Source organism: Streptomyces kurssanovii (assembly GCF_040677245.1).
Taxonomy (GTDB): domain Bacteria; phylum Actinomycetota; class Actinomycetes; order Streptomycetales; family Streptomycetaceae; genus Streptomyces; species Streptomyces kurssanovii.
The window spans coordinates 1-55789 of the sequence record NZ_JBFAQK010000035.1 but is presented as its reverse complement, the minus strand read 5'-3'; the positions used below and the strand labels follow the sequence as shown (position 1 = coordinate 55789).

Sequence of the window (55789 nt, the reverse complement as noted above, 5' to 3'; positions counted from 1 at the left end):
TGGTGTACGGGTTGTCGGCGCGGGTGGGGGCGGCCTGGCTGCACCGGTCGGCGGGTGCGGCGGTGGCCGTGGTCGTGGCGCAGACGGTGGCGGTCAGGGCCGCGGCGGTGGCCATGACCGTCGCGGTGGTGCGGTGGCGGACCTGTCGGAACTGGCGCATGGCGGCTGCCTCCTGGGAGTGGTTACCGGTGATGGGCGGTCACCGTGGCACGGGGCAGGCGGCGGGCGGGAGGGTCCGGGGGTGTCCGGGACGTGTCCCGGACACCCCCGGGCGGGGCGGGGCGGGTCAGGGAGTCCAGACGCCGGTGGCGGCGGTCTCGCGGGCGAAGTCGGTGAAGTCGCGCGGGGCGCGGCCGAGGACCTGGCGGACGCCGTCGACGAGGTGGGCGTTGCGGCCGTCGAGGAAGACGGCGAAGACGTCGGCGTAGGTCTGGTCCTGGCCGGCGTCCTTGAGGATGGTGCGGTACTCCTCGACGGTGACGGGGCGGTAGGTGATGGTGCGGCCGGTGGCCTTGGACAGTTCGTCGGCGATGTCGGCGAAGCTGAGCAGGCGGGGGCCGGACAGTTCGTAGGTGCGGCCGGTGTGGGCGGGGTCGGTGAGGGCGGCGACGGCGACGTCGGCCACGTCGTCGGCGTCGACGAAGGGGGCGACGGTGTCGGCGGCGGGGACGGCGAGTTCACCGGCGAGGACCGGCGGCAGGAAGAAGCACTCGGAGAAGTTCTGGTCGAACCAGTTGGAGCGCACGACGGTCCATTCGGCGCCGGAGGCCTTGAGCTGGTCCTCCGCGGCGCGGGCGCCTTCCTCGCCGATGCCGGAGAGCAGGACGATGCGGCGGACGCCGGCGGCGACGGCGGTGCGGCAGAACGCGCCGACGGTGTCGGCGGCGCCGGGGAAGGCCAGGTCCGGGTAGTAGCTGAGGTAGACCGAGCCCATGCCGTCGAGGGCGGCGTCCCAGGTGGCGGGGGCGTTCCAGTCGAAGGGCGGGGTGCCGGTGCGCGATCCCGTACGGGGCCGCAGGCCGCGTAAGGAGAGCCGCTCGGCGACGCGGCGTCCTGTCTTGCCGGTGCCGCCGGTGACGAGGGTCGGACGGGTGGCTGCTGTGGGTGCGTCAGGTGTCATGCGTGCCAGTCAAACCGAGCTGTTCCGGGCGGCGCCAGGTCCCTCGAGTCGGAGCCGAGGATTCCTGGCGGCCGGGTGGAGTGCGGTGAGGCGCACCGGGAGGGTGTGGTGTCCGTAGGCGATGAAGCCTTCGGTGGGGGGCGGTCCGCCGGGTGCGGCGGCGAGGTGGAGGCCGGGGAAGCGGTCGAAGAGGGCGGGCAGGGCGACGGCCGCTTCCATGCGGGCGAGCGGGGCGCCGGGGCAGAAGTGGACGCCGTGTCCGAAGGCGAGGTGCTCGGCTGCTCCTCTGCCGGGGCGGGTGATGTCGAACCGGTCGGCGGTGGGGCCGTGTTTGCCCGGGTCGCGGCCCGCGGCGGCGTAGGCGGCGAGGATCGCGTCGCCCTTGCGGATGGTGGGGCCGCCGGGCAGGGGGATGTCCTCGACGGCGTAGCGCAGGGGGACGTTGGCGACGCTGGGGGCCCAGCGCAGGGTCTCCTCGAGGGCGTCGTGCCAGGACACGGTGCCGTCGAGGACCAGGCGCAGTTGGTCGGGGTGGGTGAGCAGGGCGTGGACGGTGTTGCCGATGAGGTTGACGGTGGTCTCGTTGCCGGCGCCGATGACGAGCAGGAGGGTGTCGAGGAGTTCCCGTTCGCTCAGGTGCGATCCGTCGTCGTCGCGGGCGGCGACGAGGGCGCTGGTCAGGTCGTCGCCCGGGTGCCGGCGCCGGTGGGCGACGAGGGCGGCGAGGGCCTCGTCGACCTCGTGGACGGTCTGTTCGGCCTCGTCGGGGGTGAGAGTGGTGTCCATGGCGCGGGCCATGAGGCGGGCGAGGCGGGGGCGGGAGGTTTCCGGGACGCCGAACAGGTCGCAGATGACCTGCATGGGCAGGGGGTGGGCGTAGGCGGCGCGCAGGTCGACCACGGCGCCGGGGGCGGTGTCCTCGAGGGCGTCGAGGAGGCGGTGGGCGGCGTTGCGGACGCGGGGCAGCATGGCCTGGGTGCGGCGGCCGGTGAAGGCGGGCGCGACGAGCTTGCGCAGCCGGCGGTGTTCGGGGCCGTAGGCGGTGTCCATGTTGTGGACGCCGACCCAGGTGCGGATCCAGGTGTCGTGGTGTTCGCCGCGCTGCCAGGCGGGCCAGTGGCGGCGCGGGTCCTTGGAGACGCGGTCGTCGGTGAGGAGGGTCTTGAGGAGGTCGTGGGTGTTGATCGACCAGGCCTGGATGGCGGCGGGGAGTTCGACGAGGACGGCGGGGCCCAGCGCGCGCAGGCGGGCGGCCTCGCCGTGCAGGTCGCGGCCGGCGGGGTCCAGGACGAACGGCCGGGGGCGGGGCGGTGCGGCAGCGGCGGTGGCGCCGGGCGTGGCGGGCGGGTGCGGGTGGGCCATGGGGTGCTCCTCGATGCTCGGGCTCATGCCGGGCGGGGGGCGGCGTCGATACGGGCGAGGCCGCGGGCGTGGCGGCGGGCCTTGCCGCGGGAGACGGCGAGGGGGTCGAAGTCGTCGCCGCGGTGCGGCAGCAGGGACCGGTCGGCGAGGACGGCGCCGCGGGTGACCTCGGGGACGAGCCGGCGGCCGAGGATGGTGGAGGCGCACATCATGGCGCCCGTGGCGACGCCTTCGATGCCGGAGCCGTAGCGGATGCTGGTGCCGACGACGTGCAGTCCCTCGACGCCGGTGGTGGTGTCGGGGCGTTCGCCGGTCGCTCCCCAGCCGGCCAGGCCGTAGGGGGTGCCGCCGCGGGAGTGGATGTAGCGCTCGTGGGTGAGGGGGGTGGCGGCCTCGAGGTGGGTGATGTGGCCGCGGAAGGGGCCGAGTGCCTCCTCGGCGGCGTTCAGCATGGCGTCGGTGAGTTCTTGTTTACGGCGCCGGTAGAGGTCGGTGCGGCGGTAGCGGCCGCCGTCGGCGGGCGCGGCATCGGCTCCCCAGTAGGCGTGGTCGGGCGGGACCAGGGTCATCACCTGGAAGTTGCTGTGGCCTTCGGGGGCGATGTTGCGTGCGCCGGGGTCCTTGAGGGAGGAGAAGGACACGAACAGGAACGGCACCGGGTCGATGCGGTGTTCGGCCAGTTGTCGGAAGCCGGTGTCGATGTCGGTGTGCCGGTACCACCACAGGTTGGCGTTGGGGCGCTCGGGCAGGGTGGTGTCGAGGGCGACGTACAGGACGGCGAAGGGCAGCGACATGGTGGAGTCGCGGGTGCGTTCGGCGGTGCCGGTCTCGAAGTGTTCCTCGCCGACGAGGTTCTGGACGGTGCGGGTGTAGTCGGCGTTGGAGACGACGAGCGGTGCGGTGAGGACTTCGCCGTCGGTCAGGGTGACGCCGCGGGCGCGGCCGGCGGTGACGAGGATGCGTTCGACCCGGGTGCGGGTGCGGACCTCGCCGCCGTGCGACTCGATGACTTCGACGAGGCCCGCGGGCAGCATCTGGCCGCCGCCCTTGGGGTAGTAGGCGCCGTGGAGGTAGTGGTCGATGATCGCCGCGTGGGTGGGCAGCGGGCACCGGGCGGGCGGCAGTCCGTAGGTGGGCGCGTGGGCGGCCAGGACGGTACGGGCCCGGGTGGAGAGGCCGCAGTGGTCGAACAGGTCGGCGAGGGTGCGCTGTTCCCAGGCGGTGAAGACGGGGCTGCGGGCGGCGAACTGCTCGTCGGTGAGGTCCGTCTCGCTGAGCAGGGCGCCGCGCCCTTCGGCGCCGACGGCCGAGCAGATCGAGGTGAACGTGTCGATGCCGGCGGCATCGCCGGGTAACGCCTCCTTGAGGCGCTTGCGGTAGCCGTCCCAGCCCGCGGGGACATCGAGGGTGAGGCCGGGCACGACGATGCGGTCGAAGCCGTCCTGGTCCATGGGCAGGTAGGTGATCCGGTCGGCGAGGCCCAGACCGCCGAAGACGGACGGCAGCAGGCCGCCGGGGCCGCAGTCGCCGAGGTAGTGGATGCCGACGTCGAACTCGTAGCGGCGGCGGCGCCGGAAGACATGGCTGTTGCCGCCGGCGACGTCGTGCTGTTCGAGCACGAGGACGCGCAGTCCGCTCACCGCGAGGTAGGCGGCGCAGACGAGGCCGCCGATGCCGGAGCCGACGACGACGGCATCCCACTCTTTGCGTTTCGCCATGCTGTGAGCAAAGCGGGCGGCTCGCAACAGGCGTGCAAGGCGGCGCGGACGGCGGCGCTCCGGTCCCGGGGCGGGTGTGGGTGCCGGGGCGGGTGTGGTGCCGGGCGCGTCGTGGGTTCGGCCGCGTCGTGGGTTCGGCCGCGTCCGGTCGGGGGTGCCCCTGGGGTCGGGTGGTCAGGCGTCGGTGGCGCGCCGGGCGCGGCCGAGCAGGCGGGTGGTGAGCTCGTCGATGAGGGCGGGGGCGTGGCCGTCGAGGACGGCGGGGACGGTGAGGTCGTCGACGATCATGCCGTGGACGGCGAGGTGGAGCAGGATGACGTCGGTGCGGTCGCCGGGCAGTCCCGTGTCGAGGTGGAAGCGGATGTTCGTCTCGAGCTCCGCGGCGAGGACCTTGTTGAGTTCGGCGCCCAGTTCGGGGCGGCGGGCGCCTTCCAGGCGCAGTTCGAGCATCGCCAGGTAGCCGGCGCGGTCGTGGTCCATGCGCCGGTGGACCTGGCGCAGCAGGCGGGCGACGAGGTGGTGGTCGCGCGGGGCGGTGAGCGTGTCGGCGAGCTCGGCGGGGTCGGGGGTCAGGCGCTCGCGGGTGCGCGACATGATCTGGCCGAGGAGCTGGCCGCGGTGGGCGAAGTAGTTGGAGCAGGTGCCGACGGGGACGCCGGCTTCGGCGTCGACCGCGCGCAGGGTCAGGCCGCGCATGCCTTCGCGGGCCAGGACTTCGATGGCGGCGTCCAGCAGCGCGGTGCGGCGTTGTGGGTTGTGTCGCATGGTCCTTCTCCGTCACGCCACCGGCATCACATCGAGTGGAGTACTGCGCCTGGAGCGCTTTGCCAGCGTACAGGGAGGCGCCCCTCCCGCCGGGCGGCCGGCGGGGCCCGTGAGGGGGATGTGCGTGAGGTGTTCAGGCGGTGGCGGCGAGGCGGGCGATGCGGGGTGCGGCGGGGGCGGCCGCGGGGGCGGCGCTCTCGGCGGCCACCAGGGCGAGGAACTCGTCCCAGTCGAAGACCCGTTCCGCCCGGTGGGTGGTGATCGGCCCGTGGCACCACAGCACGGGACGCGGGTGGCCGGCGTCGACGAGGGCGTCGCAGTTGCCGGGCGAGTCGTCGAGGAAGACGTCGGTGAACCGGCACGCCTTGTCGGCGGCGATGGTCAGCGAGTCGACGGGGAAGTCCCAGGCGGCCAGCCACGCCGCCGTGCGGTTCCAGGCCAGCGGGGCGGGCACACCGGTGATCGCGCGGGCCGTCACGTAGTGCAGGCGGTGGCCGGCGCGGGCCAGTTCGCGGACCGCCTCGAGCGCGCCGGGCAGCGGGGCGCCCTCGGTGAACACCACGTTGTCGTGCACCCCGCGCCCGCACAGCGCGAAGAACTCCTGCTCGCTCAGGCCCCATTGGTGCACGTACCAGTCCCATGACTCGGCCTTCGCAGAGCAGGGGCGCCCCAGGGTGTCCTCGGCGTAGCGGGCGACGACGTCGACGAAGGGGTAGAGCACCCCGTCGATGTCGAGACCGATGTCCAGTGTGCGGGTCATGGCTGCCTCCTTGACCTCGTACCGCGTGGAGACGGCCGCCGGCTCCCGGATCTCCCCGGGGGGCGGTGCCGCCCGGTCGGCATCGTGGGCCGCCGTGCGCAACGCGGTCGCAACGTGCCCGCAAGGGGCCGGCCGGCAGGACGGGGCGGGGGAACTTGCACCGCGCTTGCTCCCGGCGGGATGTGCTGGCCTGTGGACGCCGGGACCGTTCGCCAACGCCGAAAGGCAGATCTGTGACGCAGCAGCACGAACATGCCGAAGCCATCGCCGTCGTCGGGATCGGCTGCCGCCTGCCGGGCGGGATCGACACCCCCGACGCGTACTGGACGTTCCTGACCGAGGGCCGTGAGGCCGTCGGCGATCTGCCCGAGGGACGCTGGGACGCCTACCGGGGCCGGCCGGGCACGGCACGTGCGCTGGCCGGAGCGCCGCGGCGGGGTGCGTTCCTCGCCGACGCGGCCGGTTTCGACGCCGCGTTCTTCGGGATCACCCCGCGCGAGGCGGAGCTGATGGACCCCCAGCAGCGGCTGACGCTGGAGGCGGGCTGGGAGGCGCTGGAGGACGCGGGGATCGCCCCGCACACCCTGGCCGGTTCGGACGCGGGCGTGTTCATGGGCGCCGGGTCCGACGACTACGGGCGGCAGATGCTCGAGGACCTGCCCGCGATCGAGGCCTGGTCGGGGATCGGCGCGTCGCTGTGCGCGATCGCCAACCGCCTCTCCTACGTCCTGGATCTGCGCGGGCCCAGCCTCGTCGTCGACACGGCCTGTTCGTCCTCGCTGGCCGCGCTGCACCTGGCCTGTCAGAGTCTGCGGGCCGGTGAGTGCACGCACGCCTTGGCGGGCGGGGTGCACCTGGTGGCCGCTCCGGGCCTGTCGATGGTCCTGGACGCCGCGGGCGCCACCTCCCGCGACGGGCGCTCCAAGTCGTTCGACGCGTCGGCCGACGGCTACGGCCGCGGTGAGGGCGTGGGGGTCGTGGTCCTCAAGCGGCTCTCGGACGCGCTCGCCGACGGCGACCCGGTGCGGGCCGTGATCCGCGGCAGCGCGCTGGCACAGGACGGCCGCACGAACGGGATCATGGCGCCCAGCGGCGCCGCGCAGGAGCGGGTGGTGCGGACCGCGCTCGAACAGGGCGGTGTCGAGGCGCTGTCGGTGTCGTTCGTGGAGGCGCACGGCACCGGTACCCGGGTGGGCGATCCCGTGGAAGTGGGCGCGCTGGCCCGGGTGTTCGGGGCCGGGCGGGACGCGGAGCGGCCGTGTCTGATCGGGTCGGTGAAGGCCAACATCGGGCACCTGGAGGCGGGCGCCGGGATCGCCGGGGTGATCAAGGCGGTGCTGGCGCTCCAGCACGGCGTGATCCCGCCGACCGCGAACGTCCACGAGCTCAACCCCGACATCGACTGGGCCGCGTCGGGGCTGGCGGTGCCGACGGAGCCGGTGCCCTGGCCCGCGCGGGACACGGTGCGGCGGGCCGGGGTGTCCGGCTTCGGCTACGGCGGCACCGTCGGCCACGTCGTACTGGAACAGGCCCCGGACACGGCGGACACCGCCACGGGCGGTACGGGGACGGGGGTGGCGGCGGCAGGTACGGGGCCGGGTGACGCGGGCGGGAACGCGGGCGGGGCCGGGAACGCGGGCGCGACCGGCGTGGCCGCGGGTGCCGGGCGCACCGAGGGCTCGGGCGGCGGCGCGGGTTCGGGCGATATTGCCGGCCCGGGGCTGTTCGTGGTGTCCGGTGCGTCCGGGGACGATGTGCGGGCGCAGGCCGCCTCGCTCGCGGCCTGGCTGCGGGGCGAGGGTGCCGGCGCGCCCCTGGAGGGTGTCGCGCACACGCTGATGGCCCGTCGCAGCCATGCCGTGCACCGGGCCGCGGCCGTCGCCGAGGACCACGGCGGGCTCGCCGCGGCGCTCGAGGTGATCGCCGAGGGCGGCGCCGCGCCGGCCGCGGTCGCGGGCCGGGTCCTGCCGGGAGGTGGGGGCGGCGCGGTGTGGGTGTTCTCCGGGCACGGCTCGCAGTGGGAGGGCATGGGCCGCGAACTGCTGGCCACCGAGCCGGTGTTCGCCGCGGCGGTCGACCGTCTGGAGCCGGTCTTCGCCGAGGAGCTCGGCATCTCGCCGCGGCGGGTGCTGAGCGAGGGGCCGCTGGGCGGGACCGACCACGTCCAGCCGATGATCTTCGTGGTGCAGGTCGCGCTGGACGCCCTGCTGCGCGCCAAGGGCCTGACGCCGGCCGCCGTGGTGGGTCATTCGGTCGGCGAGATCGCGGCCGCGGTCAGCGCCGGGGTGCTCGGCGCGGCGGACGCCGCCCGGCTGATCTGCCGCCGTTCCGTGCTGCTGCGCCGGGTCATGGGGCGCGGCGCGATGGCGATGGCGGGCGCCGGGTTCGAGACGGTGCAGGGCCTGCTGGGGGACCGTACCGACGTGGTCGCCGCGATCGCCGCCTCCCCCGCCTCGACCGTCGTCTCCGGCACGCCGGAGGCCGTCGAGGAGGTGTGCGGGCGTCTGGAGGCCATGGACGTGATGGTGCGGCGGGTGGCCTCCGACGTCGCCTTCCACAGCCCGCAGATGGACCCGCTGCTCGGTGAACTGGTCAAGGCCGCCGACGGGTTGGAGGTGCGGGAGCCGCGGGTGCCGCTGTATTCGACGGCGCTGGAGGACCCGCGGTCGGCTGCCGTGCGCGACGGCGCCTACTGGGCGGCGAACCTGCGCAACCCGGTCCGCCTGGACGGTGCGGTGCGGGCGCTGGCGCAGGACGGGCACCGGGTGTTCGTCGAGCTGTCCGGGCATCCGGTGGTCACCCACTCCGTCGGCGAGACGCTGGAGGCGGCCGGTCACGACGACGTGCTCGTCACCGCCACGCTGCGCCGTGAGCGGCCCGAGCGGGCCACCCTCCTCGCCCACCTGGGCGCCCTGCACTGCCACGGCGCCGCCGACGGCCTCGAAGTGCCGCACGGTCCGCTGACCGCGCTGCCCCGCCGGGCCTGGCAGCACGTGCCCTACTGGCGCACCCCGTCCTCGCAGGGGCCCGTGGCGGAGGAGCACGACACCGGCTCGGGCACCCTGCTGGGCGGGGAGGTGACATGGGCAGGCGCCGTCTCGCCGCGGCTGTGGCGGACCCGGCTCGACGAGGACAGCCGGCCCTACCCCGGCTCGCACCCCATCCACGGCGTCGAGGTCGTCCCCGCCGCGGTGCTGCTGAACACCTTCCTCGCCGCAGGCGGCACCGACACGCTGCACGACGTGGCGCTCAAGGTGCCGGTCGCCGTCACCGGCGAGCTGGAGGTGCACGTGGTGCGCGACGACAGCGGGATCCGTCTCGCCTCCCGCCGCACCGCCGCCGCTTCCCCCGCCTCCGCCACCGTCTCCCCCGCCGGCAGGAACGGCGGCGCGGCTCAGGAGGGTTGGAGCACCCACACCACGGCGCGGCTCACCTCCGGCCGCCCCGGCGGCGGTGACGGTGACAAGCGGGGCGGTGAGGTCGCGGACCGTGCCGGTGACGGCGGATGGGACGAGTCGGCGGCCGTGGCGCTGGACCCCGGCGCCGTGAACGAGCGGCTGCACGCGGTCGGTGTCGCCGATGTCGGATTCCCCTGGCAGATCACCGAACTCGCGTCGTCTCGCGGGCAGTTGCGCGCACGGGTGCGACCCGCGCCCGGCGGGGACCTCTCCCCCGCCCTGGCCCGCGCCTCGCTGCTGGACGCCGTCTTCTCCGTCGCCCCGCTCGTATTCCCCGCCGACGGCCGGCTGCGGATGCCGGCCGCGGTGCGGCGGGTTCGGCTGTCGCCGGCTCTGCCCGAGGCCGTCACCGTGCACGTCGGCCCCTCCCCCACGGGCGGCGGCGACACCACCGACGCGGTCGTCCGCGACGAGGACGGGCGGGTCCTCGGCACCCTCGAGGGCCTGGTGTTCGCCACCCTCGACGGCGGTGCGGGCAGCGGCCCCGGGCTTGTGCCGCAGCGCCTGGCCCACACCCTCGGCTGGTCCGCCGCCGTGCTCACCGCCGAGCCCCGTACCCGGCTGCGTACCCTCGCCCTGGTCGGCGAGGGCGCCCCCGCCGGGCTCGCCGACGACGTCGCCCGCGCGCTCGGCGAGGCCGGACTGCGCTGCCTGCACGCGAAGGACGCCGACGCGCTCGGCGGCCTGGTCGACGAACTCGGTCCGGGCGACGCGGTCCTCGTCCTCCCCGACGTACGGGGTCCGCTGGCCGACGCGGCCCGCCGCTCCGCCTGGCGGCTGGCGTCGACCGCCCAACTGCTGCTGGAGCGCTGCGGATCCCTCCCGCCGAGGCTGTGGGCGCTGACCCGCGGCGCCTGGGAGGCCGCCGGCGACGACGCGGTCGCGCAGAGCGCCCTGCTCGGCCTGGTCCGCATCGTCGCGGGCGAGCACCCGGAGCTCGACGCCCGCGCCGTGGACCTCGACACCGGCACCCCGCCCGCTGTCCTCGCCGGGCCGCTGGCCGAACTGCTGCGCTCCGCGCCGAAGGCGGACGTCTACCGGGTGGGCGAGGACGGGGTACGGGCCGCCCGGCTCACTTCCCTGGTGCCGGACCCGGACGGCCAGGAGGGCCGGGAGGGCCGGGAGGGCCAGAACGCGGGGGCGGGAGCGGGCGCGTGCCGGGCGGACGGGACGTATCTGATCACCGGCGGTTTCGGTGCGCTGGGTCTGGAGGTCGCCGACTGGCTGGCCGGCCGGGGCGCGCGGCGGATCCTGCTCGCGGGCCGCACCGCCCTGCCGCCGCGCCGCAGTTGGCCCGCCCAGAGCGACCCGGCCACCGTGCGGCGTATCGAGGCGGTCCGGCGGCTGGAGGCCCGCGGGGTGAGCGTGACGGGCGTGGCCGTCGACATCGCCGACAAGGCAGCGGCCCGCGCGGCGCTGGACACCGACGCGCTCGGCCTGCCGCCCGTGCGCGGTGTGGTGCACGCCGCCGGAGTCCTCGACGACCGGATGCTCGGCGACCTCGACGAAGCGTCGCTGGAGCGGGTGCTGGCGCCCAAGGCGGGCGGGGCGCTGGTGCTGCACGAGCTGTTCCCGCCCGGCAGCACCGACTTCTTCGTGCTGTTCTCCTCCGTCGGCTACCAGCTGGGCCTGACCGGCCAGTCCAGCTACGCCGCCGCCAACGCCTGCCTCGACGCCCTCGCCCGCCACCGGCAGGCGGCGGGCGACAGAGGCAGCACCGCCTACGCGTGGACGTCGTGGCGCGGCGCGGGCATGGCCGTCAGCGACTTCGTCGACGCCGAACTCGCCGACCGCGGCAGCGGTTCGATCGAGCCGGCCGATGCGCTGCGGGCCTGGGAGTACGCGCTGGGCTGCGGTCCCCGGCCCTACGTCGCCGTCCTGCCGGTCACCGGCGTCACCGGCCTGCCCGTCCTCGATGAGCTGTCCGCGCCGGGCGGGGAGGCGGCTGGCGGGCCGGACGAGACGGCCGCGTTCCGGGCCGACGGGCTCACGCGGGAGGAGCTGGGCGCGCTGCTGCTGGCCGAGGTCGGCCGGCAGATCGAGGCCGAACTCGGGCTGAGCGCCGAGCGGCTGGACGTCGACCGGCCGCTGACCGAGCTGGGCCTGGACTCGGTGATGACGCAGGTCCTGCGGCGCGGCCTGGAGCGGCGGCTCGGTCTGAAGCTGCCCGCCACGCTGGTGTGGAAGCACCCCACGGCCGCCGCCGTCGCCGCGTTCCTGACGACCCGGCTGGCCGACCCCTCCCCCGCGTAACGCCTCCCCGCCCCCGTACCCCGCGCAGCTGCTCCCGTCCCCCTCCCCGTGCCCGTTCCTGTGCCGTCACGAAAGGACCGTCCCATGCGCCACGACGACATCCATCTCGCCGCCACCGGTGCCTGGCACCCCAAGACGGTGCCGGTCGACGAGGCGATCGCCGACGGCCGCTACAGCCGCGAGTACCAGCGTGCGACCGGGCAGCAGCGGGTCGCCGTCTGCGACGACGACGCCGACTCGCAGCCCGCGATGGCCATGCGGGCGGCGCGGGCCGCGCTCGGCCGCTCGGGGATCGGGGCCGAACGGTTCGCGCTGCTGCTGCACGCGGTGGCCACCCACAACGGGCTGCCCGGCTGGAACGCCGCCTCCTACCTCCAGCATCACGTCCTGGACGGGCACGGCATCTCGCTGGAGATCCACCAGCTGTCCAACTCGGCTGTCGGCGCACTGGAGTTGGCGTGCACGCAGCTGGCGGCCGGCCCGCCCGGCGGGGCGGCGATGATCACCGCCGCGGACCGGTTCGGCGACGGCGCCTGGGACCGGTGGCGTGCCGCGCCGCCGGTGTTCGTCTTCGGTGACGGGGCGAGCGCAGCCGTGGTGACCCGCGGTGAGGGTTTCGCCCGGATCATGTCCACCGTGTCCGTCGCCGACACCGGCCTGGAAGGCATGCAGCGCGGCGCGATGCCGTTCTCGGCCGACCCGCGGGCCGGCTATCCGATCGGCTTCTTCGACCGGGTGATGGAGTTCTCCGACACCCTCGCGGGCGGGCTCGACGAGGCCAAGCGGCGCATGGCCGGCCTGATGCAGCGGGCCGGTGCGCAGGCCATGGCGGAGGCCGGGATCACCGCCGACGACGTGCGGTGGGTGGCCGGGCCGGCGCTGGGCCGCGAGGCGCTGTACGAGCAATGCCTGGACCCGCTGGGCATCGACATCGACCGCTCCACCTGGCCGTTCGCCCGCCGGGTGGGACACGTGGGCTGCACCGACCAGTTGGCCGCCCTCGACGACCTGATCGTCTCCGGCGCGATCGAGGCGGGCGACCGGGTGCTGGTCGCGGGGCTGGGCGGCGGCTACAACTGCACGGTCGCCGTGCTGGAGTTCACGGCCGCACCCGCCGTTCCCGCCGCACCGGAGGCCGGGGAATGTCGCTGACGCCGGCCGTGGTGCGGATGCCCGAGGACGTGCGCCGCTGTCTGGAACCCGGCCGCTACGTCGACAGCGCGCACCCCGCGGTGCGGGAGGCGGCGGCCCGCACCGCGCCGGGCGCGCACGGCGTCGACAAGGCGCGTGCCCTGTACGAGCAGGTGCGCGACCGGATCGGCTACTGCAGCATCCCGCCGGGCCGGGCGATCTCCATGGGCGCGTATCTGCGGGACGAGGAGACCTACCGGGCCAGCAGCGTGCTCGCCGAGGGGCACGGCTTCTGCGTGAGCAAGGCGTCGCTGCTGACGGCGCTGGCGCGGGCGTCGGGGATCCCGGCCCGGGTGGCGTTCGCCGACGTGGTCAACCACCACCACACCGGGCGGCGGCTGCGGGCGGCGACCGGCACCGACGTGTTCGCCTGGCACGGCTACAGCGAACTGTGGCTGGAGGGCCGCTGGGTGAAGGCGACCCCGATGTTCCACCGCGCACTGTGCGAACGGCTGGGCGTGGAACCGACCGGCTTCGACGGCCGCGGCGACGCGCTGCTGCCCGACCGGGACCGGCGGGGCGCGGCGTTCTTCTCCTACGCCGCCCGGCACGGCAGCTTCCACGACGTGCCGGCCCGGTTCCTCACCACGCAGATCCCGCAGCGCTACCCGGGGCTGGACGAGTACCGGCAACTGGCGGATCCCGCGCAGGGGCCGGGCGGTGGGGCGGCGGGACCGTAGCGCGGGGAGCGGAGTGGCTCAGGGGTGTCGGGGCCGGGCTCGAGAAGGCCACTCACGCAGACACCGCCGGCGTGGCTTCGAGGCACTTCCAACGGCACCCTCACCACCCCGCTGACCTGCGAACCCACTTATCAACCACCTAGGACCGGTCGGTGGATCGCGGCTTTCGCTTTGGGGTGCGAGCAAGGCAGTTCTGCTCGGCGGTCAGGCGGGAACACCGGCCCGGTCCAGGACGGCGGCCATCTCATCCTCGGGGAGCGCCGGGTTGGCACCCGCGCTGGAGGCCAGTTCGGGGACATGGAGCACCTCGCGGAGCCGGTGGAGCGGCAGGCGCGGGTCTCCGGCCGCCGCCTGACGCGTCCAGACCTCGCGGTCATGGCTGAGCCGTTCGATCAGCGCGGGCGTGGCGGCCGGGTCCCGGACAGCCAGCCGACGGTAGTTGCCGTCGGGGTGGTCCGCGTAGCGGGCGGCGAGACCCTCGCGGGGAAAGCGGGGATGCGTCTCCGCCATCCAGGCGGAGAACGTCCCGCCGAGCCGCGCGAACACACGCATCAGGACCTCTTCCGGGGTGTCGGGGTGGTGAATGCCCAGGAGGTTCTCCACCACCGGGTCATCGACGCGTGCGAGTAGGCGCAGCAGGTCGGGCGGCAGGTGGGGGCTCCGGGCGGCGGCGCGCCGGAGCAGCGGGTGGGCGGAGACCGCGGCTCGACGCAGCACCTCGGGGTCGGCGAGCCCGTCCCGTACCCACTGCACGCCGTCGCCCCTGTCGAAGTCCCCGGCCGTGAAGTCGATCGCCATGCGCCGTGTCTCGTCCAGCTCGGGTCTGATGGAGACCGCGAGCCGTACGGCCTCGTCGGGGTCGGCGGCGAGCCGCTCCACGAGGTCGGCAGGCAGCGACGGATTCTCGGCGAGGGCCAGCAGGTGCGTCCGCTCGGCGACGCACCGCTTGGCGTCGGCGCGGAAGAGGAGCCCTCGGCGCAGCGCCTCGGCGGCGGACTTCGGATCGCGGAGGAGCCCAGCGGTGACGTGTGCGTCCCGTCGGCACTCCCACAGCGCGGCGGCCCGCCGCACCTCGGGCTCAGGGTCGGCCAGCAGCGCCGACCGCTCGCCCGGCGGCAGGATCTCCCATGCACTCACCGCTTTCCGGCGCGCTGCCGAACTGTGATGAGTAGCCATTGAGGCCACGAACGACCGCGCCAAATGGGGCGAGTCCAGCAGTGCCGTCCGGACGGAAGGGGCTGGGTCGTCGAACAGGCGGACGCACACGGCGTCCGGGAGCGGCGCGACCATTGTGCGCGGGTCGTACACCTCGGGTCCGTACGCAAGAGCTGCCCGCACCTTGGGAGAAGGATCGTCCGCGAGCCGGGCCCGTTGTGCAGGCTCCGCCCTGGCGCTCATGGCGAAGTCGATCCGAGCGCCCGGGTTCGGGTGGGTCAGGATCGCCACGACGGCCGGCTCAGGAAGTCCGGCCCGCTGGAGGGCGTCACGGGGCGGACGGTCGCCATCCCCCTCGAAGGCGAGCAGGCGCAGGAGCAGCGGTGTCGGCAGCGACGGATTGCGGGCGACTCCGTCCAGCGCGGATGCGTGGAACGCCACCATGATTCCCCTACCCCCTGTGTCTTCCCCGATTGGTCCGCGACCATGATCTCCCGTATGCCCGTCAGGAACCTCCGAGCGGCAGCAGCTGTCCGGCGGGGTCTGCACTCTCGGGGTATTCAAGGATGCGTGGACACGCCGCAAGTGCGGGCGGTGCCGATCGCGGCCGGGTCAGGGTGCCTGAACTGGGGACGCAGAATACGGCTGAGAGGGCGCCGGGCCGGCCGCCCCCCGGCGGCCGGCCCGGCGCCCGGTGGTCAGCGGGTGCGCGGGGCGTACGGCGGGAAGTGCGGCGGCGGGGCCTGCGGGGCGGCGGGGGCCGGGGCGGCGGCGGTGGCGCGGCCGTGGAGTTTCAGGCAGTGGGCCAGGCAGCCCAGCGCGGACACGCACAGCAGCGTCCGCATGATGTTGGTCGTCTCCCAGATGCCCTTGAACTTGTCGACGAGGGCAAAGTCGGTGACCTTCGCCGGGTCGCCGAGCTGCGCGAGTTCCATGTTCAGGGGGATGTTGACGGAGAACGTGATGAGCAGCGCCACCAGGTAGAGCGACGCGGCGATCGCGGCCCACAGGGCCGGTGAGCGGTGGCCGCGGCGGAAGTCGAGGACGGCGGCGGTCGTGGTGGCGATGAACGCGACGATGAACACGAGCGCGAACAGGCCGCTGTTGTCGATGAGTTGGTTGAAGTTCTGCATCGCCTCGACGTAGACGCGGTCGTCGGTCCGGGCGAGGCCCGGCATGATCGACACGTCGAAGGTGAAGAACAGGCCGGCCATCAGGCCCATGGTGACGGTCGAGGTCACCAGCAGCGGGCCGGTCGTCCTGCTCGGCCGGCGGGCCGGACGCGGGGGCGGCACGGGCGCGTACGGGTTCGCGGGGCCGTACGGGTGGTACGGGTTGGCAGCCATGGGGTCCTCACTCGGTCGGTTGCGAGGCTCGCGGCAGGTGTCGGGCGACGCGCACACGGGCGTCGGGAGCCTAGGCGCGGGCCCGGTGGCCGGCCAGGCGGTCCGAGCGGTTCTGGGCCCGGTCTCGAGGCGGCACCGGCCGCTCGGGCGGGCGGCCCCTGGTGGCGGCGGCTGTGGCGGGGTGTCGGGGCGAGCGGGTTTCGACGGTTTCTCGAGCGGTCCCTGAGAGCGTGCCGGGGGCGCTGTCCGCGCCGGGAAGCATCTCGAGGAGGCCGACCATGACCGCGCAGCTCTCCGACCAGCCGGTGCCGGCCGCCCCCGCGCGGCCCCGGCCCACGACCGCGCCCGGGCCCGGGTCCATGTCCGTATCCGGTGCGGGCGGGGGTGCGGGGAGGAAGCGGCGGGCGGCCGGCGCGCTCGCGGTGATCGCCGGCTGCAACGCGATGATCCAGCTGGACGATCCGATCGTGAACATCGCGCTGCCGGGGATGCGAGCCGACCTGGGTCTGTCGGCCGTCGGCGCCTCGTGGGTGCTGACGGCCTATCTGCTGGCGTTCGGCGGGCTGCTGCTGCTCGGCGGGCGGCTGGGTGATCTGCTGGGCCGGCGGCGGGTGTTCATGGCGGGGGTGGGGCTGTTCACGGCCGCCGCGGCGCTGCGCGGGGCGGCCTCTTCGGGCGAGATGCTGATCGCGGTGCGGGCGGTGCAGGGCGTGGGCGCGGCGCTGGCCGCGCCCAGCGGACTCGCGCTGCTGCTGAGCATGTTCCCCCAGGGTCCCGCGCGGACGCGGGCGATCGCGGTGTGCACGGCGGCCGGGGCGCTCAGCACGGCCGGCGGGCTGCTGCTGGCCGGTGCGCTGACCTCGCTCGGCTCGTGGCGGTGGGTGGTGTACCTGGATGTGCCGGTGGGGGTGGCGATCGTGGTGGCGGCGCCGTTCGTGCTCCTCGAGACGCCCCGGGTGCGGGGCCGTCTCGACGCGGCGGGGGCGCTGCTGTCGGCGCTGGGCGCGGCGGCGCTGGTGTTCGGGCTGGCGCGGGCGGCCGAGCGGCCGTGGAGCGACCCGAGTGTGGCGGGCGGTGTGCTGGCGGGGGTCGCGGGGCTGGTGCTGTTCGCGGTGGTCGAACGGCGGGCCCGGCAGCCGCTGGTGGCGCCGGCGCTGTTCGCCGACCGGGACCGGCTGCTGGCGTACGGGGCGACGCTCGCGGTGCCGGGCGCGGTGATCGGCACGTACTTCTTCCTCAACCAGTTCTTCCAGGCCGGGCGGGGCTGGTCGGCGCTGGTGGCGGCGTGTGCGCTGCTGCCGCTGCCGGTGACGACGGCGCTCGCCGCGGCCGGTGGTGAGCGGCTGCTGCGGCGGCTGGGGGCGCGGCGGATGCTGGCGGTGGGTGCGGGGCTGCTGGTGTGCGGGAACGGGTGGCTGGCGGTGTCGGCGACGGGCCCCTACCCGGTGGTGCTGCCGGCGCTGGTGCTGCTGGGGGCGGGGATGGCGTGCGGGGTGCTGCCTCTGACGGTGCTGGCGACGTCGTCGCCGGCGTCCGAGGAGGCGGGGGCGGCGTCCGGGGTGCTGAACGCGGTGCAGAGCGTGGGTGGTTCGGTGGGGCTCGCGACGCTGGTGACGGTGGCGTCGCACGGCGGCGGGGCGGCGGCCGGGTTCGTCGCGGGCGCCGCTTTCGCCGCTGTGGCGCTGGTGGCCGCCGCCGGATTGCGGAGGCGGCCGGCCGGCGTCAGCTGATGCGCATCTGGGCCATCATGCCCATCGCGGAGTGGTCGAGCAGGTGGCAGTGGTAGACGTAGGTGCCGCGGTAGGTGTCGAAGGTGGCGTGCAGTCGGACGGTTTCGCCGGGCAGCAGCCGCACGGTGTCCTTGAGGCCGGACTCGGAGGCGTCGGGCGCCTGTCCGTTGCGGGCGAGGACCCTGAACTGCACCAGGTGCAGGTGGAAGTTGTGCGGGACCAAGGTGTTGGGGTTGGTGACGGTCCAGATTTCGCTCGCGCCGTGGCGGATGCGGGTGTCGACGCGGTCGTGGTCGAAGACCTGGCCGTTGATGAGGCCCTGGGCGGTCGGGGCGCCGGTCTCGTCGCTCATGCGCAGTTCGAAGGAGCGTTCGGCGGTCGCGGTGGGCAGCGGCGGCAGGGTGCGCAGCACGGCCGGGACGCGGCTGGGGTCGGACGCGGTGCGCACGATGTCGAACCGCAGGACCTGGCCGACCTGTTCGGGGCTGCCGGGGCCGAGGGTGTTCTCGAGGACGAGCCGGGTGCCGACGGGGTAGCGGGAGAAGTCGATGACGATGTCGGCGCGTTCGGCGGGTGAGAGCCACAGGGAGTCGAGGGTGGCGGGGGCGGGCAGCAGGCCGCCGTCGGAGCCGATCTGGGTGATGGGGCCGCCGTCGGCGAGGCGCAGGTGGAAGAAGCGCAGGTTGGAGGAGTTCAGCAGCCGGAAGCGGTACTTGCGGGCGGCGACCTGGAGGTAGGGGTAGGGCTTGCCGTTGGCGAGGAGGGTGGTGCGGCCGAGGGCGTCGTCCATCTCGTAGACGAGGCGGCCTCGTTCGTCGAGGCGGGCGTCGCGCAGGGCGATGGGGATGTCGTAGGAGCCGGCGGGCAGCGGCAGTGCCTGTTCGGTGTCGTCGGTGAGCAGGTAGGAGCCGGACAGGCCGCGGTAGACGTGTTCGGACTCGTGGTGGTGGGCGTGGTCGTGGTACCAGAGCGGGGCGTGCGGCTGCCGGTTGGGATAGGTGTAGGTGCGGGTCGCGCCGGGGGCGAAGGTGTCCATGGGGGCGCCGTCGTCGCCGGGCGGGACGGAGGCGCCGTGCAGGTGGACGGAGGCGGGGTTCTCCAGGGCGTTGCGGTGGTGGACGACGACCGGGCGGCCGGATCTTGCCTTGATGGTGGGGCCCGGGAAGTGGCCGTTGTAGGTGAGGACCTCGGTGCTGATGCCGGGGAGTATCTCGGTGCGGGCGCGGCGCAGGGTGAGGGCGTAGGTGTCCTTGCCGCCGGCGGTGGACAGCGGGGTGAGGACGGGCGGTACGGGCAGCGCGGTGGCGAACAGCGGGGCGCTCGCGGTGCGGGTGCCGGCCCGGGCGCTGCGGGTCTGGAGCAGCGGGGTGAGAGCGGCGGCGGTGAACAGTGAGGTTCCGGTGGTGGCGAGCGCTGCGCCGAGCACGCGGCGTCTGGTGACCATGGGGTTCTCCCTTGAGGGCAGGGGCTGGGCGGGCTGAGTGCAGCACGGGCGGCTCGCACGGCACTCGGGTACGCCCGCGCCCGGCGGAACGGGGCCCCGGGGCAGGGCGCTCGGGCACCCGGGCGGTGGGGTGCGGCGAGGCACCTGGGCGGTGGGGTGCGGCGAGGCGCGCGGGGCGGGATGTGCGCGGCGTCGGGGCGGGCGGCGGCCGGGGCCGGGCGGGGCTCGCGTTGCGGGGGCGTTGCGCCGCTGTCCGTATACCTGGGACGTCGGTCGTGCCGCCCTGGAAGGACGTTGTCGTGGATCTTCGGTACTGGCTTCCGCGTGCGGTGGACGTCTTCGAGCGGTTCGGGGAGCGGTTCGGTCCGTTCACCGCCCATCCCAGTCACCGGATCGACGACGCGGCGTTCACGCCGGTCTTCGAGCGGTTCGCCAAGCGGCTGGACGACAACTATCCGTTCTTCCACCCGTCGTACGCGGGGCAGATGGTCAAGGCGCCGCATCCGGCGGCCGTCGTCGGCTATGTGACGGCGATGCTGTTCAACCCGAACAACCATGCCGCGGAGGGCGGTCCGGCGACCACCGAGATGGAACGGGAGTGTGTCGCCTCGCTCGGTGCGATGTTCGGCCTCAAGGAGCCGCTGGGTCATCTGACGACCAGCGGCACGATGGCGAACCTGGAGGCGCTGTACGTGGCGCGCCAGTCCCATCCGGACCGGGGCGTCGCCTACAGCTCCGAGTGCCATTACACGCATGAGCGGATGTGCCATGTGCTGGGCATGGAGGGCCACCGGGTGCCGGTCGACGCGCGGGGCCGGATCGAGCTCGAGGCGCTGGAGCGGCTGCTGGCCACGGGCCGGGTCGGGACCGTGGTGGTGACGCTGGGGACGACGGGGCTGGGCGCGGTCGACGAGGTGCACGAGGTGCTGCCGATGGCGCGCCGCCACGGGGCGCGGGTGCATGTGGACGCGGCGTACGGCGGTTTCTACGCGCTGCTGGGCCGTTCCGCGGACCCGGTGGGCCTGGACCCGCGGCCGTGGGCGGCGGTCGCCGGGTGCGACTCGGTGGTGGTCGACCCGCACAAGCACGGTCTGCAGCCCTACGGCTGCGGTGCGGTGCTGTTCAACGACCCGGGGGCCGGGCGGCATTTCGCGCACGACTCCCCCTATACGTACTTCACGCAGGCGGAGCTGCATCTGGGTGAGATCAGCCTGGAGTGCTCGCGGGCGGGTGCGGCGGCGGCCGGTCTGTGGCTGACGCTGCAGCTGCTGCCGCTGAACCGGGAGGGCTTCGGCGAGATGCTCGCCGCGAGCCGCCGGGCGGCGCTCCGCTGGGCGGACCTGCTGGCCGGCTCCGACGTGCTGGAGCTGTACCAGCGGCCGGATCTCGACATCGTCACGTACGTGCCCGCGGTGCGGCCGTTCTCGCTGCTGTCCGTCGACGCGGCCTGTGAGCGGCTGCTGCACGAAGGCATGTACGCGGCCGACGATCCGGTGTTCCTGAGTGTGCTGCGCGCGGACGCCGACGCGTTCGTCCGGCGTCATCCGCGGGTTGTGCGGGACGCCGGTGCGGCGCGGGTGATGCGCAGTGTCCTGATAAAGCCGGAGGCCGAGCTCCGTCTCGACCGGCTCCACGCCAGGGTGGAGCAGCTGGCCGCCCTGGCCGCCGGGAGGCAGTAGGCCCCGTTCTTCGCGGGCCGGTCCGCAGGCGAGCGGGGACCTGGTGCCGCCCTCCGTGATGCGCGGGTGCGGGCACGGCTTCGCCGTGTCCGGCGCCGGCGGCGCGGCGGGCGGGCGGCGGGACCCGTGAGTCCGGCCGGTCCGCGGGGCGGGGCGTGCGGGGCGCGGACGGCCGGCGCCGTTCTCTTTGGAGGGATGGGTCCCTTGTCCTCGTCAACAGTTCCGGTGGTGCCTGCACGTGTCGGGAGGCCCGCGTCGCGGGCCGATTCCGATGTGCTGGCCGCGCTGCTGGCCGATGCTTTCTTCGATGATCCCCTCGCCCGGTGGATCACTCCCGACGACGGGCGCCGCGCCGCGGTGCTGCCCGGCTTCTTCCGGGTGTTCCTTTCCATGTCGTTCGCGTTCGACGCGGTGCGCACCACCGCCGGGCGGGACGCGGTGATGACGTTCCTGCCGCCGGGCGGCTGGGAGGAGGTGGAGCGGCACGGTGACGCCTACGGGCGGCAGTTCGCCCAGGTGCTGGGCGAGGACGCGGCCCGGCTGTCGGAGATCACCGCTCTGCAGGCGGCGCACCATCCGGTGGGCCGGCCGCACTATTACCTGGCGTTCGGCGCGGTGTCCCCCGGGGCGCGCGGCGCGGGTGTGCTGGCGTCGCTGGTGGGTGAGGTGACGTCGTGGGCGGACGCGCGGGGCGTGGGTGTGTACACGGAGGCGAGTTCGCCCGGCGGGCGTGCGGCGTGCCTGCGGCACGGCTTCACGCCGGCCGGGCCGGCGCTCACGCTGCCCGACGGCGGGCCGTCGCTGGAGCCGCTGTGGAGGGACCCGCGATGAGGGGCGACGAGACGCTGAGGATCTTCTCCGCCTCCGAGGTGGAGCAGGACCTGGTGCCACCGGAGCATGCCGGGCCGCTGCGGCAGGTTCTGGAGTGGAGCCGCGAGTTCCTGGTGAGCGGGCATCCGGCGCTGGGCCGCAGCGGCCCCGTGTGTCCGTACACGCAGCCGTCGCTGCGCCGTGACCTGTTCCTGCTGGCCGTGCCGGCGGCGGGGACGGACCAGGCCGAGCTCGCGGACGCGGTGGCGCATCTGCGGGTCTGGTACGAGAAGCTGGCGGTGGACCTGGACACGGAGGAGCGGGAGCTGCTCACGCTGCTGATGGTGCTGCCGCATCTGGACCGGTCGGACTCGGCGCCGCTGGACATGCTCCAGCGGGCGGCGAAGGACGAGTTCGTCGCCGAGGGGCTGATGATCGGCCAGTTCCATCCGGTGTGTGCGGAGCCGGGCCTGTGGAACGAGGAGTTCCGGCCGTTGCGTTCGCCGGTGCCGCTGCTGGCGGTGCGCCGGCTGCTGGTGTTCGACCTGCCGTTCCTGGTGAACACGGACCTGCATCTGTCGCACTATCTGCGGCAGTTCGCGCCGGGGATCCCGGCGCGGATGCGGGACGAGCTGGTGAGCCGGGTGGTGTCCTGACGGTTCCGTCCACGCTGCTGCCCCGGTCCCCTGTCGCAGGGGCCGGGGCAGCGTCGTGCCGAGGCGCGGTCAGGGGCGCAGGCACTCCTCGAGGAAGGCGAGGGCGCGCAGGTGGTAGGGGCGGGCGGCCCAGCCGAGGCTGATGTTGTGGCCGGCCGCGTCCTGGCGGTCGACGCGGACCCGTGGGGAGGCGCTGAGGCGGGCGGCCATCGCGGTGAGGGCGGCGTCGTCGGTGTGCCACCACTGTTCGTGCTCGGCGAAGGTGAGGCGTACGGGGACCCGCACGCGGGGGGCGAGCTGCCGGTAGCGCAGCGGCCAGGGCGGGCCGGGGTCGTGTTCCTCCCGGCGCGGGGTGGGGGCCATCAGGGCGCGGGCGCCCTGGAAGGTGCCGGGCGGGTAGAGGTGCATGGGGCCCCAGTTGAGGCTCCAGGCGCCGCCGCCGAGGGTGGCGGGGAAGCCGCGGGCGGCGGGGGCGTAGTGGTGGCCGAGGCCGGAGATGTCGAGGCCGATCAGGGTGTCGTCGGTGTCGTCGGCCGCGGCGTGCAGGGCGAGCTTCCCGCCGTAGGAGTGGGCGAGGAGGAAGAACCCGGCGCCGGTGGGGTGTTCGCGGGCGAACGCGGCGAGGGCCCGGTGCAGGGTGGCGGACTGCTCGGCGAGCGGCTGGCCGTCCGGGTGGCGGGCGGCGAGGCGGCCGTGGCCGGGGCGGTCGACGGCGAGGACCGGGTGGCCGAGGCGCGCGGCGAGAGTGAGCAGGGACAGGTCGGGGTGGGCGGGTGAGTGGAAGTAGCGGGCGTGCATGCCGAGGCCGTGGACGGCGACGACGACGGCCCGGGGTTCACCGGCGGCGGGGTGGGGTCGCGCGTACAGGGCGGACAGCTGAAGGGCGCCGGCGTCGAGCATGATCTCCTCGATCCGCACGCCCTGGCTCGCGGCGGTCGCCGTCCCCGGCCGGGCGGCGGGGGCGGCTGCCGCCCGGGGCGGCGCGGGCGCGGATACGGGCCCGGCCGGGGTCGCGGGCGCGCCCGGGGCCGCCGCCCCAGGACGGGACGGGGCCGCGGGCGCGGGCGCGATGGGTGGCGTGGGCGCGACGGGTGCGGGCGCGGCGGGTGGGGATGCGGGTGCCGCGGGTGTCGCGGGCGCCGGGACGGCGGGGGTCGCGGGATCGCCCGGGGGTGTCGACGACCGGGGACGGGCGGATACGGGCCCGGCGGGGGCCGCCGGCGCGGCGGGCGGTTCAGGCGGCCGGGGCATGGCGGGCGCTGCTGACGGTGGGCCAGGCGTGCAGGTCCTCGGTGCGCAGCAGTGCGGTGGCGATCAGCAGGCCCCGGTAGCCGGCCCGCAGCAGGCGGGCGGCGGTGTCGGGGGTGTCGATCGCGCTGGCGCTGACCGGGCAGGGGGTCCCGGCGGCGGTCAGGGCCGGCAGCAGGGCCAGGCTGCGGCCGATGTCGCCGGTGTCCTGTTCGCGGGTCTTGATGTCCTTGTTGTTGACGGCGATCACGCACTCGTCGGCGTGCGGGACGTTCTCGAGCTCGGCCTCGCCGGTGATCTCGACGAACGGGGTGAGGCCGGTGCGCAGGGCGGCGGTCACCAGGGAGCGCATGCTGGAGGCCGGCAGCAGCGCGGCGGTGAGCAGCACGGCGGAGGCGCCGAGGGTCCTGGCGGTCTCGAGCTGGTCGCGTCGGGTGATGAAGTCCTTCTGGAGCAGCGGGAGTTCGGTGAGGCGGGCGACGTCGCGCAGCAGGTCGGGGGTGCCGCCGAACCAGCGTCCGGTCACCACGGAGATGCAGGGGGCGCCGGCCGCCTCGTAACCGGCGACGATGTCGGCGGGCGTGCGGCCCGACATGAGGTCGATGCCGTGCGCGTCGCGCCGCTTGACCTCCATGACCAGGGGGCGTTCGGCGCCGAGCAGGGCTTCGATGAAGCGGGACGACGTCATGCGTGCTCCTTCGAGGGCGAGAGGTGCGGGGCGGTGTGCCGGCCCGGCCGCCGGAAGGCAGGGTGGCCCGGCGCACCGGAGCGGGGGCGCAGTGCCGGTGGAGGGCGCCGGCACTGCGCCGGAGCGCCGGGTGCCCTCAGGGCAGCAAAGCGCGCCGGGGGCAAGCGGGGTGCAAGGGGGCCGCTGGCGGGTCCGCCCGGCGCGCGGGAGGTGCGGGTGGGGCGGACGGGCGGGGCGTTGCGCCGGCGTTGCGGGGCGCGTGGTGCGGCGGGCGGACGCGCGGGCCGCCCGGGAGCACGTGGTGCGGCTGGGCAGACGCGGGCAGGCCCCCAGGGGCACGTGGCGCGCAGGCCGCCGGGGGCCACATGGCGCCGCGAGCGGAACCGCAGGCAGGCCGCCCCGGGGCACGTGGCGCGGCGCGGCGGCAGACTCCCGGGGGCACATGGTGCGGCGACCGGAACCGCGGGCAGGTCCCCGAGGGCCACATGGCGCGGCGGCGGGCCGCCCCGGGGCGCGTGGCGCGGGCGGGCGGACGCGCGGGCGGGCCGCCCGGGGCGCATGAGGCCGGCCGCACACCCGCGGGGAGCTTATGTCGGGAATGTCACTGTGCGGAGGTGGTGATTTCCCACGGGGGCGGCACATACCCTGTCGCTGTCCTCCGCTGCGTGCGGTCCCGAGCATCTGGAGCTCCCTGGTGGAACGCGTCCGCGGCCCGCTCGTTCCCGGGCAGGCCGCTCCGAAGGCGCCCCTGCCGCCCGGTGAGCCTCCCGCCGACGCCTCCAGGCCGCGCAGCCCTCTCGTCCCGCCGCAGGCCGGTCCCCCGCAGGTCCCCGCCGGGCCCGAGGTCTCCCCGCCGCAGGCCGGGCCCGCGCGGGCCGTGGTTCCGCCGCAGGCAGGGCCCGCGCAGGCCGTCGCCGGGGCCCCGGCCGCCGGGCTCGAGGAGCTGCGCCGGCGGGCCGCCGAGGTGCTGCTGGGCAACTGGACGGGGGCCTCGACCGTCCCCTCCCCCGCCCTGTATCCGCACCAGTGGAGCTGGGACTCCGCGTTCATCGCCATCGGGCTGCGCCACCTGTCGCCCGAGCGTGCCCAGCGCGAGCTGGAGACCCTGCTGGCCGCCCAGTGGGCCGACGGGCGCATCCCGCACATCGTCTTCAACCCGGCCGTGCCGCTCGGGGCGTACTTCCCGAGCCCGGACTTCTGGCGGTCCTCCACGGCGGGCCGGGAGGCGGGCGCCCCGGCCGCGACGCAGACGTCCGGCATCGTGCAGCCGCCCGTGCACGCGCTGGCCGCCTGGCTGGTCCACCGCAGCGACCCGGAGGCCTCGCGGCGCCGGGGCTTCCTGGAGCGGGTCCGGCCGGCGCTGGTGGCGTGGCACGACTATCTGCTGCGCCGCCGCGACTTCGGCGGCCACGGGCTTGCGGCCGTGCTCCACCCGTGGGAGCCCGGCATGGACAACAGCCCCTGCTGGGACGAGCCCCTCGAGCGGGTGGAACCGGCCCCGGCCGGCTCCTTCCGGCGGGCCGACCTCGGTCATGGCGACCGTGCGGACCGGCCCACCGACCTGGACTACGGCCGGTATGTCGCGCTGGCCGCGCACTACCGGGACCACGGCTACCGCGACGCGGGCACGGAGCACGCGTTCGTCGTCGAGGACCCCGGGTTCAACGCGCTGCTCGCCCTGTCGGAGCACGCCCTGGCGGCCATCGCCGGCGAGCTGGGGCAGGACGCGGCGCCGCACCGGTCCCGGGCGCAGCGGCTGACCGCCGCGCTGGTGGAGCGGCTGTGGGACGAGGAGGCCGGGCTGTTCCTGTGCCGGGACGTGCGCGCCGGCGCCCTGGTGCGCGACAGGAGCGTCACCGGTCTGCTGCCGCTGGCGCTTCCCTCGCTTCCCGGGCCCGTCGCGCAGGCCCTGGTGCGCACCATGAGGGGGCCGCATTTCGGGCTCGGTACGGCCTGTGGCCTGGTGCCCAGCTACGACCTGCGCGGCCCTGCCTTCGACGCGTCCCGTTACTGGCGCGGGCCGGCCTGGTTCAACGTGAACTGGCTCCTGGAGCGGGGGCTGCGGCAGCACGGCGAGGCGGCCCTGGCCGACGCCCTGGAGCAGGCGGTGCTCGCCTTCGCCGGTGGTTCCGGCTTCGCCGAGTACGTCGATCCGCACACCGGGCAGGCGCGCGGGGCGACCGGCTTCAGCTGGACCGCGGCCGTCGTCCTCGATCTGCTGGCCCGCTCCGGGCGGGCCGCGGAGGCGGGTGCGCAGGCCGGTACCGCGGCCGGTGCGGCGGCCGCGGTGGCGGAGGCCGGCGGGTGACGGTTCCCCGCCCCGGAGGGCGGGGACGGTGTCACGTGCCCAGGCCCAGCATCGAGGCGATGCGGTTGTACTGGATCTCGTTGGTGCCCGAGTAGATCGTGCCGCCGACCGCGTTGCGCACGCCCTGCTCGAGCCCGTACTCGGACATGTATCCGTGTCCGCCGAAGATCTGCACGGCGGCCAGGGAACTGGCCACGTTGGCCTGGCTGGTGAGGAGTTTGGCGATGGCCAGGTCGATGGTGACGTTCTCGCCGTCGTCGAGGCGCTGGGCGGTGTCGTACAGCCATTTGCGGGCTGTCTCCAGGCCGATCTTGGTGTCGACGATCTTGTTGGCGATCGATTGGTGGGAGCCGATGGGTTTGCCGAAGGAACGGCGGGTCTTCGCGTACTCGAGGCAGCGGTCCAGCCGGTGCTGCATCTCGCCCGCGTTGACGACGAAGGAGAAGAGGACCTCCCGTTTCATCACGTGGTCGAGGACGATGAACCCGCCGCCGACCCGGCCCAGCACCCGGGTCCTCGGGACACGGCAGTCGTCGAAGTAGAGCTCGCTCAGCGGCGAGGTCCGCAGGCCCATCTTCTTGATCGGTTTGCCGACGGTGAGGCCGGGGGTGTCGCGGTCCACGAGGAACGCGCTGACGCCGAGCGCTCCGCCGTCGGGGCGGGTGCGGGCGTAGACGACGAACACGTCGGCGACGGGACCGTTGCTGACGAACGTCTTGCTGCCGTTCAGCACGAAGTGGTCGCCGTCGCGTTCGGCGCGGGTGGTCATCGCCATCGCGTCCGAGCCGCCCTCGGACTCGGTGATGGCGTGGGCGCCGATCGCCTCGCCGGAGCAGATCTGGGGCAGGTACCTCTCTTTCTGTTCGGGCGTGCCGAACCGGGTGAGGGGGATGCCGGTGCTGGCCAGGGTGGTGGTCACCGAGAAGTTCAGGCCGGCGTCCTGGCAGTGCTCCCCGAGGCCTTCGAGGACGTACATGGTGGTGAGGAGGGACTGGCCGAGGCCGCCGTGTTCCTCCTCGAAGGGCAGGGCGAGGATGCCGGTCTTCTGGATCAGTTTCCACTTGTCCCAGGAGAAGGTGGCCTGCTCGTCCAGTTCTATGTGGTCGGCGCTGAGCGCCTCACCCCACCGTGCCAGACCTTCGCGGAACTCGGTCTGTTCGGTGTTCCATCGGATCACTTCGGACCGCCTTCACGGTTTTCGCGTCATCAGTACGCGGAGGAGACGTGCTCGTCGAGACTGTGGGTCTCGTCGCCGTTGAGGGCCGGGCTGAAGACGCACACGAGCCGCAGGTCCTCGTGGGGGCTGGCCACCAGGTAGTGGGCGTCGTGCTGGTCGAGCGCGTACATGCGGCCCGGGGTGATGGGGTGGGAGGTGCCGTCGAGTTCGATGACCTCTCCGGAGCCGGCGATGCAGTAGCAGGCCTCGAGGTGGTTGCGGTACTCGAGGCGGGACTTGGTGCCGGCCAGGACGACGGTGTCGGTGAGCGAGTAGCCGACGCCGTCGGAGGCGAGGAGGAAGCGGCGGCTGACTCCGTTGCCCCAGTCGACGGTCTTCACGTCCTCGATGTCGCGGATGATCATGGTCAACTCCGATCTGGGTCGTGTGCGGCGCGGTGCCGCACGCTGGGAAGGACCCGGGGGTGGCCGGCGGCCACTGCTCGTGTCCTGGCCCCGCGGCCGGCGGCCGGCGGGGACGCATGGGGGCGCCGCGGACGCGGCGGGTTCATCGGGCGGCGGGTGCGCCCGCCGCCGGGGCGGGGGTGCGCGGTGCGGTGCGCAGCCGGTCGGCCAGGGCGCGGGCGGCGCCGGAGGCGACGGCCTCGCGGGTGGCGGCGAGCGCGCCCGGCCAGTCGCCCGGGTGGCCGGAGGCGAGGACGAGGGCCGCGGCGTTGAGGCACACGGTGTCGGTGGCGGCGGGGTGGGCGGTGCCGGCGAGGACGGCGAGGAAGTGGTCCGCGGCGTCGGCGGGCGGCACGGGACGCAGGTCGTCGAATCCGCCGCCGGGGGCGATGAGTTCGCCGGGTGCGAGCCGCCGGACGCTTCCGTCGTCGAGGTGGACGGTGTTGTCGGCGAAGCCGAGGAGTTCGTCGGCCCCCTGGTCGTTGGAGGTCAGCCAGATCCGCCGGCCGGGGAGCGTGCAGGCGAGCTCGCGCAGCACGGGCAGCGGCATGGCGGCGCTGACGCCGGTGACCTGCGCGGTGACCGGCAGGTCGGCGAGGAAGGGGCCAAGCGCGTTGAGGAAGCGGCCGAACGGCTTCATGCCGAGCGGTGCCACCGTGCGGGCGAGGCGGGTCAGTTCGGCCGGATAGACGAACGGGCCGGCGAACGCGATGCCGTGCCGCTCCAGCATCTGCTCGGTCTGCCGGTAGGAGGCGGTCAGGCGGATCCCGAGCCGTTCCAGCAGGTCGACGGAGCCGAGACTGGAGGTGTAGGCGCGGGAGCCGGTCTTGACGACCCGTACGCCGGTGGCCGCGGCGGTGATGGCGGCGGCGGTGGAGATATTGAAGGTGGCGGGTCCTCCGCCGGTGCCGACGATGTTGACGGTGCCGGGCCAGGGGCCGGGCGGGGGCGTGGTTCTGCGCTCCCGCAGGGTCTCCAGCAGGGCGTTGAGGGTGTGGTGGCCGGGGAGGCTGGTGGTCAGGGAGGCCAGCAGGGCGACGGCCTGCTCCTTTTCGAGCGTGCCGTCACCGAGCCGGTCCCACAGTGATCGCCAGGTCTCGCGCTCGGTCACCGGGGCGCCTGCGAGCAGGCCGGTGAGCGCGGGGTGCATGGCTAGCTGCTCACCCCCTGGCGGGCGTCCTCGATGAAGGCGTCGATGGCGCGCACGCTGCGGAAGTTGTCGGGGTCCAGGTCGGCGTCGCCGACGGCGAGCTGGAAGTGGTCCTCGACCCAGGCGATGAGCTTGAGCACGCCGAGGGAGTCGATGACTCCGTCGGAGAGCAGGTCGTGGTCGTCGGCAAGCTCGTGGACACCAAGGTCGGGCAGGAATTCCTCGATGACGAACTTCTTGATGGTGTCGTTGTTGCTCATGACGTCCTTCCTTGGACTGGGATCGGTTCGTGCGGTCGGCCGGGCGCGGCGCGTCCGGCCCGTCGGGTGGTGGCGGGGGGCCGTTGTGCGGCGGTGACCCGCCGGGCGGCGGGGGCGGGCGTGCCGGTCCGGTGCCGGGTGCCGCGGACGGTGGTCCGCATGTCGCCGGCGCGGCCGGTCAGGTGGAGCAGGCCGTCCGCGTCGCGGCGCACCAGGTCGCCGGTGCGGAACCAGGTGCTGCCGTCGTCGGTGCCCAGGGGGTGGGCGGTGAACGGGTCGTGGTGGATGCGGCCGAGGTAGCCGGGCGACTGGAAGGGGGTGGAGACGTACAGTTCGCCGGTGCCGGGGCCGTGGACGGGTGTGCCGGGGGCGCCGATGACGAGGGTCCGCACGCCGGGCAGGGGCCGGCCGACGGGGACGGGCGGGAAGACGGTGGCGCCGGGGCCGCTCTCGTGGACGAGGCTGTGGTTGGTCTCGGTGCAGCCGTAGAGGTTGTGCAGGCGTGCGCCGGGGAACAGGCGCGGCAGCGCGGCGACGGTGCGGTCGGGCAGGGCGCGGCCGGTGAGGACGGCGTGGCGGACGCCGTCCAGGGTGGTGCCGGTGGTGCGGGCGGCGTCGGTGAGCGGCCCGTAGAGCGTGGGGCGGGCGGCCAGGACGTGGATGTCGTGGGTGGTGAGGAGTTCCAGCAGGCCGGTGGCGTCCGCGGCTCTGCCGGGTTCGGCGAGGACGACGGTGGCGCCGGCCGCGAGGGGGGTCCACAGGTCGAGGAGGCTCGAGGCGGCGGTGAGGGGGCCGGCGCCGAGGACGGTGGTGCCGGGGCCGATGCCGAAGCGGCGGGCGGCCCAGGTGGTGAAGCGGTCCACGGCGGTGCGCGCGTACGGCACGATCCTGGGCGGTGCGGTGGCGCCGGAGGTGGTGAACAGCAGGGCGGGCCGTTCGCCGGCCGGGTGGGGCAGGGCGCCGGCGGCCGACGGGGGCAGGCGGACGGGGCGTACTTCGCCGGCGGGGAGAAGGACGCGGGCGCAGCCTGCCTGGGCGGCCAGGTCGGCGAGCCGGCCGGCCGGTGCCGGGGAGGGCAGCAGGAGGGGGCGCTGGGACAGCAGGCCGGCCAGGACGAGGGCGATCGCGGCGGGTGAGGTGCGGGCGAGGACGCCGATGGTGTCGTGGGGTGCGGTGCCGAGGACCGCGAGGCGTTCGCGTTCGCGGCCGGCCGCCTCGTACAGGGCGCGGTAGGTGGTGTGTTCGCCGCCGTGGATCAGGGCGGTGGCGTCGGGGCGGTGGCGCACCTGGGTGAGGAAGCCGGCGACGAGGCCGGCGGGGGCGTTCATCGCAGTCGGGCCCAGCCGCTTTTGACGGCGGGTCCGTCCGGGGTGCGGCAGGTGAAGCGCACCACGGTGGCCGCGTCGTCGGGCTGAAGGGTGATGTCGAGGGGGGCGCCGGGTGCCACGGGGGCGGAGAAGCGGCCGCCGAGGGCTTGGATGCGGGTGATGTCGCCGTCGGCGTAGCGGTCGGCGATCTCCTCCAGGGCGAGGGCGACGACGCTCATGCCGTGGGCGATGACGGTGTCGAAGCCGGCGGCGCGGGCGGCTTCCGCGTCGAGGTGGATGGGGTTGAGGTCGCCGGAGGCGTGGGCGTAGGCGCGGATCGTTTCCTCGGTGAGGGTGTGGCGGGCGGTGGCCGGCTCTCCGCTCGGGCCGGCGGGGCCGGGGGCGGCGGCCGGGGGGATGTCGCCGAACGGTTCGGTGCCTTTGGCGCCCAGGAGCAGGGCGTGGGTGGTGAGTTCGGCGAAGGCGGTGCCGTCGTCGCCGGTGAGGCGGCTGCGTACGGCGATGCGGGTGCCGCGGGCCTCGCGGCGGGCGCCGGTGACGTCGAGCTGGACGGTGACCTGTTCGCGGGGCCGTACGGGCCGCTCGAGGCGGATGTCCTGGCCGAGGTGGACGACGGAGGTGGTCTCCTCCCCCGCGGTCAGCGCGCGCACGGCCTGGTCGGCGAGGGTGTGGGCGAGGACGAAGGTGTGCACCGGTGAGGCGTCGCCGCTCGCCGCCGGCGGCAGGCCGGGGCGGACGGCGGTGCGGTAGGCGTGGATCTCGGCGGCGCTCGCGGTGCGCTGCGCGGTGCGGGCGAGGGCGGGGGTCGTCGTCATACCGGCGCCACCACCAGTGCGGCGTTGTGGCCGCCGAAGCCGAAGGAGTTCGACAGGGCAGGCCCGGAGGCGATGGTTCGGGGGCGGTGGTGGACCACGTCGATGTCCATTCCTGGCTCCAGGCGGTGGTGGTTGGCGGTGGGCGGTACCTCGCGCTCGCGCATGGCGAGGACGGCGGCGACGGCCTCGACGGCGCCGGCGGCGCCGATCAGGTGGCCGAGGACGCCCTTGGGTGCGGTGACGGGCGGGCAGCCGGTGCCGAACACCTTGGCCAGGGCGGCTGCTTCGGCCCGGTCGTTGTGGGGTGTGGAGGTGCCGTGGGCGTTGATGTGGGCGATGTCCGCGGGGGTGAGGCCGGCGTCGGTGAGGGCGGCGGTCATGGCGCCGGCGGCGCCGGAGCCGTCGGGCAGCGGCATCGACAGGTGGTGGGCGTCGCAGGTGGCGCCGTAGCCGGCGACTTCGGCGTAGGGGCGGGCGCCTCTGGCGCGGGCGTCGTCGGCGCGTTCGAGGACGACGAAGCCGGCGCCCTCCCCCATCACGAACCCGTCGCGGTCGGCGTCGAAGGGGCGGCTGGCCTGCTCGGGTTCGTCGTTGCGCAGGGAGACGGCGTTGAGGTTGCCGAACCCGGCGAGGGTGACGGGGGTGAGGGTGGACTCGCAGCCGCCGGCGATGACGACGTCGGCGCGGTGGGTCTGCAGCAGCAGCCGGGCCTGGCCGATGGCGTCGGCGCCGCTGGCGCAGGTGGTGGCGATGGTGGTGGCGGGGCCGGTCCAGGCGAGGCGCATGGCGATCTGGGCGGCGGCCGCGTTGGGCATCGTCATCAGCGGCATCAGCGGGTTGACGCGGTGCGGGCCGTGTTCGGAGTAGTGGGCGGACTCCAGGTCGCTGGTGGCCCGTCCGCCGACCGCGTTGCCCACCACGACCGCGGTGCGGTGCGGGTCGGGGGCGGGGGCGCCCGCGTCGCGGTGGGCGGCGAGGGCGGCCGTCGTTCCGTACAGGGCGAACGGGTCCATCCGGCGGGCGTCCTTGGCGCCGACGAGGCCGACGTCGTCGAGTCCGCTGACGCGGCAGCCGATCCGTACCCGGTGGCGGTCGAGGTCGAGGTGGGTGAGGCGGGCGGCGGTGGAGCGGCCGGCGCGCAGCGCGGCCCACAGGGCGCCCGGGGTGCAGCCCGCCGGTGTGACCACGCCGATGCCGGTGATCACGACCGGGGGTGGGGTGGAGGTTGCCATGGTTGGTTTCCCGTTCCTGTGTGCCTTCGGTGTACGGGCCGGCCCTCTCAGGCCGGGAGGATGCCGCACTCGCGGGCGGAGGTGAGGAACGCCTGGGCCGCGAAGTCGATGTCGGCCTCGGTGTGGCGGGCGGTGACCGCGATCCGCAGGCGGGCGAGGTCGTTGGGGACGGCGGGGGTGACCACGGGCAGGCCGATGACGCCGTTCTTGCGGCAGGTGGTGGCCAGGTCGTAGGCGGCGTCGTCGGAGCCGGCGATGAGCGGCAGCACGGCGGTCTCGCTGTCCTGGGTGCGCAGCCCCTCGGCGTTGATGATCTTCCGCAGGCGGGCCGACTGGTGCTGGATGTGGGCGACGCGTTCGGGTTCGCGCTGCAGGATGCGCAGCGACTCCAGGGCGGCGGCGGCCTGGGCGGGTCCGAGGGCGGCGGAGAACAGGAAGGGGCGTGCGGCGTAGCGCAGGTGGCCGATGAGTTCGGCGGGGCCGGCGACCCAGCCGCCCATGGAGGGGATGGCCTTGGAGAGGGTGCCGAGTTTGACGTCGACCCTGGCCTGCCAGTCGAAGTGCTCCTCGATGCCGCGGCCGGTGGCGCCGATGACGCCGAGCGCGTGGGCCTCGTCGACCATGAGGAGGGCGTTGTGCTCGTCGCAGACCTTGCGCAGTTCGGGCAGCGGGGCGATGTCGCCGTCCATGGAGTAGACGCTGTCGACGATGACGAGCCGTACCCCGTCGGGGCTCGCGGCGCGCAGCCGGCGCTCGAGGTGGTCGACGTCGTTGTGGCGGAAGCGGGTGACGGTGGCGCCGGACAGGCGGCAGCCGTCGACGATGGAGGCGTGGTCGTACTTGTCGATGAAGACGGTGTCGCCGGGGCCGACGAGGCCACCGACGGTGCCGGTGTTGGCGGCGTAGCCGGAGCCGAAGACCATGGAGGATTCGCGGTCCGCGAACCGGGCGACCTCCGCCTCGAGTTCCTCGTGCAGGGGAATGGATCCGGCCAGGGCGCGCACGCCGTGGTTGCCGGTGCCGTAGAGGTCGACGGCGGCCTTGGCGGCGGCGACGACACGCTCGTCACCGGCCAGGCCGAGGTAGCTGTAGCCGGACATCATCAGCAGCCGGCGGCCGTCGAGGTCGGCGTAGGCGCTGTCGCGTTCGACGGTGTAGGCGACGAAGCTGTTGCGGCGGTCGGGTTCCCATTCGAGTGCCTGGACGCGGCGCTGTGTTGCCGCCAGCTTCGGCTCGAGGCGTTCCCATCCTCCAGATGCGTTCACGTGCGTCTCCTCATCCACTTCTCGGTTGCTCCAGGCGCGCCGTCCTTTCTATGCGCCGGGCCGCAAGGCGGGCGCAACACGGTTTTCGATGCCGCAATTCCCGTGGTGGCGCGGGAAGTCGGCTGGAAGTCGACCTTCAGGGCGAATACCGGAGGCGCTGATTCCCAGTTATTCCCCCCGGTATGTTTTTGGCCACGGTTGAATGTGGCGACAATTGGCCGGTACGGTCGAATCCGGGAAAGTGAGTACGAACAGAGATCTGGCTGCGAAGCCGGGGCGCGAATTCGCGGCCTCCCTTTCCTTGAATCGCGCCCCCGCACGTGTGATGACCGCGTGCAGACGAAGTCTTGGGGGACTCAGCGTTGCTGATCAGACTCGTAGGTCTTGTCACCATCGAACACGACGGGACGGCGCCCCAGCACCTGTCGAGCGCGCAGGCCCAAGTGGCCTTCGCTCGACTGATACTGGAGCGAACGTCGGGAACCAGCCGCGACCAGCTCGCGGACACCGTGTGGCCGGAAGGGCTGCCCGACACGTGGGCGTCCGCGCTGCGCAGTGTCGTGAGCCGGGTCCGCGCCTATGTCACCGGCCCGCTGCAGAAGCCGGGCGGCACGCCCCTGATCGCACAGAGCGGCCGGTACATACTGCGGCTGCCGGACGACGCGGCGGTCGACCTGGAGGCGGCGGAGGCCGCGATGACGGAAGCCAGGACGGCCTTCTCGGACGGTGCGCACGCGGTGGCGCACCAGCTCGCGGCGGGCGCCGTGTCCAACCTGCGCGGCTCGTTCCTGCCGGCGCACGAGGGCGAGTGGGTCAACGCCGTTCGTGAGCGGGTCGACGAACTGCGCCTGATGTCACTGGAGCTGGCGAGCCTGTCCTCGTCGGCGCTCGGCGCGGAGCACCACGCGGTGCGCTACGCCGACGAGGCGGTACGGCGCGCGCCGTTCCGCGAGAGCGCGCACCGGTGCCGGATGACGGCGCACGCCGCCGCGGGCAACCGGGCGGACGCGCTGCGCGCCTACCAGCAGCTGCGGGAGGTCCTCGCGGACGAGCTGGGCATCGACCCGGCGGCCGAGACCCAGGCCGCCTATCTGGAGCTGCTGCGCGCCGAGCCCGCGGGCCCGCAGCGTCGGGCCCCCGCGGGGCGGCTGACGGCCGACGCGCTGGACCCGCTGCTGATGGGAGCGTTCGAGGCACTGACCCCACCACCGGCGGCGCCGTTGCCGACGCGCTGAGCCCGCCACGACGCCGGGGACCCGGCACCATCCAGGTGCCGGCCCCCGGCGTCCGCATGCCCGCGCCGCGCAACGCGGGCGGCGGGGCCCGCCACCACCCAGGTGCCGGGCCCCCGGCGTCCGTATGCCCGGCGCCACGCAGCACGGGCGGCGGCCAGGGGGTCTGAGCCGCGGGCCGGGTACCGGCAGGGCCGCGGCCCCGCCGGTACCCGGCCCGGTGGGCCGGGGTACGCCCGCCCAGGCCGCCGTGACCGGGCAGACGTGGAATCCGCCCGGCCCGAGGGAGTGAACTGCCTGCACCGGCCGCCGTGTACGCGGCCCCGGTGGGGCGGTGTGCTCGCCGTACCGGCGGCCGGCCCGCTGGGCCGGATGACGCCGACGCGCGACAGCCCGGCGTTCGAGGCGGCGAGACCGTCGCCGGGGCGCGGGGTGGCCCGTCGGGACGGGGAGACGTACGGGCCGGCCGCCCCGGCCGTGGACGTGGAAGCGGCCCGCGGCCCCCCGGTCGAAGGGGGGCGGCGGGCCGCTGGGCAGCGGGGCGTGGTCAGGTGATGGAGACGCCGCTGTCGATGCTGATCACCTGGCCCGTCATGCAGTCCTGGTCGAGGAACAGGGACGCGCTGCGGGCCACCTCCTCGACGGTCACGAAGCGCGGGATGGGGGCCTTGCCCTCCATGCCCTCGACGACGCGGTCGGGGAGGTCCTTGGTCATGCCGGTGATCATGAAGCCCGGGGAGAGGGCGTTGACGGTCACCCCGCGCCGGCCGCACTCGGCGGCCAGCGTGCGGGTGAAGCCGATCAGGCCCGCCTTGGACGCGGAGTACGCCGTCTGTCCGGCGGTCGCGATCAGGCCCGACGGCGAGACCACGTTGATGACGCGGCCCCATCTTTGGCGCAGCATGTGCGGGACGGCGACGCGTGCGGTGTGGAACGAGCCGATCAGGTTGGTCCGGATGACCTGGGCCCAGTCGTCCGGGTTCTGCATCGCCATCAGCGCGTCCTTGCGGATCGCGCCGTTGTTGACGAGGACGTCGACGGGGCCGAGGCGCTCGCCGATCTCCCGGTACAGCGCGGTGACGGCGTCGTAGTCGCCGACGTCGCCGCTGACGAGGACCGAGTCGTTGGTGAGTTTGTCCTGCACGGCCCGGGCCGCGTCCTTCGAGCTGTTGTAGTGGACGGCGACCCGGCAGCCCAGTGCGTCCAGCTCGAGGGCCAGGGCCTGGCCGAGGCCTCCCGAGGCGCCGGTGACCAGCGCAACCGGCTGCTCGGGGCGGTTTCCGGTCTGTGGGCCCGTACTCATCGCGTTACCTCCGTGGATACTCCGCCCTTCACGGCGGAAGCGACTCCTGCCGGCGGGGCAGGGGAAAGTGATCCGCCGTCAGGGCCGGCCGTCGCGCGGGACCACCCCGCCGGCCGGCCGCGTGGCGTCAGGCGTTCTCCAGTGCCGGCCGGCCGGCGTTGACGGTGGTGGCGAGCTGGTACTCGCCCAGGTCGAACCGGCGCGTCGCACGGCGGAACCGCCATGTGTAGGTGGGCCAGATCGACGGGTTGCGGCCGTGCTCGTCCAGGTACCAGCTCTTGCAGTTCCCGGCGTTCCACACGGTGCCCTCGAGCCGGCCCTGCAGGCGCTCGTTCCACTGCTGCTGGGCCTCGGCGCGGACCTCGACACTGGCCAGGCCGCGCTTGTCCATCTGTCCCAGGGCGTCGATGACGTAGCCGATCTGCGCCTCGATCATCACCACCTGCGAGGAGTGCCCCAGCGTGGTGTTGGGGCCCAGCAGCAGGAACAGGTTCGGGAACCCGGCGACGGTGGTGCCGCGGTGCGCGGCCATGCCGCCCTCGCGCCACACGTCCCGCAGCAGCCGGCCCTGGCGGCCCGTGATCCGGCCGGCGACGGGCCGGTCGGTGGCCTTGAAGCCGGTGCCGAGGATGATCGTGTCGACCTCCCGCTCGGTGCCGTCCGAGGAGACGATCGACTTGGCCCGCACATGGTCGATGCCGTCGGTGACCAGGTCCACGTTGGGCTGCTGGATCGCCGGGTACCACGTGTTGGAGAACAGCAGGCGCTTGCACGCCATCACGTAGTCGGGCGTCAGCTTCGCCCGCAGCTCCTCGTCCGCGACGGACTTCGCCAGATGGTCGCTGGCCATCTTCTGCATCTTGCCCGCGACCTTGGGACGCTTCATCACGAACGCCAGGACCTCACGGCCCCACATGTTGAAGTTGCGGCGGAAGCGCTGGTAGCCGGGGACGTTGTGCAGCAGCTTGGACTGCAGCGCGCTGGTCGGCTTGTCGTTCTTCGGCCCGATCCAGGCGGGGGTGCGCTGGTACAGGTCCAGCCGCCCCACCTCCGGCTGGATCTTCGGCACGAACTGGATCGCGGAGGCGCCGGTGCCGATGACGGCGACGTTGCGGCCCGCGAGGTCGTGCCCGTGGTCCCAGCGCGAGGAGTGGAACACCGTCCCCTCGAAGTCCTGAAGGCCGGCGATGGCGGGCACGGCCGGCTCGGAGAGGTAGCCGGTGCCCGACACCAGCACCTGGGCGGTGTAGTCACCCTGGGAGGTGCTCACGTGCCAGCGGCGGGCGGTCTCGTCCCAGCGGGCGCCGAGCAGTTCGTGACCGAAGCGGATGTAGGGGCGGACCCCGAACCGGTCGGCGACGTCCCGCAGGTACTCGTACAGCTCCGCCTGCTTGCCGAACGTGGACTTCCAGCCCGGGTTCTGCGCGAAGGAGAACGAGTACAGGTGCGACATCACGTCGCACGCCGCGCCCGGGTAGGAGTTGTCCCGCCAGGTGCCGCCGACCTCGTAGGCCCGCTCGAAGACGAGGAAGTCGTCGATGCCCTTCTGCAGCAGGCGCACCGCCATGCCCAGGCCGGAGAAGCCGCTGCCGATGACCGCGACGCGCAGATGCCGGGTGGGGCCGCCGCCCGTCGCCCGCCCGCCGGGCGAAGGACTCCCGTCGCTGCGCGCGGGTTCCAGAATGCTCGTCACGTGGGCCTCCTCTAGCGGCGCGCGATGGTGACGCGGAAGTTGTTGAAGAACTTGTCCTCGAGCGTGTACGCGAAGATGTCGAGGTAGCGCTCGAAGCGGGCCACGACCTCCTCGCCCTCCAGGGCGACGGCCTCGTCCCGGCGGGCGGCCAGCAGCTTCAGCCAGGCGCGGCAGGCGACGGCGAACGACTCGCGCTCGTTGACGATCTCGACCACGTCGAACAGGCCCTCTGCGGCCTGGGTGAGCTCGTGCAGGTGCGGGATGTGGCAGTTCTCGAACTCGGAGCGCTGGAGGAACTTCAGGTCGTCCAGCAGCTGCCGGTTCATCGGCAGTGCCTCCGCGGTCATGGTGTGCAGCACGAACCGGCCGCCCGGCTTGAGGGCCGCGCCGACCTTGTTGAAGAACACCCGGTACTTCTTGGTCCGCTCGCGCGGCGGGAGCGTGGAGGACACGAAGTGCTCCAGCGCGTTGATGCAGAACGCCGCGTCGTAGGGGTCGTCGGTGGTGTGGTCCTCCCACGACTCGACGCGGGTGGTGATGCGGGGGTTGTCCAGGCCGGCGATGAACGCCTCCTGGGTGCGGCTGAGCGTCAGGCCGACGGCCTGCTCGACGCCGTGGACGGTGGTGAGCCGGTTGAGCATGGTGCCCCAGCCGCAGCCCACGTCCAGCACCCGCCGGCTGCCGGCGGCGCCGGCGAGCTCGACGAACCGGTCGAGCTTGCGCTCCTGGGCCTCGTCGAGGGCCTCGGTGAGGCCCTCGCCCTCCTCCCAGTAGCCGCCCGAGTACATCATCGTCGGCCCCAGCAGGAGGCGGTAGAAGTCGTTGCTCACCTCGTAGTGGTGCCTGATCGCGTCGACCTCGGGGACCGACCTGTCAGCGACCGTCGTCATCTCTTCCTCAACTCCTGTCGGGGTGCGCGGCTGTCGGGGTCGAGGAAAGCGAAGTGCTCGCAACAGATGTGCAAGACGGCGCCGGGCGGGCGGTGTTGCGCCCCGCTTGCGCGGCTGCCGGTTCGATTCCTAGGCGTAACACCCCAAGCCTTGCGAGAGAGGACCGAACCCCATGTCGCTGCCCACCGTCGAAGAACTGGCAACCCAGCTCGAGGCCGTCTCCGGCGCCCAGAAGGTCGACCCGGACCAGCCGCTCCAGCACATCGCCGATGTCGACTCGCTGGACCTGATGGAGTGGTTGTACGGGTTCCAGAACCAGTACCCGCACATCCCGGCCGACGAGTCGCTGTTCGCCGACATCGACGACACCACGACGCTGCGCGTCGTCCACGACCGGATCGTCCAGCTCGTGCCCGCCCAGGCCTGATCAGGGGAGAGTCCTGTGAACGGCTTCGACATCACCGGGTGGGGCATGGCCGTACCCGAACGCGTGGTCTCCAGCACGGAGCTCGCGCAGCGCTTCGGCGTCGACGAGAACTGGATCGTCAGCCGGTGCGGGATCCACGAACGCCGGGCCGTCGGTCCCGGCCAGACGACCGCCTCCCTTGCTGTCGAGGCCGGCCGGCGCGCACTGGACAAGGCGGGGCTGAGCGGCGGCGACATCGCCCATCTGATCGTCGCCACCGCCACCCCCGAACAGCCTTCGCCGGCCACGTCCGCGTTCGTCCACCACGAACTGGGCATCGCCGGCAGCGCGCACGACGTCAACTCCGAGTGCGCGGGCTTCGTCTACGGCCTCGTCCAGGCCATGGCACTCATCAAGATCGACCCGCGGCCGATCCTGCTGATCGGCTCCGACACCCACACCCTCACCGCCAACCCCGCCGACCGGGACCTGTCGATCCTCGTCGGCGACGGCGCGGGCGCGGTGGTGCTCCGGCCGGCCCCGTCGGACCCGGTGCTGGGCTGGAACCTGGGTGCCGACGGCAGCTGCGCCGGCAGCCTCAAGGTCCTGGCCGGCGGCAGCCGGATGCCGACCACGGAGGAGACCGTCCGCCAGGGGCTGCACTACGCACAGATCAACGGCAACGAGATCTACCTCAACGCCGTGCGCTACACCGTGCGCACGGTGCGGGAGACGCTGACCAGCGCCAAGGTCGAGGCGGCCGACGTCCGCCACGTCATCCCGCACCAGGCGAACATCCGGATCATCAACTCGATCCTCAGCCACACGGGCCTGCGGCCCGAGGCCCTGGTCACCAATCTGCACAAGTACGGGAACACGGCGTCCGCGTCGATCCCGATCGCCCTGACCGAGGCGCTCGACGAAGGCCGCATCAACGACGGCGACCTGGTCCTGCTGGCCGGCTTCGGCGCGGGCATGACCTGGGGATCGGTCCTGCTGGAATGGGTCGGAGGACAGAAATGAACAACGCACTCTCGCGGCGCAAGGTCCTGGGCGGCATCGCCGCAACGGTCGTCGGCTGGAGCGTCGCCAACCAGACGTGGGCGACGGCCGCCGAAGTCGACGGCGGCCAGCACATCGACGTCAGACAAGTGCCCGCCCTGGACGGGACGCTGACCACGTCGGCGACCGACCTGGACGGATTCCGCCAGGACTTCGGGCGGCTGAAGCCGTCCGCGCCGTGGGCCGTCCTGCGTCCTGGTTCCGACCAGGACATCGTCAAGATGGTCAACTACGCCCGGACCAACCGGCTGAAGATCGCCGTCAACGGGCAGGGCGGCACCGGCGACGACATGGAGTCGCACTCCGTGTACGGCCAGGCGGCGGTGCCGCAGGGCGGCATATCCATCGACGCCCGCGCCATGTCGAAGATCCTCAGCATCAACGCGACCAACGCGGTCGTCGAGGCCGGTGTCACCTGGGGGCAGCTGACGGACGCCGCGCTGAAGGTGGGCAAGACCCCGCCGGCGCTGCCCGACTACCTGCACCTGTCCATCGGCGGGACCGTCTCCATCGGCGGCATCGGCGGCACGGTGCAGAAGTTCGGCCTGCTGGCCGACACCGTCCACTCCATGGACGTGGTCACCGGCACCGGTGAGCTCGTCACCGTCTCCGCGTCGGCGCGGCCCGACCTGTTCCACTCGATCCTGTCCGGCGGCGGCCAGACCGCGATCATCCTGCGCGCCAAGGTGAAGCTCGCCCCCGCACCCCAGCGGTCGGTCGTCTTCAGCCTCTTCTACGACGACCTGGCGACCTACCTCGCCGACGGCGAGAAGGTCATGGCGGAGAACCGGTTCCACGTCCAGGCGGGCGAGATGCTGCGCCGCGCCGACGACACCGGCTGGCGCTACAAGATGGAGGTCGCCGCCAACTACTCCGGCACCGCCGTCCCCGACCGGGCGGCCCTGCTGGCCGGACTGCGCGACAACCGGGCCCAGGCCGTCATCGAGGACGTCGCCTACCGGGACTACATGTTCCGGCTCGACGGCTACGAGGTCTACCTGAAGGAGACCGGCCACTGGTTCCAGCCCAAGCCGTGGCTGAGCCTGTTCCTGCCGGCGTCCAAGACCAAGGCGTTCATGGAGCTGGTGGAGCAGGAGCTGACCGCCTCCGACCTGGGCGGCGGGTTCCTGCTGTTCTACCCGTACTACACCCGCAAGATCACCCGGCCGCTGGCGGTGCAGCCGGGCGAGTCCGTCGGCTACCTGTTCGACCTGCTGCGGTTCCCCAACCCGGGCGACCCGAACATCTCGCAGATGCTCGAGCAGAACCGCCGCCTGTACGACAGGGCCGTGGCGTTGGGCGCCAAGCGCTACCTGGTCGGTGCGATCCCCCGGATGACCACCGCCGACTGGAAGACGCACTTCGGCTACCGCTGGGAGGAGTTCTACAAGGCCAAGCGGCGCTACGACCCGGCGAACATCCTCACCCCCGGTCAGGGCTTCTTCGGCTGACGCGTCCGGCCGCGGGCCCCTCCTCCCGGGCCCTTCGCGGGGCCCGCACCCTGACCCGTACACCGACAGGAGATGCGACATGACGAGTTACGACCTGATCGACGAGGCGGTCATCGACGCTCCGCCGGACGCCGTCTGGGACGCGCTGCTCGCCGAGTTCCGCGGCGGCGCGCAATGGTGGGTGCCGGCCAACACCTTCGCCGCCGCGTCCGGTTCACCGGACGAGGTGGGCGGCGAGGTCAAGGTGACGGTCCACACCAAGGGCGTCGACAAGGGCGGTCCGAAGCTGCGGTTCACCTCACGCACGACGGCTGTCGAGACGGGCAGGCGACTGTCGGTCGAGTACGTCGAGGGGGTCTTCCGCGGGCCGAGCGACTTCCTGCTCGAACCGCTCGACGGCGGGCGCCGCACCCGCCTCGGCATGCACTTCCGGGGCCGTCCGCACGGCTGGCTGAAGGTGCTCGCCAAGGTCGCCGACATCGGCGCGGAGCACTCCAAGGCCACCAGCGCCGCGTTCACGGCCCTGAACGACGTGCTGGCGAAGCAGAAGGCCACGGAGGGGGCACGATGACCACGACGACGGCGCCGCCCGCCACGGAGAGCGCACTCGTCACCGACGACGGCGCCCGCCTGGCGGTGAGCGTCCTCGCCCCGCTGGGCGCGCCGTCGGGCCGCACGGTCGTCCTCGCGCACGGCTGGGCCGCGGCCCGGCGGGTGTGGGGCACGGTCGCGGACCGGCTGATCCGCGACGGTCACCGGGTCGTGCTGTACGACCTGCGCGGTCACGGCGCCTCCACGTCCGGTCGGGAGCCGTTCTCGGTGCCCCGGCTGGGGGCGGACCTGGGCGCGGTCCTGGACCATGTCGGGGCGCCCGGCGACACGATCGTCGTCGGGCACTCGGGCGGCGGGTTCGCGGCGATGACGTACGCCGTCTCGCCGGCGGCCCGGCTGGGCGCTCTGGTGCTGCTGGGCACTGCCGCGCACGACCAGGACACGCCCGACAGCGAAGTGAAGATGATGGGCAGCCCCCTCTTCTCGTGGGCGGTACGACGGCCGGCGCTGGGCCGCCTGCTGCTGGGGCAGAACATGCTGGGCAAGCGGGCCGACGCCTGTGCCCGGGAGGTCAACCGGCAGATGTTCGCGGCCGCGTCGCCGCGGGTGCGGTCCGAGGCGTTCGCCTCTTCCCGCGGGATGGACCTGCGCGGGCAGCTCGCCGCGCTGACCGTCCCGGCGGTGGTCCTGGCGGGCGGCGCGGACAAGGTCATCGCCCCGGCGCTGGGACGTGCGGTGGCCGAGGCGCTGCCGGGCGCCCGCTTCGAGGAGATCGAGGGCGCCGGCCACATGCTGCCGCTGGAGGCCCCGGACGCGATCGTGCGGGCGATCGGGGAGGTGGCGGGGCGGGTTGGGTGACGGCCGGCTCCCCCGCACGCGGGCGCAGGCCGCCGGACTTCCGGCGGCCTGCGCCCGCGTTTCGTTGTCAGGGGGCCTGGACGAGTGCCTCGGCCCATGGGCCGTCGACAAGGCGACTGCCGAAGTGACCGCCCGTCAACTCCACGCCTCGAAGAGGTCTTCCGGTGTGAGGCCGAGGACGCCTCGGCGGTGTGGCCGCTGCGCGCGACGGCCTCCACGTGCTGACGCGTCTCTGTCGGTGCGGGGCCTTGAATAACCCTGCCTCCCTTTGCTCCTCCGGTGCCCGGGCCGGGGATGCGGGGGGGCGGGTCAGCCGGCGCCAAGGACGATCGTCTGGGCCGGGGTGCCGGCCGGCATCGGCTGGTCGGCGGTGCGGCTGGTGCGGTATTCCTGGGGGCTCATGCCGCGGACCCGTTTGAACGCGGAGCTCAGCGCGAACGCGCTGCTGTAGCCGACGCGGTGGGCGACGCCGGCCACCGTGGCGTCGGGTTCGCGCAGCAGGTCGGCGGCGAGGGTGAGCCGCCAGGTCGCCAGGTAGGACATGGGCGGCTCCCCCACCACGGCGGTGAAGCGGCGGGCCAGGCCCGCGCGGGAGACGCCGACCTTGCGGGCGAGCAACTCCACCGTCCAGGCCTGGCCCGGGTTGTCGTGGAGCAGGCGCAGCGCGGGGCCGACGGTGTGGTCCGACTGGGCCCGGTACCAGGCCGGGGCGCCGGCGCCCGGTGCGGCGAGCCAGGCGCGCAGCACGCTGACGAACAGCAGGTCCAGCAGCCGGTCCAGGACGAGTTCCTGGCCGGGTTCGTCGCGGCTTATCTCGTCGGCGAGCAGGGAGACGAGCGCGTTGTCCTCGGCGCCGGCGGGCCGCACCAGCAGGGCGGGCAGCGCGTTCAGCAGCCGGCGCCCGATCTCGCTGGGGGCCTGGTAGGTGCCGCTGAGCATCACGGAGGACCCCTGGCCGAGTGTGTCGCCCCAGGTGCGCACGCCGAGCGCCATGGTGTCGGTGACGTCCTCGCCTTCGGTGGTGTTGCAGCGCTGTTCGGGGCCGACGACGATCTGCACGCCGGTGTCCTGCTCGTCGGCGATGGTGTACGGGTCGGGGCCGCGCAGTACGGCGACGTCGCCGGGGCGCAGCAGCGCGGGCGTGGAGCGGTCGGGCAGGACCCAGGCGTCGCCGCGGACCATGGTGACCAGGGAGATGGGGGCGCGGTCCTCGACGCGCAGCGCCCATGGCGGGCTGAAGACCGATTTGATCAGGAACGCGCCGCGGGCCTTGGGGCCTTCGAGCAGGCCGGTGAGAGCATCCATAGGTGTTCGACCCATCGCTGGGGGCGAGGCGTGGGAGGCCTCGGGGGACGGAAAGGATCGCGCCCGCCCTGCCGTGCGGGGGACGTCCGGCAGGACGGGCGCAGCTTTTCGGGGCGCGTGCGCCGGTTCAGTGGCGCAGCGTCGACAGTGCACGGCCGAGGCAGAGCAGGGCGGCGGTGCAGGCGAGGGTGCGGGCGGCGTTGGAGGGCGCCCAGGTCTTCTTGAACGTGTCGCGCAGGGCGGCGAGTTCGCCTGCGGCCTCGGGCAGGCCGGCGGCGGCGAGGCGCTTGTTGAGGGGGACGTTGATCCTCATGGTGAGGACCACGGCGGCGGTGTAGAGGGCGAGCGCGGCCCAGGTCCAGCGGGCGGCGGTGCGCTGCCCGATGCGGGTCAGGCGGGTGCCGGCGATGCCGGTGGCGAGGAAGGCGCCGAAGAAGACGAGTCCGAACAGCCCGTTCTCGATGGCCTCGTTGATGTTCTGCATGGCGGCGACGTAGGTGTGGTCGTCGCCGCGGTCGAGGCCGGGCAGGACGGAGACGTCGAAGGAGAAGTACAGGCCGGCGCTCAGGCCCATGGCGATGGTGGCGGCGTAGAGCGCGGGCTGGGCGGCCGTGGACATCGGGGCTTCCTTCCGGCGGGCGGGGCGCGGGTGGTCCGGGGCTGAATGGTTCCGGGGGCGGTCCGGGGCGCGGGTGGTTCCGGGGGTGGTCCGGGGCGCGGGTGGTCGCGGGGGGGCCGCGTGGGTCAGCGGGGGTCGAGGACGGCGCCGAGGCCGCGTTCGTAGCGGCGGCGCAGGACGGTGCGGCCGAGCAGCCGCACGGGCGGTGGCATGGTGGCGGCGACGAGGTCGACGGAGCGCCGGTCGGCGCCGTCGAACATCCACGGCGGCAGGTAGGTCAGGACGCCGGGCGGTGCGGTGCGCACCAGGCGCTGTTCGAGGGCGAGGTACTCGCGGGCGGGAAGCTGGGCGAAGATCGGGAAGACGGTCTTCTCCTCGTCCGCGAGGTGGTGGGTGAGGACCTGGCGGAAGTGTTCGGCCGCGGCGGGCAGGGCGGCCGGGCCGCCTGTGGCGGTGAGGGCGGCGGTGACCTGGTCCATGGCCCGGTCGAGTTCGGTGTGGTCGCCGGCGATCTCGTCGGCCTGGGGCCGGAACTGCGGGAGTTTGCGGAGCAGTTCGGGCCACAGGAAGGTGTCCTCGCTGCGGTGGTGCCAGTCGATGACGTCGCGCAGGCGCTGCCACCAGGTGGCGGCGGGTGCCAGGCCGCGGGCGGTGAGGCGGGGTGCGGCGGCGGTGAGGCGGTTCGCGTCGCGGCGCATGGCGATGTGCATCAGGGCGAAGCCGTGGAAGTGGCCGGGCAGGGTGTCGAGGCGTTCGCTCGACATGGGGGTGCTCATGGCCGCCTCCTCGGGGGTGGCTGTGTCTCGGGCTGGTCCGGTGCCGCGGCCGCGGGTGCGTCCGTCGGTCCGCGGTCGCGGCACCGGGGGCAGGGGCTCCGGGTCAGACGTTCCAGACGCCGGAGGCGGCGGCTTCCCTGGCGTAGTCGGCGAAGTCCTTCGGCTTGCGGCCGAGGGCCTCCTCGACGCCGTGCACCAGGTGGGCGTTGCGGCCGTCGAGGACGTTCTCGAACAGCTCGGCGAAGTCGGCCGGCAGGCCGTGCTCGACCAGGGCGGCCCGGTACTCGTCCTTGGTGATGGGGATGTACTGGATCTGGCGGCCGGTGGCCTTGGTGAGCTCGTCGGCGACGTCGCGGAAGCTCAGCAGGCGCGGGCCGGACAGCTCGTAGGTCTTGCCGATGTGCGCCGGGTCGGTGAGGGCGGCGACGACGACGTCGGCGATGTCGTCGGCGTCGACGAACGCCTCGACCGCGTCGCCGGTCGGCAGGGCGATCTCGCCGGCCAGGACGGGCTCGAGGAAGAAGCTCTCGTCGAAGTTCTGGTTGAAGAAGCTGGAGCGCACGATCGTCCAGTCGGCGCCGGACTCCTTGAGCTTGTTCTCGCCGATCACGGCGCCCTCCTCGCCGCGGCCGGAGAGCAGCACCAGGCGGGTGGCGCCCTTGGAGACGGCGAGCTTGGAGAAGGCGGCGATGTGCTCGTCGGCGCCGGGGAAGGCGAGGTCGGGGTAGTACGTGACGTAGACGGCGCCGACGCCCTCGAGCGCGGCCTCCCACGTGGAGGAGTCCTCCCACACGAAGCGCGGCTCGCCGGAGCGTGACCCGACGCGCACCGGAAGGCCTCGTGCGGTGAGCCGCTCCGCGACCCTGCGGCCGGTCTTGCCGGTGCCGCCGATCACGAGCGTCGTCCTGGTTCCGGTCGTCTGCGTGTTCTGTGTGTTCGTCATGGTGATGAGTCAACTCCAGTGCGGTGAGACGAGCCATAGCCCAAACGCTCAACCCCATAAGCGTGCGTCTCAGGAGGAGCGGGGCGCGGTGTGACGCCCGGGTCAGACTAGGCAGCACCGGGCGGGGGCGGCCATGGCTCCGGGTCCGTTCTCGAGGCGTCCGCGAGTCCGTCTCCAGGCGCGGCGCGCGGGTGGGCCGCCGCGGGGAGGTGCCGCGCTTCGGCTTCGTACGGCGGAGTCGGGCCTGTTCCCGCTGCCGTACCGCTGGGGAGCCCGCTGACCTGGGGCTCTCTCCTCGCCCCAGTCGGCCTCGACCCTTCCTCAGGTGTTTTGGTGCAGCTTCTCCACCACTGGTTCTCCCCTGCCGGGGAGAACCACGCGCGTCCCGATGACTTCGGGACCGACGAGAGGAGAGCACAGATGGCCACCACCGAGAACACGCCGTCGAACCGCAAGTCCCTCACCGAGCGCACCGAGGACGAGCTGGCGATCGAGAGCTTCGACGAGGTCGAGAGCCCGGAGGCCGACATCGTCAGCCTCGGCGACGCGAGCTACACCAAGATGCTCGGCAAGATCTACGCCTGACCTCGCCGCCCGTGGCCCCGGAGGAATCACTCGCCGGGGCCACTGGGCGTCCCGTGTGCGCCTGGGAGGGCCGATGCTGAAATTCGATCCGGAACTGCCGTACCTGGACCAGGCAGGGCACGTCTATGTGCCGTTGGCCGGGCCCGACCAGTCCTGTCTGAAGCTCAACGTGCACGCCTCGCGGCTGTGGCGCGCCGCCGTCGGCGCGCCCGTGGACCCTGACGCGCTGCGCGAGCGGGACCGCGCCTTCCTGCTCGGCCTCGCACGGCGCGGCGTCCTGCGCACCACGCCCGTCGCCGCCTCCGCGAAGGAAGCCTGACATGGCCGCCGCCGGTCCGCAGGCCCCCGTCCGCACGCCCCGGATCGCCTTTGTCAATCCGTCCGTCGGTTTCTCCGACCGCCGCAAGTCGAAGCCGATCGGCCTGGCCTACCTCATGGCGTACCTGGAGCAGCGCGGCTACCCGAGCTCCGGGTTCGACTTCGGGGACTCCGAGGACGACCCGGTGGATCTCGCAGAGCTGTACGGTCTCGACGGCTACGACGTCGTGGGGTTCTCCGTCTACAACGAGTCGTTCCGCAGCTCCGTGGCGATGGCCGAGTGGATCAAGTCGCGCAGCCCGCACTGCCTGATCGTGCTCGGCGGTCCGCACGCGACGGCCGTGCACGAGCACATCGTGCGCCGCTACGGGTGTGTCGACGTCGTGGTGCGGCGCGAGGGCGAGGAAGCCATGCTCGACGTCGTACGGGCTCTCGACGACCCGGCGGCGCTGCGCCGTATCAAGGGCACCACGTGGCGCGCGCCCGGCGGTGACGGTGAGCCGGTCGTCAACCCGGACCGTCCGTTCGTGCCGGACCTCGACCAGATCCCTTTCCCGGACGCCGAGTTCACCTCCCACTCCGGCTATCCCGACCTCACGTACTTCGACAGTGTGCAGGGCCGGCTGAAGGCGGCGCTGACCATCTGCAGCAGCCGCAGCTGCCCGTACAACTGCTCGTTCTGCGGCGTGCTCACCATCGGCCGCAAGTACCGCTCACGCGAGGCCGATCGTGTGGTCGCGGAGCTCCTGCATTTTCGCGAGCGCCACCAGATCCACTACGAGCACGTGTACTTCAGCGACGCCAACTTCTTCGTGTCGCCCACCCGCGCCCTCGAGGTCGCCGAAGCACTCCACGAGGCCGACCCGAACATCTCCTTCAGCTTCGGCACCCGCGTGAACCAGATCCTCAAGGCGGCCGACGCCCTGCCCCGCCTGAAGGAGTGCGGGCTGCGTTTCATCGAGCTCGGCATCGAATCCGCCTCCGAGCCCGTGCTCGAACGCCTCGCCAAGCACGTCAAGCCCGCGGTGAACCTCGCCGCGGTGCGCCTGCTGCGCCGCCTCGGCATCGAGATCTCCCTGGACTTCATCATGCTCGACCCCGCGACCACGTTGGCCGACATCCGCGCCAACGCGGAGTTCCTGCGCGAGGCGGGGTTCTACGACTACGTGCCGCACGACCACCTGTACACCGCTCTGGTGCTCTACGAGGGCACCCCCATCCGGGAGTTCTACGCCGAGCGCTACGGCGACGTGTACGACCCGGACGACCTGCCCAACCCCTTCACCATGTTCGAGGTCCCCGCGGTGCAGCGGTTCAGCGACACCCTGCGCGCGTTCCGCAGGCAGTGGCAGGACCGCATCGACGAGGCCCTCAGCCGAGGTGAGCTCGCCCTCGCCTCGTTGGCGGCGGGCGGCGAGGGCAACGGGATCGACCGGGCGGCGCACGCCCAGCTGCAGCTCGACGTGGTGTCCTTGCGGCACGCCCCGAACCTGCTGTTCGAGGCGCTCCTGGACGACGCCGAGCAGGACTTCGTACGCCTTGACGCGGGCGGCCTCGACGCGCTGCTGCCGCGGCTCGGCCCGGACCGTCTGACGCTCGGCGAACTCATCACACGCAACGACGATGTTGCCCGGAGGGCCGGGTTCCAGCAGGTCCCGGGCGCCGTCGGGCACCACGGGAGGGACTAGCCCATGACCACCGCCATCCACCGGGGCCCCGCGGTCGACGAGCTCGGCCCGCAGGGCGTCCGCGGCATCTGTTTCAGCTGCGATCCCATGACGGGCATGGACGTCGCCGAGGAGACCGCGCGGCGCGTCGGTGAGGACGCCACCTGGTTCGGTGTCGGCATCCTCGCGTCGGACGAGGAACTCGCCCTGCGCAGCGCCGACTTCTGCCGCAGGCACGGCCTGCGCGCCCTGTTCCACCCGCTCGACCTCGATGTGTGCGGCACCGACCCGCTCGACGACGGGCTCCTGCGCGCCATCGGCCGGCGTGCGGACGAACTCGACTCGCCCTGGCTCAACATCGACCTCGCCATGTGGGTGCGACGCGGCGAGAGCCTCCTGGAGAGCCTGGTGCCGATGCCGCTCGTCGATGCGGCCGTCGACGTCGCCGTGGACCGCATCAAGCACGCCCAGGACGTCATCGGCCGCCCGCTGACCATCGAGAACGCGCCCTACCCCTTCGTCGTGGGCGACCAGGACATCCTCACCCTGATGACCCGCATCGCCGAGGGCGCCGACTGCATGATGACGATCGACGTCGGCCATCTGTACGGATTGCGTGTGCAGAGCGGCCGTGACACCGTGCTGCCCAGCGACGACGACATCGCCTGGGAGCGCGTGGTCGAGGCCCACATGAGCGGTACCTTCATCCGTCGCTTCGAAGGCGGCGTACGGCTCGTCGACGACAAGCACGACTGGCCGGTCAGCGACGAGGTGTGGGAGCTGGCCGACGCGCTGCTGCCCAGGGCGCCCCATCTGCGTTCGGTGATGGCCGAGGCGGAGGGCATGACCGCAGACGAACTGACCGACAGCGTACGGCGCTTCGCGCGCCGTGCCGACCACTGGTGGAGCGCCTCGTGAGCAGCGACCTGACGACGGATTACGACCGGATCACCGACGCCACGTGGCACATCCTCAACGCCACCGCCGAGCGCCGCGCCGACATCCTCGACCGGTTGCCCGCCACGTACCGCGACGTCGTGGCCGCGGGGACCACCGGGCCGGGCTTCGACATGGAGCAGGCGCGCCGCCGTAAGACGATGGGCAACGTCCTCGGCACCACCTTCCCCGTCACGTTCTTCGCCTACTACGGCCGCACCGGCGCCGACGGCCTGCACGCCTTCCTCGACAGCGAGCAGTGGCAGCAGCGGCCCGCCCAGCCGGGATCCGTGTTCCCGCCCGCCGCCACGACGTCCGCGGCGTTCGCCGCCTACCTGCGGGCCACCGACTGGACCGCGACGCAGGAGGACTGGGTCGGCGAGGCCTTCGCCTTCGAGAGCGACCACCTCTTCGGCGGCTCCGTCGCCGCCCCGCGCTCCGGCGTGCGGCTGACCGCCGGCGCCTGGGTGGCGGAGGCGTCCTTCGACGTCCCCGAGTACGGGCGGCTGTTGCGTGAACGCGGGGCGGTCGACCCCTGGCCCGAGGCGCTGCTGCTCGTCAAGCGGCGCCCTTGCCCGCTGGCCGTCGTGTCGCTGCCCGAAGCGGGCCGCGTACGGCGCTTCCAGCTGCGGGGCGACACCGTGGCCGAGCTGCGCTGGCTGTGGGACCCTGCCGAGGAGGCACCGGCCGACGCCACCACGAGCGCCGCCTATGCCCGCGCCTGCGCCTCCGGTCTTGTGGACGGGGCCGGGGAATGACGACCGCGGCACCGGGCAACGGCAGCAAGGGCCCGCAGGACACGGCACCCGGCACGGACGACCCGCAGGGCCGCTACGTGAGCCGGGTGCGCCGCGCCTACCTCGCGGTGTCCGGCTTCGACTACTTCGCGGACATGCTGCTCACCGTCACCTCGGTGCTGCTGCTCCAGTCGTACGGCATGAGCTCCTCCGCGGTGTTCGCGCTCGTCGCCGCCGTGTGGATCGTCGAGGGGGTCTGCGAGATCCCCACCGGCATCCTCGCCGACATGGTGGGCCGACGGGCCTCGGTGGCGCTCAGCTTCGTGCTGCGCGCCGTCGGATACGGGGCGCTCTTCTTCAGCGACAGCGTGATGGTCGCGGCCGCGGGCACCTTGCTCGCCGCGATCGGCGGCACGTTCTCCTCCGGCGCCCTGGAAGCCTGGGCCGTGGACGAGACCGGCGCCCGTGACTCCGGTGATCTGGACCGCCTGTTCGCCCGCGGGAAGATCGCGGAGAACTCCGGCCTGGTCCTCGGCACGCTCGCCGGGGCGGCCCTCGGCTCCCTCGACCTGGCGTGGCCGCAGCTCGCCGCGGGCGCGGCCTGCGCGCTGTCCGCCGTCCTCGCGCTGGCTCTGATGCGCGGCGGGCCGCGCGGCCCGCGCTCGCCGCACGCGTTCCTGCGGGGGCTGCGCGCCTCGGGCCGGGACGTGGTGACCGGCGCCCGCCTCACCCTGCGCGGCGACCGGGTGCTGATCGTACTGATCGTCGGCACGGCGTTCCTGTGGATGTTCCGTGGTGTGCCGGGCGTGCAGTGGACGGTCGTCTACGAGTCGCTGGCCGGCGGCCACCTCCTCGTCCTCGCCGTGATGCGCAGCGTCGGCTCGCTCCTGGAGATCCCGCTGCTCGGCTGGATCATGGCGTTGCAGCAGCGCCGGGGCACGGCGCGCCGCACCGTCGTGGTCACCGCCTCGTCGGTGGGCGCGATCGCCCTCGCCACCGCCGGGGTGGTGCGCGACCCTCTGGTGTCGATGGTCTGCTACGTGGGCTTCACCACGGCGTTCGGCCTGTGCATGCCCGGCCTGCGGGCGGCCGTCAACGAACGCATCGAGGCCGGCCACCGGGCCACCGTGCTGTCCATGGCCTCCCTCGCCAACAGCCTGCTCACCGGGGGCGGTCTGATCCTCGTCGGCACCTTCGTCGACGACCTCGGCAGCGCGGGCCTGTCCTGGCCGCTGGCCGCCGCCGGATTCGCCGCGGCGGGGCTGCTGCTGGCCGCGCTCACCTCCCGTTCCGTGCCCGGGCGCCCCTCCGGGGCCGACGGCCCCCCGGCCGGACCGCCCGCGCCGGCCGGCGTCCAGGACGTGTCCCCCGTATGACCACCGCCGCCCCGCACGCCCCCGGGCCCGGTGTCGCGGAGGACCATGTCGAGGCGCTCCTGGCCGACCTCCAGCTGGAGCGCTCCGGGCTCGCCACGCGCGACCCCGAACCCACCGCCGACCGCGTCGTGCGGCTCGGCGACGACCTCGCGGCCCTCGGGCTCACCGGGTTCGTCGCCGAACTGCGCGGCCGCACACCCAGGGTGCCCGGCGTGCGCGGCGTGCTCGACCTGGAAGCCGACGAGGACGGGCGCCGGGCCTCCTACCGGGCCCGGCACGCCGAGGCACGCGCCGTCGCCGACGACATCTGGGCCTGGCTGCGGCAGCGCCGCGACAGCGCGCCGCCCGACAGTCCCTGGTGGGCGGGCGAGAGCACCCTGCCGCTCCCCGAGGACTCGGTGCGGACCATGGCCACGGCCACCGCTCCCGTGGAGGACCTGACGCACCTCACGGGAGCGTGGGCCGAGAGTTGCGGGCTGCGGCGGCACACCGCCGAGTACAACTGGCGCTGGCTGATGCTCGGCAAGGGCCTGCCCCTGCCCGGTGACAAGCCCCTGCCGCGCCTCAACCCGCTGATCAACGGGCTCGTGGAGCAGGCACGCGGGCACGGTCTGCTCCCCCGCTCCCACCTCGTGCAGATCATCCGCAGGCCCAACACCCCGTCCATGGTGATGCCGGTACGACTGCCCGGCCTGTCCCTGCTGTCGGTGCCCACCGCCGTCACCCCGGTGACCGTCCAGTACCTCCAGCACGAGATCGCGCACCTGACCGAACACGGGCTGCGCCCCGCACGGGCCGCCCTCCTCGACCGCTGGGCCTTCGACCCACTGCGGTCGGAGGGCTGGGCCCTGCTGCTGGAGCACCTGGTCTCCTCACCCGCCGTGCTCGCCGGCCTGGGCCTGGCCGACGACACCGCCGACGCCGTCTGCCGTTTCCTCCGGCAGGAGGAGCGGTTCAGCCGCGGCATGATGGCGGTGGACCTCGCCCTCGACCGGGACCTGGAGAACTGCGCGAGCCTGACCCAGGCACTGGAGGCGGCGGCCGCGCAGGTGGCCCGCACCGGACTGTGCTGGGCGCCCGAACTGCTGCTCCTGCGCCAGATCAGCATCCTGAACTGGCGTTCCTACGTCGCTGGTTACGTGTGGCGCGACGCCGTGCTCGACGAGCTGACAGGCCGCTTCGGCACGCACTGGCACCGGCGGGACGAGCCGTGGGCGGCCCTGCTGTCCGCTCTCGCGGACACCGGGTCCGCGGCCACCTTCCTGCACGCCCTGCGCGCCGCCCCCGACGCCGGCGCCCAGGGCCCGACCCCCACGTTCCACGACGAACGCAGTGAGGTGACCCCATGACCCCGTTGACGACGACTCCCCGCACACCCGCGGCCGTGGCCCGCGCGGCACGCCTGCTGAGCCGCGACCCGGACCAGGTGCGCGACCTGCCCTGGGGCACGGCGCACGCGGTCTTCGACGCCTCGCCGGAGCTCGCGGCCGTCATGACCCGCGAGGACCTCGACGACTGGCTCGACTGCAGCCTGCTGCACTACCCGGTGCTCAACGCCATCCGCGGCGCCACGCCGGTGCCGCCGCAGGAACTCACCCGGACCATGACCGTCTCCGGCGACCCGCGCGGCGGGTACGTGGACGGGGCCAAGGTGCGCGCCCGGTTGCGCGACGGCGCCACCGTCGTCGTGCAGAATCTCCACGAATGGCACCGCCCGGCCCGGGAGGTGTGCCGTCGCGCCGCCGAGCTGTTCGAGGCCAAGGCGGGCGCTGTGGCGTTCTGGTCGCCGCCGGGCGAGGCGGGGCTTCGCGTCCACCGCGACGACGGGCACCTTTTCGTCGTGCAGATCAGCGGGACGAAACGCTGGTACCTGTACGACACCCCGGCCGCCCCCGGCCTGTGGGAGCCCGGGTACGTGGAAGCCCCTGACGGCCTGGCGGAGCCCGCCACCGTCGACCTGAGGGCGGGTCAGGTCCTGTACCTGCCGGACGGGATCGCCCATCACACCGAGACCCTGGACGAGGAGTCGGTGCACGTCACCGTCGCCGTCCGGGAGCCCGCCCTGCGGGACGTCGCCGAGCTGGCCGTCCGCGCCTGCCTCGCCCGCGTCCCCGCCCACGCGACGGCCGCCGCGGCGGACCGCGAGGAAGCCGTCGCGGCCGTGCTGGACGACCTCGCCGCCGCCCTCGGCCGCGTCGACCGCGCCGCCCTGGCCCGGCACGTCACGCGCCGCTCGGTCCAGACCGGGGGCAGCCGCTGACGCTCACGTCGCTCCGTCACGCCGTCACGCGTCGCCGGCACCGGCGGAAGGCGCCTTTCAGGACACGTCGCCGCGGACGTCGTCGCCGAACAGGCCGTCGGTGTAGGTGACGTACATCGGGGTGAAGGCGCCCTTGCCGGTGATGACCCCGGTGGCCTTCTCGCCCGGGGCGAGGTCCATCGTGTCCATCTGGTTCTCGTCCTCGCCGAGTTCGGCGTTGTGCTTGGAGCCGTCGGTGGCGGTGATGGAGAAGTACAGCGGGTTGACGTCGATCTTCTCGTCGCTGTTGTTGGTGATGGTGACTACGGCTTTCGCCGGGCGAAGAGTTCCCGGAGCGTCAGCACCCACAGGCTCCGCCGGTCGGCCGGCGTGCCGGGCGGGCTGCGGCCGCACAGCGGAACGGCCGGTCACACGCCGAGGGTGAGGGCGCGGCCGCCCGCGCGCAGTTCGGCCTCGGTCTGCGTAGGACCTCCGCCCTGGGACATCTCGGCCGGCCCTGCGGGGGGCGCAGGCAGCGCGACCGTCCTACGCTGCCGGGCGGGGCGCACGGGCACCGGCAGCGGGCGTGGTCGTGGACGGAGCGGGGAGGGCCGGCCTGTGGCTGCGGCCCTCCCCCGGGTGGCGGTGTGGACCGCCGACAGGCGTCAGTAGCGGTAGTGGTCGGGCTTGTACGGGCCGTCGACGTCGACGCCGATGTAGGCGGCCTGCTCCGGGCGCAGGGTGGTCAGCTTGACGCCCAGCGCGTCGAGGTGGAGGCGGGCGACCTTCTCGTCGAGGTG

50 protein-coding genes (1 of these 50 cut by a window edge) are annotated in these 55789 nt (G+C 73.7%); 22 read left to right on the top strand and 28 right to left on the bottom strand.

All coding sequences use genetic code 11. From position 1 onward, the window contains the following. From AB0K36_RS23000 to AB0K36_RS22975, 6 genes are all read right to left on the bottom strand, one after another. Nucleotides 1-160 carry the 5' portion of a hypothetical protein gene (locus AB0K36_RS23000; protein ID WP_364597430.1) on the bottom strand. 215 nt of this gene lie to the left of the window's left edge, so only the first 160 of its 375 coding nucleotides appear in the window; the start codon lies at nucleotides 158-160; its stop codon lies off the left edge, out of view. Between the two features lie 126 nt (nucleotides 161-286). Continuing rightward, nucleotides 287-1120 carry an NmrA family NAD(P)-binding protein gene (locus tag AB0K36_RS22995; RefSeq protein WP_364597427.1) on the bottom strand — a complete coding sequence of 278 codons (834 nt, stop codon included), beginning with the start codon at nucleotides 1118-1120 and terminating at the stop codon, nucleotides 287-289. A gap of 9 nt (nucleotides 1121-1129) precedes the next feature. Then, on the bottom strand, nucleotides 1130-2482 hold the full coding sequence (locus AB0K36_RS22990) for a cytochrome P450 family protein (RefSeq protein WP_364597424.1): 1353 nt from the start codon (nucleotides 2480-2482) through the stop codon (nucleotides 1130-1132). A gap of 23 nt (nucleotides 2483-2505) precedes the next feature. Beyond that, a complete protein-coding gene (locus AB0K36_RS22985) occupies nucleotides 2506-4200 on the bottom strand; it encodes a phytoene desaturase family protein (protein WP_364597421.1) in 1695 nt (564 codons plus the stop codon). A gap of 174 nt (nucleotides 4201-4374) precedes the next feature. Further along, on the bottom strand, nucleotides 4375-4965 hold the full coding sequence (locus AB0K36_RS22980) for a TetR/AcrR family transcriptional regulator (RefSeq protein ID WP_364597418.1): 591 nt from the start codon (nucleotides 4963-4965) through the stop codon (nucleotides 4375-4377). A 133-nt stretch (nucleotides 4966-5098) separates the two neighbouring features. Then, nucleotides 5099-5725 (bottom strand): 5' nucleotidase, NT5C type, encoded by a 627-nt coding sequence (locus AB0K36_RS22975; RefSeq protein WP_364597415.1) that lies wholly within the window; start codon nucleotides 5723-5725, stop codon nucleotides 5099-5101. 233 nt (nucleotides 5726-5958) lie between these two features. Here AB0K36_RS22975 and AB0K36_RS22970 point away from each other — a divergent pair, with 233 nt between their 5' ends. The 3 genes from AB0K36_RS22970 (at nucleotide 5959) to AB0K36_RS22960 (ending at nucleotide 13307) form a co-directional block, all read left to right on the top strand. Next, nucleotides 5959-11436, top strand: coding sequence for a type I polyketide synthase (locus AB0K36_RS22970; RefSeq protein ID WP_364597412.1), 5478 nt, complete (start codon nucleotides 5959-5961; stop codon nucleotides 11434-11436). 84 nt (nucleotides 11437-11520) lie between these two features. Then, nucleotides 11521-12588, top strand: coding sequence for a ketoacyl-ACP synthase III family protein (locus AB0K36_RS22965; RefSeq protein ID WP_364597410.1), 1068 nt, complete (start codon nucleotides 11521-11523; stop codon nucleotides 12586-12588). After that, nucleotides 12579-13307, top strand: a complete 729-nt coding sequence (locus AB0K36_RS22960; protein WP_364597408.1) for a transglutaminase-like domain-containing protein — start codon at nucleotides 12579-12581, stop codon at nucleotides 13305-13307. The genes AB0K36_RS22965 and AB0K36_RS22960 overlap by 10 nt, the downstream gene beginning before the upstream one ends. A 204-nt stretch (nucleotides 13308-13511) precedes the next feature. Here the strand turns inward: AB0K36_RS22960 and AB0K36_RS22955 are convergent, their stop codons facing one another. Both AB0K36_RS22955 and AB0K36_RS22950 read right to left on the bottom strand, forming a co-directional pair. Beyond that, on the bottom strand, nucleotides 13512-14906 hold the full coding sequence (locus AB0K36_RS22955) for a Mucin-2 (protein ID WP_364597405.1): 1395 nt from the start codon (nucleotides 14904-14906) through the stop codon (nucleotides 13512-13514). Nucleotides 14907-15160: 254 nt separating this feature from the next. Continuing rightward, the gene (locus tag AB0K36_RS22950) at nucleotides 15161-15808 is read right to left on the bottom strand and encodes an anthrone oxygenase family protein (RefSeq protein ID WP_364597402.1); all 648 of its coding nucleotides are present in this window, start codon (nucleotides 15806-15808) and stop codon (nucleotides 15161-15163) included. A 278-nt stretch (nucleotides 15809-16086) separates the two neighbouring features. Between AB0K36_RS22950 and AB0K36_RS22945 the strand changes: the two genes are divergently transcribed. After that, complete coding sequence (locus AB0K36_RS22945; RefSeq protein ID WP_364597399.1) at nucleotides 16087-17538, top strand: MFS transporter; 1452 nt, start codon at nucleotides 16087-16089, stop codon at nucleotides 17536-17538. Here AB0K36_RS22945 and AB0K36_RS22940 read toward each other — a convergent pair. Continuing rightward, complete coding sequence (locus tag AB0K36_RS22940; protein ID WP_364597396.1) at nucleotides 17531-18982, bottom strand: multicopper oxidase family protein; 1452 nt, start codon at nucleotides 18980-18982, stop codon at nucleotides 17531-17533. The two genes, AB0K36_RS22945 and AB0K36_RS22940, sit on opposite strands and share 8 nt — an antisense overlap. 299 nt (nucleotides 18983-19281) lie before the next feature. Here AB0K36_RS22940 and AB0K36_RS22935 point away from each other — a divergent pair, with 299 nt between their 5' ends. The 3 genes from AB0K36_RS22935 (at nucleotide 19282) to AB0K36_RS22925 (ending at nucleotide 22127) form a co-directional block, all read left to right on the top strand. Then, a complete protein-coding gene (locus tag AB0K36_RS22935; protein ID WP_364597393.1) occupies nucleotides 19282-20661 on the top strand; it encodes a pyridoxal phosphate-dependent decarboxylase family protein in 1380 nt (459 codons plus the stop codon). A gap of 228 nt (nucleotides 20662-20889) precedes the next feature. Next, nucleotides 20890-21492 (top strand): GNAT family N-acetyltransferase, encoded by a 603-nt coding sequence (locus tag AB0K36_RS22930; protein ID WP_364597390.1) that lies wholly within the window; start codon nucleotides 20890-20892, stop codon nucleotides 21490-21492. Beyond that, the gene (locus AB0K36_RS22925) at nucleotides 21489-22127 is read left to right on the top strand and encodes a DUF6875 domain-containing protein (protein WP_189473901.1); all 639 of its coding nucleotides are present in this window, start codon (nucleotides 21489-21491) and stop codon (nucleotides 22125-22127) included. The genes AB0K36_RS22930 and AB0K36_RS22925 overlap by 4 nt, the downstream gene beginning before the upstream one ends. Before the next feature lie 69 nt (nucleotides 22128-22196). Here AB0K36_RS22925 and AB0K36_RS22920 read toward each other — a convergent pair whose 3' ends face one another. Both AB0K36_RS22920 and AB0K36_RS22915 read right to left on the bottom strand, forming a co-directional pair. Further along, nucleotides 22197-23045 (bottom strand): alpha/beta hydrolase, encoded by an 849-nt coding sequence (locus AB0K36_RS22920; RefSeq protein WP_364597387.1) that lies wholly within the window; start codon nucleotides 23043-23045, stop codon nucleotides 22197-22199. Between the two features lie 316 nt (nucleotides 23046-23361). Further along, the gene (locus AB0K36_RS22915; protein WP_189477006.1) at nucleotides 23362-24063 is read right to left on the bottom strand and encodes a beta/alpha barrel domain-containing protein; all 702 of its coding nucleotides are present in this window, start codon (nucleotides 24061-24063) and stop codon (nucleotides 23362-23364) included. 877 nt (nucleotides 24064-24940) lie between these two features. On the opposite strand from AB0K36_RS22915, the gene AB0K36_RS22910 reads away from it, so the two are divergent. Beyond that, nucleotides 24941-26371, top strand: a complete 1431-nt coding sequence (locus tag AB0K36_RS22910; protein WP_435877913.1) for an MGH1-like glycoside hydrolase domain-containing protein — start codon at nucleotides 24941-24943, stop codon at nucleotides 26369-26371. A 31-nt stretch (nucleotides 26372-26402) separates the two neighbouring features. Here the strand turns inward: AB0K36_RS22910 and AB0K36_RS22905 are convergent, their stop codons facing one another. From AB0K36_RS22905 to AB0K36_RS22870, 8 genes are all read right to left on the bottom strand, one after another. Further along, complete coding sequence (locus AB0K36_RS22905) at nucleotides 26403-27548, bottom strand: acyl-CoA dehydrogenase family protein (RefSeq protein ID WP_189477004.1); 1146 nt, start codon at nucleotides 27546-27548, stop codon at nucleotides 26403-26405. 29 nt (nucleotides 27549-27577) lie between these two features. Continuing rightward, on the bottom strand, nucleotides 27578-27952 hold the full coding sequence (locus AB0K36_RS22900; RefSeq protein ID WP_037775642.1) for an ectoine synthase: 375 nt from the start codon (nucleotides 27950-27952) through the stop codon (nucleotides 27578-27580). 142 nt (nucleotides 27953-28094) lie between these two features. Beyond that, nucleotides 28095-29141 carry an anthranilate phosphoribosyltransferase gene (locus AB0K36_RS22895; protein WP_364597382.1) on the bottom strand — a complete coding sequence of 349 codons (1047 nt, stop codon included), beginning with the start codon at nucleotides 29139-29141 and terminating at the stop codon, nucleotides 28095-28097. 2 nt (nucleotides 29142-29143) lie between these two features. After that, nucleotides 29144-29401 (bottom strand): phosphopantetheine-binding protein, encoded by a 258-nt coding sequence (locus AB0K36_RS22890; RefSeq protein WP_189477000.1) that lies wholly within the window; start codon nucleotides 29399-29401, stop codon nucleotides 29144-29146. Beyond that, the gene (locus AB0K36_RS22885) at nucleotides 29398-30729 is read right to left on the bottom strand and encodes a class I adenylate-forming enzyme family protein (protein ID WP_364597379.1); all 1332 of its coding nucleotides are present in this window, start codon (nucleotides 30727-30729) and stop codon (nucleotides 29398-29400) included. Before AB0K36_RS22885 ends, AB0K36_RS22890 begins: the two co-directional genes overlap by 4 nt. Then, a complete protein-coding gene (locus AB0K36_RS22880; protein WP_364597376.1) occupies nucleotides 30726-31544 on the bottom strand; it encodes a MaoC/PaaZ C-terminal domain-containing protein in 819 nt (272 codons plus the stop codon). The genes AB0K36_RS22885 and AB0K36_RS22880 overlap by 4 nt, the downstream gene beginning before the upstream one ends. Continuing rightward, on the bottom strand, nucleotides 31541-32776 hold the full coding sequence (locus AB0K36_RS22875) for a beta-ketoacyl-[acyl-carrier-protein] synthase family protein (RefSeq protein WP_364597373.1): 1236 nt from the start codon (nucleotides 32774-32776) through the stop codon (nucleotides 31541-31543). Before AB0K36_RS22875 ends, AB0K36_RS22880 begins: the two co-directional genes overlap by 4 nt. A 47-nt stretch (nucleotides 32777-32823) precedes the next feature. Further along, nucleotides 32824-34041: an aminotransferase class I/II-fold pyridoxal phosphate-dependent enzyme gene (locus AB0K36_RS22870; RefSeq protein ID WP_159682272.1), complete on the bottom strand. Its 1218-nt coding sequence runs from the start codon at nucleotides 34039-34041 to the stop codon at nucleotides 32824-32826. A gap of 362 nt (nucleotides 34042-34403) precedes the next feature. Between AB0K36_RS22870 and AB0K36_RS22865 the strand changes: the two genes are divergently transcribed. Continuing rightward, nucleotides 34404-35276 carry an AfsR/SARP family transcriptional regulator gene (locus AB0K36_RS22865; RefSeq protein WP_364597370.1) on the top strand — a complete coding sequence of 291 codons (873 nt, stop codon included), beginning with the start codon at nucleotides 34404-34406 and terminating at the stop codon, nucleotides 35274-35276. A gap of 544 nt (nucleotides 35277-35820) precedes the next feature. Here the strand turns inward: AB0K36_RS22865 and AB0K36_RS22860 are convergent. The 3 genes from AB0K36_RS22860 to AB0K36_RS22850 all read right to left on the bottom strand — a co-directional run bounded on the left by AB0K36_RS22860 (nucleotide 35821) and on the right by AB0K36_RS22850 (nucleotide 39159). Beyond that, on the bottom strand, nucleotides 35821-36576 hold the full coding sequence (locus AB0K36_RS22860) for an SDR family NAD(P)-dependent oxidoreductase (protein ID WP_356624051.1): 756 nt from the start codon (nucleotides 36574-36576) through the stop codon (nucleotides 35821-35823). 127 nt (nucleotides 36577-36703) lie between these two features. Beyond that, a complete protein-coding gene (locus AB0K36_RS22855; RefSeq protein ID WP_364597366.1) occupies nucleotides 36704-38269 on the bottom strand; it encodes a flavin-containing monooxygenase in 1566 nt (521 codons plus the stop codon). An 11-nt stretch (nucleotides 38270-38280) separates the two neighbouring features. Further along, a complete protein-coding gene (locus AB0K36_RS22850) occupies nucleotides 38281-39159 on the bottom strand; it encodes a class I SAM-dependent methyltransferase (protein WP_159682277.1) in 879 nt (292 codons plus the stop codon). A gap of 172 nt (nucleotides 39160-39331) precedes the next feature. On the opposite strand from AB0K36_RS22850, the gene AB0K36_RS22845 reads away from it, so the two are divergent. The 5 genes from AB0K36_RS22845 to AB0K36_RS22825 all read left to right on the top strand — a co-directional run bounded on the left by AB0K36_RS22845 (nucleotide 39332) and on the right by AB0K36_RS22825 (nucleotide 43488). Then, a complete protein-coding gene (locus tag AB0K36_RS22845) occupies nucleotides 39332-39586 on the top strand; it encodes a hypothetical protein (protein ID WP_189476987.1) in 255 nt (84 codons plus the stop codon). Between the two features lie 15 nt (nucleotides 39587-39601). After that, entirely contained in the window at nucleotides 39602-40588 is a 987-nt protein-coding gene (locus AB0K36_RS22840; RefSeq protein WP_005321909.1) for a 3-oxoacyl-ACP synthase III family protein, read from the top strand. Next, nucleotides 40585-42078: an FAD-binding protein gene (locus AB0K36_RS22835; RefSeq protein ID WP_364597361.1), complete on the top strand. Its 1494-nt coding sequence runs from the start codon at nucleotides 40585-40587 to the stop codon at nucleotides 42076-42078. Before AB0K36_RS22840 ends, AB0K36_RS22835 begins: the two co-directional genes overlap by 4 nt. Nucleotides 42079-42157: 79 nt before the next feature. Further along, nucleotides 42158-42649 carry an SRPBCC family protein gene (locus AB0K36_RS22830; protein WP_364597358.1) on the top strand — a complete coding sequence of 164 codons (492 nt, stop codon included), beginning with the start codon at nucleotides 42158-42160 and terminating at the stop codon, nucleotides 42647-42649. Further along, nucleotides 42646-43488 carry an alpha/beta fold hydrolase gene (locus tag AB0K36_RS22825; protein WP_364597355.1) on the top strand — a complete coding sequence of 281 codons (843 nt, stop codon included), beginning with the start codon at nucleotides 42646-42648 and terminating at the stop codon, nucleotides 43486-43488. Before AB0K36_RS22830 ends, AB0K36_RS22825 begins: the two co-directional genes overlap by 4 nt. Nucleotides 43489-43797: 309 nt before the next feature. Here AB0K36_RS22825 and AB0K36_RS22820 read toward each other — a convergent pair whose 3' ends face one another. The 4 genes from AB0K36_RS22820 to AB0K36_RS22805 all read right to left on the bottom strand — a co-directional run bounded on the left by AB0K36_RS22820 (nucleotide 43798) and on the right by AB0K36_RS22805 (nucleotide 47131). Continuing rightward, nucleotides 43798-44793, bottom strand: coding sequence for an AraC family transcriptional regulator (locus AB0K36_RS22820; RefSeq protein ID WP_364597353.1), 996 nt, complete (start codon nucleotides 44791-44793; stop codon nucleotides 43798-43800). Between the two features lie 127 nt (nucleotides 44794-44920). Continuing rightward, the gene (locus AB0K36_RS22815; protein WP_189476977.1) at nucleotides 44921-45412 is read right to left on the bottom strand and encodes an anthrone oxygenase family protein; all 492 of its coding nucleotides are present in this window, start codon (nucleotides 45410-45412) and stop codon (nucleotides 44921-44923) included. A gap of 125 nt (nucleotides 45413-45537) precedes the next feature. Then, nucleotides 45538-46188 carry a hemerythrin domain-containing protein gene (locus AB0K36_RS22810; RefSeq protein WP_364597349.1) on the bottom strand — a complete coding sequence of 217 codons (651 nt, stop codon included), beginning with the start codon at nucleotides 46186-46188 and terminating at the stop codon, nucleotides 45538-45540. A 103-nt stretch (nucleotides 46189-46291) separates the two neighbouring features. Beyond that, nucleotides 46292-47131, bottom strand: a complete 840-nt coding sequence (locus tag AB0K36_RS22805) for an NmrA family NAD(P)-binding protein (RefSeq protein ID WP_364597346.1) — start codon at nucleotides 47129-47131, stop codon at nucleotides 46292-46294. A 420-nt stretch (nucleotides 47132-47551) separates the two neighbouring features. Here AB0K36_RS22805 and AB0K36_RS22800 point away from each other — a divergent pair, with 420 nt between their 5' ends. From AB0K36_RS22800 to AB0K36_RS22765, 8 genes are all read left to right on the top strand, one after another. Next, complete coding sequence (locus AB0K36_RS22800) at nucleotides 47552-47716, top strand: hypothetical protein (protein WP_356636753.1); 165 nt, start codon at nucleotides 47552-47554, stop codon at nucleotides 47714-47716. A gap of 73 nt (nucleotides 47717-47789) precedes the next feature. Next, nucleotides 47790-48035, top strand: a complete 246-nt coding sequence (locus AB0K36_RS22795; protein WP_364597343.1) for a hypothetical protein — start codon at nucleotides 47790-47792, stop codon at nucleotides 48033-48035. Nucleotide 48036: 1 nt separating this feature from the next. Further along, a complete protein-coding gene (locus AB0K36_RS22790; RefSeq protein WP_364597340.1) occupies nucleotides 48037-49722 on the top strand; it encodes a B12-binding domain-containing radical SAM protein in 1686 nt (561 codons plus the stop codon). 3 nt (nucleotides 49723-49725) lie between these two features. Continuing rightward, the gene (locus tag AB0K36_RS22785; protein ID WP_364597337.1) at nucleotides 49726-50619 is read left to right on the top strand and encodes a multinuclear nonheme iron-dependent oxidase; all 894 of its coding nucleotides are present in this window, start codon (nucleotides 49726-49728) and stop codon (nucleotides 50617-50619) included. Further along, a complete protein-coding gene (locus tag AB0K36_RS22780; protein ID WP_364597335.1) occupies nucleotides 50616-51395 on the top strand; it encodes a hypothetical protein in 780 nt (259 codons plus the stop codon). Before AB0K36_RS22785 ends, AB0K36_RS22780 begins: the two co-directional genes overlap by 4 nt. Further along, nucleotides 51392-52750, top strand: coding sequence for an MFS transporter (locus tag AB0K36_RS22775; RefSeq protein WP_364597332.1), 1359 nt, complete (start codon nucleotides 51392-51394; stop codon nucleotides 52748-52750). The genes AB0K36_RS22780 and AB0K36_RS22775 overlap by 4 nt, the downstream gene beginning before the upstream one ends. After that, nucleotides 52747-54099 (top strand): hypothetical protein, encoded by a 1353-nt coding sequence (locus tag AB0K36_RS22770; protein ID WP_364597329.1) that lies wholly within the window; start codon nucleotides 52747-52749, stop codon nucleotides 54097-54099. Before AB0K36_RS22775 ends, AB0K36_RS22770 begins: the two co-directional genes overlap by 4 nt. Continuing rightward, nucleotides 54096-55010, top strand: a complete 915-nt coding sequence (locus AB0K36_RS22765) for a JmjC domain-containing protein (RefSeq protein ID WP_364597326.1) — start codon at nucleotides 54096-54098, stop codon at nucleotides 55008-55010. Before AB0K36_RS22770 ends, AB0K36_RS22765 begins: the two co-directional genes overlap by 4 nt. 57 nt (nucleotides 55011-55067) lie before the next feature. Here the strand turns inward: AB0K36_RS22765 and AB0K36_RS22760 are convergent, their stop codons facing one another. Further along, complete coding sequence (locus AB0K36_RS22760) at nucleotides 55068-55358, bottom strand: DUF4352 domain-containing protein (RefSeq protein ID WP_364597323.1); 291 nt, start codon at nucleotides 55356-55358, stop codon at nucleotides 55068-55070. Nucleotides 55359-55654: 296 nt separating this feature from the next. Beyond that, nucleotides 55655-55789, bottom strand: a 135-nt coding sequence (locus AB0K36_RS22755) for an adenosylhomocysteinase (RefSeq protein WP_364597463.1), incomplete at its 5' end; no start/stop codon positions are given.

Bases quoted from the DNA above. Each gene is read 5' to 3' on its own strand.
- AB0K36_RS22995 (WP_364597427.1), bottom strand. From the start codon at position 1,120: ATGACACCTGACGCACCCACAGCAGCCACCCGTCCGACCCTCGTCACC.
- AB0K36_RS22990 (WP_364597424.1), bottom strand. From the start codon at position 2,482: ATGGCCCACCCGCACCCGCCCGCCACGCCCGGCGCCACCGCCGCTGCC.
- AB0K36_RS22985 (WP_364597421.1), bottom strand. From the start codon at position 4,200: ATGGCGAAACGCAAAGAGTGGGATGCCGTCGTCGTCGGCTCCGGCATC.
- AB0K36_RS22980 (WP_364597418.1), bottom strand. From the start codon at position 4,965: ATGCGACACAACCCACAACGCCGCACCGCGCTGCTGGACGCCGCCATC.
- AB0K36_RS22975 (WP_364597415.1), bottom strand. From the start codon at position 5,725: ATGACCCGCACACTGGACATCGGTCTCGACATCGACGGGGTGCTCTAC.
- AB0K36_RS22965 (WP_364597410.1), top strand. From the start codon at position 11,521: ATGCGCCACGACGACATCCATCTCGCCGCCACCGGTGCCTGGCACCCC.
- AB0K36_RS22960 (WP_364597408.1), top strand. From the start codon at position 12,579: ATGTCGCTGACGCCGGCCGTGGTGCGGATGCCCGAGGACGTGCGCCGC.
- AB0K36_RS22955 (WP_364597405.1), bottom strand. From the start codon at position 14,906: ATGGTGGCGTTCCACGCATCCGCGCTGGACGGAGTCGCCCGCAATCCG.
- AB0K36_RS22950 (WP_364597402.1), bottom strand. From the start codon at position 15,808: ATGGCTGCCAACCCGTACCACCCGTACGGCCCCGCGAACCCGTACGCG.
- AB0K36_RS22945 (WP_364597399.1), top strand. From the start codon at position 16,087: ATGACCGCGCAGCTCTCCGACCAGCCGGTGCCGGCCGCCCCCGCGCGG.
- AB0K36_RS22940 (WP_364597396.1), bottom strand. From the start codon at position 18,982: ATGGTCACCAGACGCCGCGTGCTCGGCGCAGCGCTCGCCACCACCGGA.
- AB0K36_RS22925 (WP_189473901.1), top strand. From the start codon at position 21,489: ATGAGGGGCGACGAGACGCTGAGGATCTTCTCCGCCTCCGAGGTGGAG.
- AB0K36_RS22915 (WP_189477006.1), bottom strand. From the start codon at position 24,063: ATGACGTCGTCCCGCTTCATCGAAGCCCTGCTCGGCGCCGAACGCCCC.
- AB0K36_RS22900 (WP_037775642.1), bottom strand. From the start codon at position 27,952: ATGATCATCCGCGACATCGAGGACGTGAAGACCGTCGACTGGGGCAAC.
- AB0K36_RS22895 (WP_364597382.1), bottom strand. From the start codon at position 29,141: ATGCACCCCGCGCTCACCGGCCTGCTCGCAGGCGCCCCGGTGACCGAG.
- AB0K36_RS22890 (WP_189477000.1), bottom strand. From the start codon at position 29,401: ATGAGCAACAACGACACCATCAAGAAGTTCGTCATCGAGGAATTCCTG.
- AB0K36_RS22885 (WP_364597379.1), bottom strand. From the start codon at position 30,729: ATGAACGCCCCCGCCGGCCTCGTCGCCGGCTTCCTCACCCAGGTGCGC.
- AB0K36_RS22880 (WP_364597376.1), bottom strand. From the start codon at position 31,544: ATGACGACGACCCCCGCCCTCGCCCGCACCGCGCAGCGCACCGCGAGC.
- AB0K36_RS22875 (WP_364597373.1), bottom strand. From the start codon at position 32,776: ATGGCAACCTCCACCCCACCCCCGGTCGTGATCACCGGCATCGGCGTG.
- AB0K36_RS22860 (WP_356624051.1), bottom strand. From the start codon at position 36,576: ATGAGTACGGGCCCACAGACCGGAAACCGCCCCGAGCAGCCGGTTGCG.
- AB0K36_RS22850 (WP_159682277.1), bottom strand. From the start codon at position 39,159: ATGACGACGGTCGCTGACAGGTCGGTCCCCGAGGTCGACGCGATCAGG.
- AB0K36_RS22845 (WP_189476987.1), top strand. From the start codon at position 39,332: ATGTCGCTGCCCACCGTCGAAGAACTGGCAACCCAGCTCGAGGCCGTC.
- AB0K36_RS22835 (WP_364597361.1), top strand. From the start codon at position 40,585: ATGAACAACGCACTCTCGCGGCGCAAGGTCCTGGGCGGCATCGCCGCA.
- AB0K36_RS22830 (WP_364597358.1), top strand. From the start codon at position 42,158: ATGACGAGTTACGACCTGATCGACGAGGCGGTCATCGACGCTCCGCCG.
- AB0K36_RS22825 (WP_364597355.1), top strand. From the start codon at position 42,646: ATGACCACGACGACGGCGCCGCCCGCCACGGAGAGCGCACTCGTCACC.
- AB0K36_RS22820 (WP_364597353.1), bottom strand. From the start codon at position 44,793: ATGGATGCTCTCACCGGCCTGCTCGAAGGCCCCAAGGCCCGCGGCGCG.
- AB0K36_RS22815 (WP_189476977.1), bottom strand. From the start codon at position 45,412: ATGTCCACGGCCGCCCAGCCCGCGCTCTACGCCGCCACCATCGCCATG.
- AB0K36_RS22810 (WP_364597349.1), bottom strand. From the start codon at position 46,188: ATGAGCACCCCCATGTCGAGCGAACGCCTCGACACCCTGCCCGGCCAC.
- AB0K36_RS22805 (WP_364597346.1), bottom strand. From the start codon at position 47,131: ATGACGAACACACAGAACACGCAGACGACCGGAACCAGGACGACGCTC.
- AB0K36_RS22800 (WP_356636753.1), top strand. From the start codon at position 47,552: ATGGCCACCACCGAGAACACGCCGTCGAACCGCAAGTCCCTCACCGAG.
- AB0K36_RS22795 (WP_364597343.1), top strand. From the start codon at position 47,790: ATGCTGAAATTCGATCCGGAACTGCCGTACCTGGACCAGGCAGGGCAC.
- AB0K36_RS22790 (WP_364597340.1), top strand. From the start codon at position 48,037: ATGGCCGCCGCCGGTCCGCAGGCCCCCGTCCGCACGCCCCGGATCGCC.
- AB0K36_RS22785 (WP_364597337.1), top strand. From the start codon at position 49,726: ATGACCACCGCCATCCACCGGGGCCCCGCGGTCGACGAGCTCGGCCCG.
- AB0K36_RS22775 (WP_364597332.1), top strand. From the start codon at position 51,392: ATGACGACCGCGGCACCGGGCAACGGCAGCAAGGGCCCGCAGGACACG.
- AB0K36_RS22770 (WP_364597329.1), top strand. From the start codon at position 52,747: ATGACCACCGCCGCCCCGCACGCCCCCGGGCCCGGTGTCGCGGAGGAC.
- AB0K36_RS22765 (WP_364597326.1), top strand. From the start codon at position 54,096: ATGACCCCGTTGACGACGACTCCCCGCACACCCGCGGCCGTGGCCCGC.